Consider the following 57,671-nt stretch of genomic DNA (forward strand, 5'->3'; position numbering starts at 1 on the left):
AGGAAGAAGGCCTGAAGGATATGCCAAACCCTGAAGGACTGCAGTATGTGTCTTCCTTTGACAAGCATATGAATGTCAATGGAATCCAGACTTTCCTTGAGGAGCTGAAACAGGAGACCTTTTCAAAATACGACATCATGACAGTCGGCGAAGCAAATGGTGTCAGCATCGAGGAAGCGGATCTCTGGGTCGGCGAGGAACAGGGCAAGTTCAATATGGTCTTCCAGTTTGAACACCTTGACCTGTGGGACTCTGAAAAGAAAGCACTGGATCTGGAAAAATTGAAGAATACTTTTACCCGCTGGCAAAAAGGCCTTGAAGGCCACGGCTGGAATGCATTATTCATTGAAAACCATGATAAGGCGCGGATTGTTTCGACCTGGGGAGATGACAAGGAGTATTGGCGCGAAAGTGCGACAGCGCTTGCGTCAATGTATTTCCTGATGCAGGGTACACCATTCATCTATCAGGGACAGGAAATTGGCATGACGAATGTCCAGTTCCCTTCCATCGATGACTATGATGATGTTGCCATCAAAAACCTGTACAAAATCCGCCGTGAAAACGGAGTCTCTCATGAAGAAATCATGGATTTCATTTGGGCAACAAGCCGTGACAACTCAAGGACACCTATGCAATGGTCCGATGCTGAAAATGCCGGGTTCACGACAGGAAATCCATGGCTGGGCATGAACCCGAATTACACCGACATCAATGTCGAAGCACAACTAAAGGACCCAGATTCCATCCTTCATTTTTACAAAAAAATGATCCAGATGAAAAAGGCCCATGAAGTGTTCACTTACGGCATATATGATTTGGTTGTGGAAGACCATGACCAACTCTATGCATATACGCGAACATTGGGCGACAAGCAGGCAATTGTGATTTCAAACCTTTCTGGTGAACCGGCAAGCTTTGAATTTGGTGGATTCCCGCTTGAGACAAGCAAGCTTTTGCTTAACAATTATGAAGTGGAAGAGCATGGACATGCGACAGAGTTAACATTAAAGCCTTATGAAACAAGGGTTTATATTAAATAATCATAAAGGGAGTGCCTTAATAGAGGCACTCCCTTTGCTTATACCATTAAACATGTTTGATAAGTAACCTCTTCCCCATCCTGTTTTTTGTTCCAAGAGTACATTCATTCGTCGAAAACAAGGTTTTAGTCCTGTTAGAAATCCTGCTTTTATTGATGGATTCCTTTTGTAAATAATGAATTTGACTAAAAAGGTGTCTGTTTACAGTTTAGCTTGCTAGCTTTAGGAGAATATAACACAGGAAGGAATTGGACTGAGAAAAGGGTTGGCAAATCAGGGGCAATGAATTAAAATGTTTTTTGGCTTATAAATATGTATTAAGGGTGAATGAATTTTGGAAAAACCATTGCGTAAAACAAGATCAACAGGGGATTTATTAGCGTTCCTCATCCCCTCTTTAATAGGAATATTCTTTTTCATGATACCAATCTCCTATAAAGGAGAAATTACGATTCCCATCGCGGTATTGTCAGGCTGGGTCCAGGAATTGCTTGGCGGCACACTGCCAGCGATCATGACTGTCATCATTGTGTTGACATTAATCGGTACACTTTTAATAAAAACCATCCGGCCGGAAATCCTGAATCGCAATCATTTTCTTAAAGCATTATTCGATGTTCCGATGGTCTGGTTTGTTGCGCGTATCTTAGGCGCCACTTTTGCGATTATGACCTTATTCAAATTAGGTCCAGAAGCCGTTTGGTCGCCGAACACAGGCGGACTGCTGCTCAATGACCTTTTGCCAATCCTGTTCGCTGTCTTCCTGTTTGCGGGCTTGTTCCTTCCATTGCTCTTGAACTTCGGTTTGCTTGAGTTATTTGGAACATTGCTGACAAAAGTGATGCGCCCGATTTTTAAATTGCCTGGCCGCTCTTCGATTGACTGTCTGACATCATGGCTGGGCGATGGTACAATCGGTGTCCTGCTGACAAGCAAGCAGTATGAAGAGGGCTACTATACAAAAAGAGAAGCCGCTGTCATCGGTACGACCTTCTCGGTTGTTTCGATCACTTTCAGCCTGGTTGTCATTTCCCAGGTTGACCTGGCCCGCATGTTCGTCCCGTTTTATCTTACGGTGACAGGTGCTGGCGTCGTGGCTGCGATCCTACTCCCGAGAATCCCGCCTCTTTCAAGGAAGCAGGATACGTATTTCGTGGAGCAGAACAATGACTACTCTGAGGAAAACATCCCGGAAGGCTATACACCATTCACCTGGGGGATGGCCCAGGCTGTCGAAAAAGCAGGCAGCAATAAAAGCCTCAAGGATTTCCTCCTTGCCGGTGTCCGCAATATCCTTGATATGTGGATGGGCGTTGCCCCAATCGTCATGGCGCTTGGAACCCTGGCATTGATCGTCGCTGAATACACACCAGTATTCCAATGGCTAGGAATGCCGTTCATTCCGCTGCTTGAACTCATGCAGGTTCCTGAAGCGAAGGCTGCATCCGAAACACTGGTCGTCGGCTTTGCAGACATGTTCCTTCCTTCCGTTATCGGTGCCGATATAGCAAGCCCGATGACAAGGTTCATTGTTGCGGCTGTTTCCGTAACCCAGCTGATCTACATGTCAGAGGTCGGCGGATTATTGCTAGGATCAAAAATTCCCGTTTCATTCTGGGAACTATTCATCATCTTCCTGCAGCGTACAATTGTGACACTGCCAATCATCGTACTGGTTGCGCATATGCTCTTTTAAGTAATTTTGGCAAACAACGATCCATCTAGAAGATGTAAATCAATTTAAACCGGTTGGCACAGTGCCAGCCGGTTTTTTCATCGTAAAGCAATTCCGCGAAAACAAAACCAAATTCCGCGAACTGGAAAAAACCCGTGATTTTTCCCAGTTAAAAAAGAGAAGCAAAACGCTTCTCTTCTCAATTCCTCTTATTAACACTGGAATGACCGAATCTGTCTCAGGTCTATGCCGAAGTAAACCCATCCGCGGCGGCGGCTCCATCTCCAGCCGGCAACTGAATTGCGGCCCAGGAAGACTGGATAGAACCAGAAGCTTCTGCCATCAATCAGCCAGATGTAAGTGAAACGGAACATGCATCTCCGGATTCCTCCCGGGTCGACCGCAAAGGCAGTCGCCTGTTCTTGCGGTACAAAGGCTGGCGGCGGTGACGATGGCGGGCCTCCTGCCTGGCCTCCGCCTGGTGAACCGCCGGGACCTCCCGGGAATCCTCCTGCACCGCCCGGAAACCCGCCAGGGCCTCCTGGGAATCCTCCTGGACTGCCCGGAAACCCACCAGGGCCTCCCGGGAATCCTCCTGGGCTGCCTGGAAATCCTCCAGGAAACCCGCCAACTGTCCTCATATCCACATTCTGGTCGTACTCATTTTCATAGCAATCATAATCATTTTCAAATTGTTGATTAGGTCCGTATGGGTAGAAGTTGTTGTTATCCAAACTCATATCCCCTCTCTTGGTGTATTCCATGTAATCTATGCGAATCGCCCAGTTTGGTGCTAGATGGAACCAAGTTTTTCAAATTCTTTTTTGATCTGGCCGGTGAGTTCATCTACCTTTGCAAAGTCCATGGCTCCGATATAGATGGCCTCCAATTGGTCGCGCAGTTCTTTTGCATTTGCCAGTGAGGCGATTGCTTCATTCATTTTATCTTTGTACCTTCCGCCGACATCCTTGATTTCTGCGGCATACCTCTCGTCAGTTCCCGGTGTGATCAGCTCATCGTACATATCGATAATTTCATCGGTTTCTCTTTCAGGAAAATACTCATGTGGTGCGGTACTGTCAAAAATCGCAAAATCAAGCTCGCGGACAATCACCATATCAAGGCTGTGGGGATCAAACCCGCAGTGGTAAACTTCTACATCATATCCTCGAGACTGCGCTTCCGCTGCCAACTTTTTCAGCATCGTCGACTTTCCAGAGCCTGGACGTCCTTTAATGAAGTATCTTTTCCCGACGGTCTCTGTCAGGTTCGGAACAAAATCAACTGCTCCAGCTGGTGTTGCGGCACCGAGAAACCGGTCATACACTCGCCCATTTCCTGTTTCTGACCTGCTGTCGCCAAAGAAGCTCTCAATCAATCTGTTTGTCAGGCCATTCGCTTTTTCAAAATCCATATTTTCGATATAGATTTTTTCCCATTCATCATGAATTCTTAGCGCTTCAGCAAAAAGGCTGTATGCTGTGTTGAATGCTCCGCTGATTTTTTCAGTCAGCTCCGTGATTGTCTCCTTATGCTCCTGCAGCTTCCTGGAATTCCATGCTTCCCCAAGATTGATATACTCCTCCACCGCCCCCGGAGCCTTAGGCTCGATGACATGCGGGGCTGTGCCGTCCACAATTCCCGCGTTCAATTCAGGAATCAGTACACCATCAATCGATTTATTATCAGAGGAGCAATGCAGAAATTGAATATCATATCCTTTTTCCTGCCATTCATAACCGATCTTTTTCATGAGAGATGACTTCCCTGTTCCAGGACCGCCCTTCAATATGAACAACCGTGACAAGCCCTGCAAGCTTGAATCATACAAGCTGTAAAAACCGCGGGCAGTGTTGCCTCCGGCGAAAAAGTTGAGGATTCTTCCTGCCATATATTCGCACTCCCTCCAGCCGTTGACCATAACGGCAAGTTTTTGCTTCCCCCTTACTATATGCAGGGCATAGGCGCTGGGTGAATGCCCAATTGCAAATGTAATTTTGTCTATTTTTAAACTTTATTTCCCGGGCAAGTGATGTTCTTCACATCCCCTCATAGCGCTTTCACAAATCATTCACAATAAACACAAATTTGTGTGCCGTACATCACACTGACGTTTTTTTGAAAAAGTTAGGATGTAATTGTAAATCAATCTAGGGGGGAAGAAAGTGAACAAACCAGTCATTCATTTCATCTTAAGTGCTGTGCTCGGACTCGGTATTGGTTATATAGCCTACGACGTCATCCCGCAAGGCAATGGGCAGGAAAAAGAAGTCACGGCTGTCGATCAATCACCAAAGGCTAAGGAACCCGCCAAGGAAGAAAAGAAGTCAACTGAGACTTCTACAGCTTCTGCTGGTGATGAAAGCATCCTGCAATCAAAAGGCTGCCTTGGCTGCCACTCTGTCGAAGCATTGAACCTTAAAGGCGGAGCAACCGGACCGGACCTGTCCCAGGCATTCAATAATGTCGAAGGAAAGCATGGCAAACCTGTCAATGAATTTTTGAAAGAGCCTACCTCCGCAGTCATGTCAGGCGTCATCGGCGGCAACCCGCTGACAGATGAAGAAATCAATCAAGTCGTAGAAATTTTGAAGGAAGCTTCTGAAAAATAAACCAAAGGTGGTGCAGTGTTAATGAAAAAATGGGTTCCCGCAGCTTCAGGGCTGCTCGCCGGTTTTATGGCGGCAACAGTATTTTTCGCTGATTTTTCACCAGGACCTAAAGGAACGGCAAGCAGTGATAACAACTCAAAGAAGTCAAATGCTGAAAAAGTGTATGTACCGTATGGCGAGCTGGATGAGTATTACATGCTTTCATCAGGAGGACATTCTGGCCAGCTATTTGTATACGGACTGCCTTCCATGAGGAAAATTCGCACCGTGCCTGTATTCTCGCCAGACCCGGCCACAGGTTATGGTTTTGACAAAGACTCGAAAGAAATGCTGGGCAAATATACTTGGGGGGATTTCCACCACCCGGCAATTTCTGAGACAAACGCTGAATATGACGGCAAATTCTTGTTTGCGAATGATGTAGCCAATAACCGGATCGCCGCTGTCGACTTAAGTGTATTCCATACCGCCGATATCATGGAAATGCCGAATATGGGCGGACCGCACGCCGGTACGTTCGTCACCCAGAATACGGAATACATTGTGATGCCTACCCGCTTCTCGGTACCGATTGGAAAAGAATATGCTCCACTTGATGAATTCGAGGAGAAATATAAAGGCGTTGTATCTATGGTCACTTTTGACCAGAAAAAGAAGAACCTTGACCTTGCTTACCAGATCATGCTTCCGCCATGGTCCTATGACCTGTCTGACGCCGGCAAAAAGATGTCTGGCGACTGGATTGTCATGACGACTTACAATACTGAATTCGCGACAACCAATAACGAAATCAACGCATCCCAGAATGACCGTGACTATATTGTTTTATTGAACTGGAAAGAGCTTGAGAAAAAAGTAGCAGCAGGAGAGTTTGAGGAAGTCAACGGCGCGAAGATGATTGACCCGCGCAAGCACAAAGGATCCATTTACGCTGTACCTGTCGCAAAATCACCGCACGGCGTTGACGTCACTCCAGACGGTACACGCTTCATCGCGTCCGGAAAACTGGCTCCTTTAATGACAGTGTTCTCTTTTGAAAAAGCTTTCGAAGCCATCAAGTCTGGCAATTTTGAAACAGAGAAGTTCGGAATTCCTGTCCTGCCATACGACAAGGTAGTTGAACGTGAAGTCGATCCTCCGGGAGCATTGGGGCCGCTTCACACTCAATTTGACGACAGAGGCAATGCATACAATACGATGTTCATTTCATCCGAGATCGTTAAATGGAAAATCGATACCGGTGAAATTTTAGACCGTACACCTGTCCACTATTCACCAGGACACTCAACAGCAACGGAGGGTGACACAGCCTCACCGGATGGCAAATGGATCGTATCCTTGAATAAAATTGCGAAGGACAATTTCCTGTCTGTCGGACCTTCACACCCTGAATCAATGGAATTGATCGATATCTCCGGCGACAAGATGTCACTGACTTATACAGCTCCGGTCGATCCTGAACCGCATTATGCGCAGACGATCCACCGTGACAAGATCAAGACGCTGAAGATTTATGAAAAGGATGTAAACCGCGAAAACTCAGTTTGGAAACAGGAAGATACACGGATCGAACGCAAGGGCAACGAAGTCCATGTTTACGGAATCGCGATGCGTTCCAAGTTCGTCTTCGATGCAAAAGCGAAGCGCCCGGATGAAATCAAGGTCAACCAGGGAGACAAAGTCGTCATCCACCTGACGAACATCGACCTTGACCAGGATATCACCCACGGCTTCGGCATCATGGACCATGACCTGAACTATGAAGTACAGCCAGGCCAGACGAGCACCATCGAATTTACAGCTGACAAAGCCGGTACATTCCCAATTTATTGCACAAACTTCTGTTCAGCGCTTCACCAGGAAATGAGCGGCTACCTGCTTGTTGAACCGAAGTAACAGCTGGAATTGAAGGCGGAAAAGGGTATTGAGTATTCGCCGATACCCTTTCTCCCTTTTTAAAAAGGCTCTTTTCTAAAACTTTGCTGCTATTACTGCAAAATTGCAGTGATGACCTAGGTAACTTCGCTAAATGGACGATTTGGATGAGAAAAGAGCTTTCAAACTAGATACCGACCAGCAATATGCCTGATCATACGTTAAAATCGGCTTTAGGATTTTAACAACAATCATTACGAAAACAGCCTTTAATAAAGATTGTAAATCGAGAAATGACCAGCCTGATCGAGGCAATGCGCATTTCTTTTAGGAGATGATTCAGATGGCAAAGAAAATATCTGCCGGTTCTATGGCTAGTCTTATCGGGGCTGCAGCATTCCTATTTGCCTCTATCAAGTTCCCCTGGTGGGGGATGAAATTTTTCGCACCGCAATATCCTGAAGGTCTTGATATTGTCGTTTATCCAAGCAAGCTTGACGGCGACATCGATATCGTCAACGGCCTGAACCATTATATCGGCATGTCTCCCTTCAGCAATGAAAGCTTTCCTGAGCTTCAATACCTGCCCAGCCTGATCATCGGGATGGCAATTCTTTTCATCATCATTGCTTTAGTCAGAAGGAAAAGCCTGCTTTATTTTCCGATTGGACTGCTGGCTGTTGGTGGTGCTCTTGGCATCTATGACATGCACCGCTGGCTGACGAAGTTCGGAACTGAGCTTGATCCGAAAGCACCGATTGAACTTGATCCATTCGTACCGCCGATCATTGGAGAAAACATCCTTGCTAATTTTGTGACCCACAGCTATTTCACAACAGGTTCCTTCCTGCTCGGGGCAGCCTTCATCCTTACACTTCTGCCGTTCTGGCTGGAGCGCCGAAGATGAACAGGCTACTGATCCTTTTTGTTGGGATAGGCGTCTGGATTTTATCCACCCTGCCTGTCTCGGCAGATGCCTCCCTGCAGCAGCTGATTGATGAAACTCCAATTAACGGCGAATTGATTTTAGAGAACAAGCAATACGATGGCAATGTTGAGATTAAGAAACCAATCACAATCATTGGAAAAAAAGGCACGACGATCCGGGGCGACGGGAAAGGAAATGTCGTCCTGATCAAAGCTTCGAATGTTACGTTGAAAAACTTAAAGATTGAACACGGCAGCCTAAACAGGAGCTCCGACGAGGAATATTCGGGGATCCGCACGATGGGAGAGCATAACCAGTTTATTAATCTAGTTATCCACGATGTTTACCATGGACTCTATATTAATAGTTCAAAGTACACTCTCGTCAAAAATATCAAAGTCACTGGCCAGGGAACAGGCAAGCTTGGCAGCCAGGGAAACGGCATCCAGCTTGTACGCACATCCAACAATATTATTGAAGACTCTACGATTTCCAATACACGCGACGGCATTTATGTCGAATACGCCGATAAAAATGAAATCCGCAATAATTTTGTAAGTGAAACAAGGTACGGACTGCACTATATGTACTCTAATGACAATGTTTTTTATAAAAACCGCTTCAATAAGAATACCGGCGGCGCGGCCATCATGCATTCGCAGAACATCTTATTGAAGGAGAACCAGTTTTCTTTCAACCAGGGATCCCGTTCATTCGGGCTCATCATCCAGACGAGCACAAGCAATACCGTCCTGGACAATGAATTTTACCTGAACCAGCGCGGCATTTACCTGGAGCAATCCACGCAGAACAAGATTGAGGGAAACAAGTTTTTCCACAATGACATCGGCGTGGAATTATGGACGACTTCGACATCCCAGGTATTCACGAAAAATCATTTCAAGCAAAATGTCGCCAATGTCCTGACGATTGGCGCGGAATCATATAACCAATGGAATCAAAACGGGGCGGGCAACTACTGGGGCACAGAGCTATCTGTCCTCGACCTGGACCAGAACCAGGTCGGTGACTCCCCTGTTGAATATAAATCATCACTTTACAAACTGGTAGAAGAAAATGAGCTGGCCTACTTGTTTTTAAAAAGTCCGGCAATCACAATCTATGAAAAAATCAATGAAGTTTTAAGCACCCAGAAAGTCATGGTCGTGGATGAATTCCCGCTGATTGAAGTGAAGCAGGAATCTGGACCGTGGGGCCTGCTGGTGATTCCGGCATTCGCTATTTTCGGGTGGATATTTACCAAGAAGAGAAGGAGGCGTTCATCATGAACTACATTTGGAAGGAATGGCTTGAACAGTCACGCGGGAAAGGCCTTTGGCTCGGTCTGGCCATGGTCATGCTCTCTTCCATCTTCCTGTTGATGGAAGCACGCTCCTATCCAGCAGAACTCGGATTTGACGCTTTTCTTCTCTCGCTTTATGACATGAACATATACCTGGTGCCGATTTTCGCGCTGTTCATTTCGTCCTTTTCGATTTTCCAGGAAAAAGAGCTGAAGACATCGATGATCCTGCTGACAAAAAAGGAATCGAACCTGAGCCTGATGCTGAAAAAAAGCATCGCGATCCAGACCGTCGTCGTTGGCGTGTTTGTTGGCTGGTACTTCGTGCTTGCCATCGTGATGAAAATGTTCCTGCAATTTGAGATTTCCAGCTTCCTCTATTTTATCGTGACGGTCGTCGTGTTATTGCTGATTTTCAACCAGCTAGGCCTCTTTTTGGGCAATATCACAAACACGAAGATGCAGCTGATCGGAGCGACGATTTTCACCTGGTTCCTGTTCGTGTTCCTTATTGACCTGGCTTTCATCCAGTATGTCCCGTCCGTTTCCTATGAAAATGTCAAACTGTTCTCGTGGCTCTACTTCCTGGACCCGCTGCACACATTGCGCTTTTACCTGGAAACATCACTCGGCCTGTTCTCGCTGAACAATATGTCACGCCTGATGGAAAAAATGATCTGGATGGCGCCATCGAAGTTTCTGTTGATCGACCTGGCCTTCTGGATGATCGCTTTCTTCGGCCTTGCCATCCTGTTCCGCAGCAAGGGGGAAAAATCATGATTGAAATCAAGAATCTCTCACAATCCTATAAAAATAAACAAGTCTTGAAAGATATCAACCTGACAGTCGAGAAAAATGAATATTGTGCCCTAGTTGGGCGGAACGGTGCCGGGAAATCCACTTTGATCCGATCGATTCTCGGTTTACAGCCGGTAAAAAAAGGCTTGATAACGCTTGGAGGATTTCCAAATTCAAAAGGAGATTGGAAGAAAATCGTTTCCTATCTCCCGGAAAAGTTCCACCTGTATCCTCACCTGACTGGTGAAGAAAATATGAGGTTTTTCGCATCGCTTGGAACCGGTGAGGTCAATGAAAAGAAAATCGAAGAGAAGCTGAAGCTTGTGTCCTTGTGGGAGGACCGCCATAACCAGATAAAGGGCTACTCCAAGGGGATGCTCCAGCGCCTCGGGCTGTGCGTCATGCTCTATTACGATACAGAGGTGCTGATCCTCGATGAACCGACGAGCGGACTCGATCCTCTTGGGCGTGAGGAAATCCTGCAAATTTTGAAATCCTTGTACGGGAAAACAATTTTCATGGCCTCCCACCATATGGATGAAATCAAGCAAATCTGTACACATGTCGCCTTTTTGGAAAATGGCGAAATGACGAAATACACCGTTGATGAATTCCTGAATGAACATTTAAAAGGAGCGGATTCGAAATGAAAAAATTGATCGCAGGCTTCATGCTGTTGATGATAATCCTTGCTGGATGTGGCTCGGACTCGGATTTTGAAGTCAGTTTAAAGGAAGCCCCTAAGTATAAAACCGGTGAAAGTTTTCCAGTCGTAATTGAGATTTCACAGAATGGGGAGCCCGCTTCCGGTCTCGAATTCACTGCTTATCTTGAAATGGCGAAAATGGATCATGGCACAATCGAACTGAATTTCGAGGATAAGGGAAATGGTATCTATGAATCCAGCGTCGAACTTCCGATGGCTGGAGAATGGATCGCCAATATTGAAGGCGAAGCCGATGGTTCAGGTTTTGAACATGTGATTACATTCGAAGCGGAAAAGGAATGATCGAAGATGAAACGCATACTTTTTGCTTTGCTCAGCCTGCTCATGATCAGCTTTGGACTCGCCGCCTGCCAGCAGAATGAAAAACAGCCTGCCGCTGAGAGTCGTGCTGGTGCTGAAGGCCAGGCTAGTGCAAGCACTCCCGCAACAAAAGAAGGCTTCACTGCTAAAGACAAAGTCGTCACCATCAGCGGCAAAGTCCTTTCCTATGAGGACCTGCAATTCTACCAGCTGATGAACAAGGTCGACATCGAGCTGAACCGCTCTGTTGATGAAAAGAATCTCGAAGGCGAAAACTTAAAGGAAAAACTGGCTTATTGGGATGAGCAGCTTAAGTATCACGATAACTTCAATGTGAATCTATCAAAAATGATCGAACAGCACGCAATGTACCTGCTTGCGAGGGAAAAAGGACTGGATGTTGAAAATGCAGCTGTCGCGAAAACAGTGGAAGAGTTCACTGCCAAAGCCGCGCAAAATAAAGCAGCTTCACAGCTTATCTCTGAATTTCCAACCGACGCATATAAAAACCGACTGAACAACTACTTCACCGAAAAGCTGCTGACACAGCAGATTTTCGACACACTCAAAGCCGATGTGATAAAAGAAAAACCCGAAGCACCAGAAATCGAAATCGCCTATGACACATCAAAAAACTACGAAGAACTCTATCAATCACAAATCGCCAGCCTGGAAATCAAGATCAATGCAGCAGAAAAACAATAAATGAGTAAAATGGGAAACAGCCCCTGCGGACAGAGGCTGTTTCTCATTTTTTATAGGTTTGCGCGGGAGATATGACTGACTTCGGACAGCTTTTCGGTTTTTTCTCTTAAACCTGTCCGAACTCAGGGCTACTTCGGACAACTTTTTGGGTTTTCCTCTCAAACCTGTCCGAACTCGGAGCTACTTCGGACAGCTTTTTGGCTTTTTCTCGCAAACCTGTCCGAACTCTGGACTACTTCGGACAGCTTTTCTGGTTTTCCTCTTAAACCTGTCCGAACTCTGGACTACTTCGGACAGCTTTTCTGGTTTTCCTCTTAAACCTGTCCGAACTCTGGACTACTTCGGACAGCTTTTCAGATTTTCCTCGCAAACCTGTCCAAACTCGGGGCTACTTCGGACAGCTTTTCAGATTTTCCTCGCAAACCTGTCCGAACTCGAGACTACTTCGGACAGCTTTTCATCTTCTTCCCCCAAACCTGTCCGAACTCCGGCCTGATTCTGACAACTTTTCTGAATTCCCCATGGAACCTGTCCGAACAGTCACATGGTCTGGTCACGATTAGTCTTTTTGGGCCGTTACCAAATTGGCATATTTGCCTTCCGTTGCCTGAATCAGCTGATACGGTTCCAACTCAATCTGGAATCCTATTTTCCCAGCACTGACGATGATGGTTTCAATTTGCTTCGCGCTCTCATTTAAAAACGTTGGATAGTTCTTTTTCATGCCAATCGGTGAGCAGCCGCCGCGGATATAACCGGTGAATTTCTGGATGTCCTTGACCGGAAGCATTTCCACTTTCTTCTCGCCAGCTTCCTTTGCCGCCTTTTTTAAGTCCAGCTCGGCTTCAACCGGAATGACAAAGACGTATAAATTCTTACTTGCCCCTACAGCCACAAGCGTCTTGTAGACCTGTGCTGCATCGCGGCCGATTTTGCCAGCAACAGTCACACCGTCAATTTTCCCATCATTTGAGTCATAAGAAAGAATCTCATACGGCACCTTCTGCGTATCGAGAATCCGCATCGCATTCGTTTTAACCTTAGCCATCCTGGTCCCTCCCAAACTGAGGTATTTAGGTTCATTTTACCTTATACTTCCAGTCGGGCACAATGAGCTTTAACGCTTGAGACTCTTTAGGCTGTCGTGAACATTCACGGCCTTCCTGCCGATAGAAAAATACGTCAGTCCAGCTGCTTCTGCCTGGTCGAGGCCATAGCAATTCCGGCCGTCAAAAATGATTGGCTGCCGCATCAATAATGGAAACCGCGTTAATTCATACTCCGTAATTTGCGGCCATTCGGTCATGATGAAAACCGCATCCGCTCCTTTGATGGCAGTGTCAGCATTTTCAGCATAATAAACCCCGCTGCCGAATAGGTGGGCGGCATTGCTCAATGCAGCCGGGTCATAGACAGAGATATCTGCCTGTTCGTCCAGCAGCCTGGCAACCAGCTCAATGGCGGGTGCCTCTCGGATGTCATCGGTATGCGGCTTGAACGCAAGGCCCAGCACGGCCACCCTTTTTCCCTGAAAGGTCCCAAACAGCTCCTTCGCTTTATAAAAAAGCTGCTGTTTCTGCCTGCTGTTCACCTCGATGACCGACCGCAGGATTTTAAAATCATAATCATAGTACTCCGTCAGTTTTTCCAGCGCCTTCGTATCCTTCGGGAAACAGGATCCGCCATAGCCAATCCCCGCGTTTAAAAAATGGCTGCCGATCCTGTGGTCCATGCCCATGCCCTTTGCCACATCCTCAATATTGGCACCCGTATGTTCACATAAATTCGCGATTTCATTGATAAAACTGATTTTCGTCGCCAGGAACGCATTGGAGGCATACTTGATGAGCTCCGCACTGCGGACATCGGTCTGTATAACCGGCCTGGCAAATGGTTCATACAGCTTTGCCACCGCGCGGCCAGCCCCATGATCATCTGCTCCGATGACAATCCGGTCCGCGTGGAAGGTATCAAGGATACCCGAGCCCTCGCGGAGGAACTCAGGATTTGAAACGACGGACACCCGCAATTCACTTGGTATGATCGCCTTCAACTTTTGCCTGACCCATTCATTGGTCCCAACAGGCACCGTACTTTTAATGACAATGACCCCATCCCTGTCCAAGCTTTTGCCAATCGCGGCGATCGCGGCATCCAGATATTCCAGGTTCGCCGACCCGTCTTCATTTTCAGGCGTTCCGACAGCGATGAAAATATAATCAGCCTTCCTGCAGGCGGTTCTTGAATCATTTGTAAAATAAAGCCTTCTCTCCGCAAGATTCCTTCTCAGCATCTCCTCAAGACCGGGCTCATAAATCGGGCACTTCCCTTCAGAAAGGGCAGTGATTTTACGTTCATCTATATCAAAACAAGTGACATTGTAGCCCATTTCGGTAAAACAAACACCGGTGACAAGGCCAACATAGCCTGTCCCAAAAACTGCGATTTCCATATTGGCCTCCGTTATTTTTTATTCTTTATTTTATCATGCTGCACCCGTAATCCTGGCCAATTCGCTCAATTTGGTAAAAACTTGTCTATCCATATTTCTAGGGGGTAAAAGGAAAAATAGCATGATTCTCACTAAAACAGGAAAAATTAAAGACTATGAAGACTTTTAAGGAGGATTGTTGATGAACGATTATACTTCAAAGCTGCCTCGTTTCCCTGAACCTTACTGGCGCAAAACAGCTGAACTGCCTTCTTTCCCGAAACTGCAGGAGGACCTGAATACAGACGTCGCGATTATTGGAGGCGGAATCACAGGCTTGACCTCTGCCTACCTGCTGGCGAAAGCTGGTGCGAAAGTGGCCGTAATTGAAGCTGGCAGTATCTTAAACGGCACAACCGGGCATACAACCGCAAAAGTGACCGCACAGCACGGGTTAATTTATGACGAGCTCATCAGCCACTTTGGTGAGGATCACGCCCGCCTTTATTATCAGGCCAATTTTGACGCAATGCAATTTGTTAAAAATCTGGTGAAAGAACAGCAGATCGATTGCGATTTCACAGAAGAGGATGCCTATTTATTTACCAATTCCGATAAGGAAATGGAAAAGCTGCTTAAGGAATTCAAGGCTTATGAAAAGCTGGGTGTCGCAGGAAGTGAGTATGTATCAGAATTACCTATTCCTGTTGAGGCGATGGCAGCCGTGGTCATGAGGAACCAGGCCCAGTTCCACCCGCTGAAATTTTTGAAACATCTGGCGGAGCGTTTTACAGAAATGGGCGGCCAAATTTATGAAAATACAACCGCAGTCGATATGGTGGAGGGCTCTGAGCCTGTCGTTACGACAAGGGACGGACATAAGGTGCACTGCAATCAGATGATCATCAGCACCCACTTCCCATTTTACGATCTAAAAGGGTTCTATTTTTCAAGGATGCAGGTCCATCGTTCCTATGTGCTTGCCGTTAAAACTGAAAAAGAATTCCCGGGCGGCATGTACATCAATGCCGAGACACCGTCACGATCCCTGCGCTATACAGACTGGAATGGCGAAAAACTGGTGCTGTTCGGCGGAGACAGCCATATCACAGGACAGGATGATAATACGCATCAGTATTATGAAGCCCTTGAGGCGTTCGCTGCCCAGACGTTCGGCGTAAAGGAAATCCCTTTCCGCTGGAGCGCACAGGACCCGACCACACTTGATAAAATACCTTTCGTCGGAAAATACTCATCAAGCACGGATAACATCTTTGTGGCCACAGGATACCGGAAATGGGGAATGAGCAACGGTATCAATGCGGCGCTGCTCATGTCCGATCTTGTCCTAAGGAGAGACAATCCGTATGTGGATGTGTTCGAACCGCAAAGATTCCATGCAAAACCGGATGTAGCGACATTCGTTGCTGACAATGCCACTGTCGCAAAGGAACTGGTTAAAGGGAAACTGGAGCGTCCATCAACCGATCCCGAAAGCCTTGGCCACGACGAAGGCGCCGCCATAACAGTCAACGGCAAACGGGCAGGAGCCTATCGTGACGAAAACGGCCAGCTGCACGTCGTAGATACTACCTGTACCCATATGGGCTGCGAGCTAAAATGGAACAACGGCGATCGCACCTGGGATTGCCCATGCCACGGCTCACGCTTCTCCTATAAAGGAGATGTCATTGATGGGCCTGCCGAACTGCCACTGGAAAAAGTCGATCTGGAATAAAACGAAGCCGCCATTCACATGTTTGAGTGGCGGCTTTCTTTTTGTTTTGTCCAGCAGGGAACTTTCCCCGGCCGGGAATATAGTGGTCTCACCCGGGAATAAATTGGTTCCAACCCGAATCTTCCTCCAAACAGGGAGTGTCTTGCTCTAGAATGGGATATCTTGCGTCCAACTGGAGATATCCCGTCACAACTGGAGATATCCCGTCACAACTGGAGATATCCTTCCCACAACTGGAGATATTCTCCCACAACTGGAGATATCCTGCTCACGACTGGAGATATCTTCCCCTCAACTGGAGATATCCTCCCTTCCAACCTGTAATTTCTTCGCCCAACCGGGACAGATTACTTTCACAAGGATGAAATAACCTTATAACAGCTAATTATTCCTTTTCCGCTAAAAGTGTCTTATGGATCCAGATGCTGGCCTGCATGCCGTCTCCCATCGCGATTGTTGTTTGCTCGGAATGGGCTACAAGGTCACCTGCTGCCCAAACGTTTTCGACATTGGTCATCTTGGTCCTTGGGTCCACTAATACATGCTTGTTTTTATGAAGGTCGACGCCAAGCTGTTGCGCGAGCTGCGATTTTACTTCATTTCCTCCAAAGGCCATGAAGCCGCGTTCCGACGTCAGCTTCTCACCATTTGCAAGCATAATCCCCCTGAAATCCGGACCATCCGCCAGCACCTTTTCAATTGGCCCTTCAACATACTTAATTCCCTTTTTCTTCATGGCGGACATTATATCCTCGGCCACTTCTTTGTTTTCATGATTCACATACGTGAGTTTATCAGTGAAATAATTCAGGGTCAGTGCCATGTTCGCACCAGGATTCCCCGACCCCATTACGATTGTCGACTTGTCTTTCACTTCATGTCCATCACAATCCGGACAGATATACACACTGATTCCCAAAGTAGGCATCAGCTCTGGGAAAGGGGGAATCCGGTCCATGACTCCTGTGGCAAGGAGCAATGTCTTCGCTTCGTAAGTATCTCCACTCTCCGCTTTGACTTCAAAACCAGCCCCTGTTTTTTTTGCAGCCTCAGCTTTTCCGATCACGAACTCCACGCCATACTGAGCAGCCTGTTTTCGGCCGATTTCCCTTAACTGTGGACCGCTTACTCCATCTGGGTAGCCAAGAATATTATGATAACTTTGGCATAATGCGGACCTTCCATCTCCTGCATCAAGCACCATTGTTTTATGATTGTAACGTCCGAGTTGAATCGCCGCCTGCAGTCCGGCAATCCCCCCTCCAACTATAAGGCAATCGTACATACTACTACACCGTCCTTTTTAAAAATTCCCATAGTAGCATATTTCCCTGTTAAAGAGCGGATAATCCAACAATTACTTTCTGAATGTTTTTACTAATACTAGTTATGACGAAACCAACAAAATGGCTCTTTTAAAAAACCCAGCCGCATAGCTGCGACTGGGTTTTGGAGTGTTAACTATTATAAACTTCTACGATTTTCTCAAATGAAAGCTTAGAAGTGCTGGTATAGACAATATCAGCATTTTCAAAGCTTTCCTTAGGACCGACAGCAACTGCATACATTCCGGCAGCTTTGATGGCCTGTACGCCAGCTGCTGCATCCTCGACACCGATGCAGGCTTCAGGCTCAACGCCTAGCATTTCGGCAGCACGCAGGAAGACTTCCGGATGCGGCTTGCCGTTTACGACTGTTTTTGCGTCAACGATGATATCAAATTCAGATTTCATCCCGAGCGACTCCATTACGGTGAACGCGTTCTTGCTTGCTGACGCAAGGCCTAGTTTTAGCCCATTATCTTTGATGTCCCTGATCAATTCCTTGATCGCCGGCAACAGGTCAACAGGAGTGATGTTCTGGATCAATGTCAGGTAGTGCTCATTTTTCTTCTCAGCCAATGCTTCTTTTTCATCAACTGAAAAATCCCCCATCCGGCCGCCAAGCTCAAGAATCTTTTCGAGAGAATCCATCCGGGAAACACCCTTCAGCTCCTCGTTGTCCTCACGGGTAAAAGTAATTCCCAAATCCTCAGCCAGCGCCTTCCACGCTAAAAAGTGGTATTCCGCTGTATCCGTAATGACCCCATCAAGGTCAAAAATAAAAGCTTTTAGTGGTCTAGTCATTGTCAAAACTCCTTTCACGAGTCATCCATGCAGTCTCAGAAGCAGATTCTGAGAATCATTGGACATTTCATTCCCACTCAAACACGCAAATGTCTATATAATTGCTTTTCTTGACTTCTCTTCGCCATTCACTATCCAAAATGTCTATTAAGACTCGGTTCTTGGACATTTCAACGCTTTCTACTCTCCAAAATGTCCATTAAAGCACCTTTCTTGGACATTTCAACAGCTTCTGCTCTTCAAAATGTCTATTAAACCGCTTTTCTTGGACATTTCATCCCTTCACACTCTCCAAAATGTCCATTAAACCACTTTTCTTGGACATTTCAACCCTTCACACTCTCCAAAATGTCCATTAAACCGCTTTTCTTGGACATTTCAACCCTTCACACTCTCCAAAATGTCCATTAAAGCACCTTTCTTGGACATTTCTACACCTTCCGCTCTTCAAAATGTCTATTAAATCCACCCTTTTTGGCCATTTCACTGCAATTCACACAGTAAAATCTTTCCCCAATGAGAGAGACCTTCAGGCTTGCCTAAAGATCTCTTCATCAACTTATTTCAATTTTACAGAAAGCTTGCCTTCTGCAGGGATGGTTACGTCCTCGCCGTAAAGTTTCATGGCGAGTTCTGGTCCTTGCTGTGTGAGGATGACGTTTTCCTGGTTCACTTCTACCTTGATGTAGTGGTCGCGGTAGATGATCTTGAAGCTGTATTGCTCCCAGGCTTTCGGGATGAATGGTGCGAATGACAATGTGCCTTCTGCTGTGCGCATGCCTGCGAAGCCCTGGACAATCGCCAGCCATGCACCTGTCATGCTTGTGATGTGCAGCCCGTCTTCTGTATCGTTGTTGTAGTTATCTAGGTCAAGGCGCGCCGTGCGGTTGTACATTTCGTATGCCTTCTCTTCCATGCCAAGCTCTGCTGCAAGTACTGCGTGGATGCTTGGTGACAGTGATGATTCATGTACGGTCATTGGCTCATAAAATTCAAAGTTGCGGCGTTTCTCTTCTTCTGTGAACTCGTGGTTGAAGAAGTATAAGCCTTGAAGCACGTCCGCTTGCTTGATGAAGCAGCTGCGCAGGATTTTATCCCATGACCAGTTCTGGTTGATTGGGCGATCTTCGGCTGCAAGCTCATCCACCGTCATCAAATCTTTATCAAGGAATGTATCGTGCTGAACGAAGACACCTTTTTCTTCATCGTAAGGGAAATACATTCTTTCAACGATATCCTGCCACTTAGCAAGTTCTTCAGTAGAGAATTCAAGGCCTTCGAGGCGCGCCTCATGGCCATTCTGCTTAAGTAAATCGATGACTTCAAGCGTGTATCGCAGTGTCCATACAGCGATACGGTTTGTATACCAGTTGTTGTTAACATTGTTTTCGTATTCATTCGGACCTGTTACGCCATGGATCATATAGACATTCTTGCTCTTATTGAAGTGAACTCGGTCAGCCCAGAAACGAGAGATGCCAGCGAGCACATCAATTCCGTATTCGTGGAGATAATCTTTATCCCCAGTGTAATTCACATAGTTATATATCGCATAGGCGATCGCACCGTTACGATGAATCTCCTCGAACGTGATCTCCCACTCATTGTGGCACTCCACGCCTGTAAAAGTAACCATTGGGTAAAGTGCACCCTTCAGTCCCTGCTGCTTCGCATTATGGTAGGCTCCTTCCAGCTGGTTGTGGCGATAGACAAGCAGGTTGCGTGCAACCTCTGACTCTGCAGTAGAAAGGTAGAGCGGAATTGCGTAAGCTTCTGTATCCCAGTAAGTAGCACCGCCATATTTTTCACCTGTGAAACCTTTAGGGCCGATGTTCAGGCGCGAATCTTCTCCATAATAAGTTGAGAATAACTGGAACAGGTTAAAGCGGATTCCCTGCTGTGCAGAGTCATCACCGGCAATTTCGATATCAGCAATTTCCCAGCGGCTCAGCCAGCCATTTCTATGCTCTTCCAATAACTGTTCGAACCCTTTTTCAACAGAACGATCAAGCACTTCACGCCCTTTTGAAACTAGTTCGCCAGCTTCATAGTCACGGTCGGTTGTAACAGCAACATATTTATAAAGGGTTACAGTTTGTCCCTGTTCAGCTTTCACTTCGATGACATTTTCTACGTATTCTGCTTTTTCATTTACTTCAACCTTTGACACATCGCCTTCGACAACCGTTTGCATAGTTGTCGCTACCTGGAAAGTCGGAGTGCCGAATGGGTTGTCTTTCGTCTTCATGACAAGGCTGCCGCTGTAGTCTGCAGCATCCCTGCTGACTTCATACCAGAAGTCCTCTTCATAGTTGGAGTCTTCATTGCGGACGTCCCCATCAAGATAAGGAACAAAGGTAACGTTTCCATTATAGTTTTTGGCAGTGACAGAGTAACGAATAGCGGCCAGCTCCTGATCAGCTACTGACAGGAAGCGAACGGCTTCTACTTCTGTTTCCTTGCCGTTTAGAGTGACGGTAAATTTTCGTGTCAAAATACCATGCTGCATATCAAGCTCGCGATAGTAATCGCTTACTTCAGCATTGTGCAAATCCAATTCTTCACCATCAATTAGTACTTTTATGCCGATAAAGTTCGTGGAGTTGATGACCTTTCCAAAATAATTCGGATAGCCATTTTTCCACCAGCCTACACGTGTTTTATCCGGGAACCAGACACCGGCAATATAAGAACCACGATGGAAATCCCCAGAGTATGTTTCTTCAAAATTCCCACGCATGCCCATATGTCCATTCCCAAGGCTCATGATGCTTTCAGCCAGGCGGAAATCCTCTTTATTTAAGTCCGTTTCGACGATCTTCCAGCTATCAATTCCAAATAATCTTTTCATAGCTTTATCTCCCTTTTAGAAGTTGTACAAACGTTTGCACTATTATATCATGAATTTCCGTAAAAATGACGAAAACAAAGGTGATATTTTTGTGTCATGGTGAACTTATTATTATTTTACTATCATCGTCGATAAGAAAAATAAATTTACCTATTTAATTAGTACATATGTTATAAATTTTCAGAACTTTTATATAATCTAAAAGAACTAATCAGAGAGGAGGAAAATAGCTTTGAGCATACGGTTTTTCAAGGTCGCTGCGGTCTATTTTGTTATTGCCATCATTCTAGGAATTGTTATGGGGATCGTGCATGATTTCACACTGTCCTCAGTGCATGCACACTTAAACTTGTTAGGCTGGGTCTCAATGGCACTGTTCGGGACGATTTATTATTTATTTCCGCAGGCAGGTAACAGCAAGCTTGCCTCAACGCACTTCTGGCTTCATAACATTGGAGTTCCGGTCATGCAGGGCGGGATTACATTATCCATGTTGGCAGGAGGAGTCATTTTCACCGTCTTTGCCATTGTGGGATCATTAGTCGTGGTCATTGGGGGCATTCTTTTTCTTGTGAATGTGTTCAAATATGTTCATGCTTGATTAAGATGAAAAAGTTCGCCTCCTCGAAGGCGAACTTTTTCTTTTAAGCCAGCTCTTTCTGCTTCGTCTCCGTACCCCAGAAAAATACTGCCGCGGCACCAATCAGGATCGCGATACAGAAGATCGTGAAGATGGCTGTGATCGATAGATTTTGCGCTGAGAGGTACGGGACCATCAGCGGTCCGACAATTCCGCCGATGCGGCCAAAGGATGCGGCCATTCCCGCTCCCGAACCGCGGATTGTCGTTGGATACTGTTCTGGTGTGTAGGCGTACAATGCGCCCCAGGCACCAAGGTTGAAGAATGACAGCAAAATTCCAGCTGTAATCAGCAATGCCAGCGAATCTGCCGTCCCAAAGAAATAGGCGCTGAGGGCAGTTCCAATTAAATAAACAACCAGCACGAACTTCCTTCCCGCTTTTTCAATCAGCCATGCTGCGGTAAAATACCCCGGAAGCTGGGCGAGAGTCATGATCAAGACGTATTGGAAACTCTTGATCAATGTGAATCCCTTCATGACCATCACGCTCGGCAGCCAGAGGAACATTCCATAGTAGGAAAATACAACACTGAACCATAGAATCCATAGCATCGCCGTTCTCTTGAAATGTTCCCTTGACCAGACCTCTGCGATGCTCTCCCTCATCGTCAGCCGTTCTTTCTTGGAAACCGCAAGGAATCTTGGTGAATCAGGCAAGTTGATACGAAGATACAATGCATACAATGCCGGCAATGCACTTAGGATTAACGCCATTTGCCAGCCAAACTTCGGAATGATGAAATATGAAATCAACGCTGCAACTAGCCAGCCTGCCGCCCAGAAGCTTTCAAGCAGTACAACGACACGCCCGCGTTTCTCCGCAGGCACACTTTCAGAAACAAGTGTGGATGCAACCGGCAATTCACCGCCAAGCCCCATTCCGATAAAAAACCTCAGCAGTAAAAAGAATGACAAGGTCGTTGCCATCGCAGATATTCCGCTTCCAGCAGAGAAAAGCAATAAAGTAATGATAAAGACGTTTTTCCGGCCGATCCGGTCAGCAAGCAATCCAAATACGAAGGCACCGACTGCCATTCCAATTGAGTTTACACTGCCAATCCACCCCATTTCCTTGCCTGTTAATCCCCAATCCACCTGAAGGGCAGCGATGACAAAGGATAGGATCCCCACATCCATTGCATCAAACATCCAGCCGAGCCCGGCAATCCCTAATAGCTTCTTTTCTGAAATCTCCTGTGACTTTTTCATAAAACCCTCCTGCAACACTAGCGAGATACAAATAGTTTCCCTAAAATGGGTTGTTTTAACATGAATTTTTGTGCTGCTTCTTTATATTACCACGTGTCTTTACACTAGTCATGATATAAATTTACAGGTTATGTTCCGGTAAATAATTTCAAAGAATTAGCAAACAGTATAGCTATATACTTTGTAAAAACTGGAGTGTTGGATATGAAAAAAAACAAACTCGCCACAAAGAACGCTTTTCCCTTTCTGCTGCTGGCTGTCGTTCATATCTTGCTTTTTTTCATATTCACGAAAAGATGCCGCCAAAAGAATATATGGACCCTGCTGCTTACCAATATCGGATTGGCTTATTTATTCGAGTACCCGGTCCTTAATTTGTTCAAAGGGTACTCCTATAAGCCAAAGGTCCTTAAGAAAAGAGCCCATGATCAAATTCTTGGGGCAATTTTATCGCAGGGGTTTTATGTTCCCATCACGGCTACGCTCCTTACTTTGTACCGAAAAAACGTGTACTGGAAGCTCGGCAGCACGCTGATTTATTATGGCATTGAACATTATTTCCTGCATTTGAAAATCTATAAAGCCTACTGGTGGAAGCCATCCTATACGGTATTCTTTATGAATATCTACTTTTATATCAGCGATTGGTTTTACAAAGCTTTGAATTCGGAGAAAAAATGGGCACTGGTGATAGCCCAATACCTGTCAACTGAGGTCATCTGTGTTACATTGCTATATATATCTGCGGTTGGCAGGAAAGTCCGCTTCGGACGGGGAATCTACCACTCATGGCGCGAGCATTTTATCATCGCTCCACTCTACAGCCTGGTCCGGGCAGTTTTCCTTGTCATCACCTCTTCAAGACAAGGGATCCTTCCAAGGCTGAACATGTTCATAGGATTGACCGGCATGGATTGGGTTCTGGTGAGGACCGGCCTCTTGAAATTGCATAAGCTCTGGAATATTCCATTCAATGCGGTGATGGTCCTGGTATCAAGGTATTTGTATATAATAATCCGCCAAAAACAGCCAAAGCCCCCCTCTGCATAGCAAAGGGGGGTGTTGGAGTTAAGCTAATTGGTCAAGGACGACTGTTACCTTGAACAGATCTCCGTCTACCTCAATGTCAAGCGAGCCTTCGTGCAGATCGATGATCGATTTGGCGATTGCCAGCCCGAGCCCGGAACCTTCTGTATGGCGGGACTGGTCACCGCGTTTGAAGCGCTCGAACAGTTCATCCAGGTCTTCTCCTAGCTCATATTTGGTGATATTTTTAAAAGTGAGCACCACCTGGTTTTGCTCTTCTTTTACCGAAATATAGACCCTCGTATTCTCCAGTGCATACTTCAGGATATTGCCGATCAGATTATCGAACACCCTCCAGAGTTTTTGCCCGTCAACAAATGCATAAACCGGATGATCCGGCTGGGAAACGCGCAGCTTTAATGAAGACTGGCTCAGCGCTTCGTTATGTTCGGCCAATGCCTGCTGCAGCAGCTGGTTAAGGTCGACCTTCTCCTTATTCAACTCGATATTGCCGCTCGCCATTTTCGTTGCTTCGAACAAGTCATCGATCAGCACCTTGAGCCGCTTTGATTTACGGTCGAGGATTTCGATGTAGGAATCACGGTCTTCAGGTGCGAGCTCAGGTGTCTTCAGCAGCTCAGTGTAGGTAATAATAGAAGTAAGCGGAGTCCTTAGATCATGGCTTACATTCGTAATCAATTCCGTTTTCAGGCGTTCACTTTTAGCCTGCTCTTTGTGGGAGGATTTCACAGTGTTTCTGAGCGCATTGATATTTGCTGCATGTTTCGCGATTGCAGATTTCCCTTTCACCGGTATGTCCGCACCTAAATTGCCTGCAGCCAATTCTTCTGTATGCTTCATTACTTTATTCAGGTAGCCAGCTTTCCTCATGATCATGATGAAAATCGGAAGACTGATGACACCAAAAGCGAATGCAATGACGATTATTTCTCCGCCGCCTGCTACAAGGACTGCAACAAACAGCATGCCCATCACAAAAACAAGCCCGAGGATTAAAAGCAGCTGGAATCCGATGCTCTTGATTAAAAACGCATTTAGAATGGAGTGATAGCTTTTTACTAACAAGCTGTTATTCAGGTCCTCTTTCAGCTTTGGCCAATCCTTGCGGTACTCTGATAGGAACCTCAGCTGAATCCACCCGAATGCCAGCAATGAAGCTGCAGCAACCAGACTGACGAACAGCTCGGTAAGGGTAGCGAATACATTTGAATGATAATAAACAAATTGTTCACTGATCAGAGTCATGGCCAGCAAAAGGAAAAACGCTGTCGTTAAAAGAATGACTGCCCTTACATCAAGCGGGATTCTCCCATAGAAGGGCTTCCACTTGTCGAATGAGCCTAAAACAGTTGCCGGTTTCCGTTTTGCCAGAAAATAACTTGCAATCAAGGCCGCAATACTCGCTAAAAGATAACCGAAAAAGAGTTTTTGGCTTTTCTGATAGTCTTTATAATTCATGATGGCGATGTTTTTTTCTGATGCGTGCTTAGAAAGCCCGATTTGGCCGATCATATCCCGGTCTTTTTGATTCTCGAGGATCGTTTCAGCCACTTCATTAAAGGGCAGGAAGTTTTCATTATAACCAGTGAACATATAGTTTTTTTGCAAACCCTCGTAATCCAGCACATAATACATATTTTTTTTATTCAGGTAGTCAGAGGCCGATTCACCTTTTGATAGATTAAGGTTCGTAATCACTTCTCCTGTTGTGTTGTCTTTAAGGTAATATTTGAAGGCATTCCCAAGATTGTTGAACTCGCGGCGGTAATTTTCCAGGTCCCGGTAAAACTCATCAATCTTCTTCTCTTTTTCTTTGACGATTTTAGCGCGGACATATTCATCACTATTAAAATTCTCCGTGATATCCGCAATCTTTTCGTCTCTTTCCTTCTTAAGGACAGCTTCTGCTGCATTGTTTTCTGAATCGATGGCCGCCCGGATTTGGTCTTCATATTGCATGCTAATATTAGAAATTTGATCACTGAGATTGCCGTATCTAGTACGATGCTCTTCAATTTCCTCATCAGAAACAGTGATTTGCTTTTTCATTTCTTCTTTCGGCATTTTATAGAGCTCAAACATATTCAGCATGGAAACAAATTGATCCATTTGCGAGTTATATTCTTCCGACTCAAAATAATCGCCTTGCATAAACCTGCTTCCGTTTGTCAGAACTGAAAAAATACCGCTTAAACCAAATGCAATCAGAAGTACCCAGGTTACAAATAAATACTTACTTTTCGATTTTATATCCAATCCCCCACACCACCTTCAAAAATCTTGGATTCTTCGGATCGATCTCTATTTTTTCACGGATCTTGCGGATATGGACGGCCACTGTGTTTTCAGCATTGTAGCTTGGCTCCTTCCACACGCGCTCATAAATATCATTGATAGAGAACACTCTGCCGGCATTCGTCATCAGCAGTTCGAGGATTTTGTACTCGATTGGCGTCAGTTTTACCGGTTCACCGTGAGCGGTGACCTCCTTCGAGGCCTGGTCAAGTGTCAGGCCATTCAGGTCAATCACCTTCGCCTTCCCTTCGTATGTACCGAGCGTGACATATCTCCTGAGCTGCGACTTCACCCTGGCGATCAGTTCAAGCGGATTGAACGGCTTCGTCACATAATCATCCGCACCAACCTGAAGCCCGAGAATTTTATCTGTATCCTCCGCCTTTGCACTCAAAATGATGATCGGGATGTTCTTGTCTTCCCGGATTCTGAACGTCGTGGTAATCCCGTCCTGACGCGGCATCATTACATCGAGCAGGATCAAATGGACCGGCTGCTCATTCAGCTTCTCGATCGCTTCGATTCCATCCGCCGCCTTGATGACCTTGATTCCTTCGTTCTTTAAATAAATCTCGATCGCATCCCGTATCTCTTTCTCATCATCCACGACAAGCACATTGTATTGTTCCAAGTTTGAAAACCCCCTTCCCTAACAGGCAAACTTTGATATTTTCTATTCTAGGCAGTGAACCTTAATATTCACTGAGCATAAATCTTAAGATTTTCTTAATAATGGTAAAAGTGGTGTGTGAATCTATTATATATTTTTGTGAAGGATGAGAGGAAAGGGATTTTTGAAGATGTTTTTTATAAATCTTACAGAAGAAATCGGCTCAATCCCCAGGATAGTGAGCCGGTTGGATAAGTTTCATGCCTTTTTATTATTGTTGAATCTTTTTATTGGCGGTTTTCACAATTTTATTGGCGATTTTTTAGTTTTATTGGCGAAAAAACAAATTTATTGGCGAATTCACCCTACTTTTTGACGAAAATCAGATTTTATTGGCGAACTGGAAATTTCGGTCGTTTTTTCCCAGTTTAGGGTCGGTACTTGGGAAGTTACAGTTAGTGTATGTAAAAAACCACACTATTACTGTGTTTTTTCCATCTGCGGTTTTTACTTTCCTTCAACCGGTTATTTTCGCAGCGTAGCGATCAACCGCTTGGGATTAAGCAGCAGATCCAACCCATCATTGATATCTTCAATCACCAGATCGCTTTTCAACAGTGTTGCCGTTGCGCAGCCTTCTCTTCCGGCTATGGCAATGGCGAGGTCGGATTCTGCGAACATCGATTCATCATTTGCTCCATTCCCCATGCAGAGCACGCCTTCCAGCCCCCGGACAAATTCCCCCTTCTCGTCTGTATGATTCTCTGACTTCAGAATTTGTACCGTGACAGGCAGTCCCTCACACTGCCGGACCACACTGCCGTTTGTATCCGCTGTAATGACATGAATCTCCATTTCCCTGCTAAGCAGCTGGATTCTTTCACCTACGCCAGAGATCAGCTCGCCGCCAAAAGCAATCGTTCCGTTAAAATCAAGGACCAGATGATGCAGGTTGAACTGGCCTCTCCCTGGAATATTCAAGTCAAGCATGCAGATGCCCCCTCAAATTTGATAGAATAACGTTATTATACACCTGCATGGAGGATATCGATGAAAAATAACAAAGTCATACTGTATATCGCAATGAGCCTGGATGGCTATATCGCCAGGCCGGATGGGGCTGTTGACTGGCTGGATGAAGTTGAAGGTGTTGGCGATAATGGTTACGGTAAATTTTACGCCCAGGTCGGAACGGTGATCATGGGTCGGAAAACGTATGAGGAAGTTCTGAAACTGACGGATGAGTTCCCTTATGCCGGTAATGACTGCTATGTTCTAACGCGGCAGTCCCAGGAAAGCACTCCTCATGTGACGTTTACCGATGAAGACCTGGAAACACTGGTCTCCCGTGTCAAAAAAGTTTCTGATGGGTATGTCTGGCTTGTCGGCGGCGGAGTGCTTGTGAGACAATTCCTTGAAAAAAAGCTGATCGACGAGATGGAACTTTATATCATTCCTAAAACAATTGGCGAAGGAATCCCGCTGTTTCCCGATGGCACACCACCTTCTGATTGGGAATTAGCCAGCACAGGGCGCTACGGTCAGATTGCGGCACTGAACTATAAATTGAAAAAAGGCGCTGAATGATATCCAGCGCCTTTTCTTTATAATTCAATTTTGACTGACTCTAGTTCTTCTCCTGATTCCAATGCTGGCTTGACTTCAATAAAATCCGACTCTAATACCATTGGGATTGTGACCCGTCTCTTCTCCGTAACCAAGCCATTTTCGATTTCCCTTCCAATCTTGGTATCCGAAGTCCCTCCAATGATTTCCTTGCCCTTACCATCGAAAAGATCAATCATGACGCTTTGTCCGCCTTCTGGATAGCTCATTGTATATTCAATTGCTGTCGAGGATTTTCCCGTAATCAGTTTTTCGAGCGTGACTTTATGCTGACCAAGTTCAGTTGACTGACCTAGTTCGACCGTTTCATACGGCAGCTGCAAAATCGGTACATCAAAATTCCATTTCCCCTGTTCGTCCTTCCAGCTGTCATCAATTTCACCAATACCGAGGAAGTTCAACGGCAAATTCATTTCTGCCGGCAGCCCGCTTCTCGGGTAGCTCAATTGGATATGCCCTTTATAGCCAGCTCCATCCGGCACCAATTTCACCAGTTCCATTGTTTCTTCTATATTAGGGTCACGGTCGAAGATTTCATAGAATGCGTAAATATCATCCTTATCTCCTTTGACTTCACCCTTAACATCAAAAGTCACCCCGATAATCGCCCCATCATAGTAGGCTTCTGTAACTGTCACATCAATACCATCATATGTTGCCTTTTCGTCCAATTCGGTAATCAGTTGTTGAGAGGCCAGGTTTTCAGCTACCTTGTCATGCTCATACAATTTTGCCAGTAAAGGGATTTCAGCCATCACACTTGCCATAGATGGGAACATGAAACCTGATGAGATGAAAAGAGCTGCAGCAGCTGCTGATACTGCCCCTGCTTTAAATAGCGGCCGCCGTTTAGGTTTCATTTTGCTTCCTTTCCGAACACCCGCCTGAATTGCGCTTACGACATCTTCTTCAGGCACATCAATCTCGCCGACGAATTCAAGAAACGTTTTCTTTTCCATTTACCTCGCCTCCCAATCTATTTTTCAATTCCTTTCGGCCACGCTGCAGATAGGTCTTAACGGTATTCTCGGGTATGTCCATCATTCTGGCAATCTCGCTGATTGACAGGTCATGATAGTAAAACAGGATAATCGCTGTTCTATGCTGTTCTTTCAGCAGAGTAATGGCCTCCATCAAATCCAGGTTCTCCGCGACCCTATTATCACTGCTCGAAGGCAGCTCAACCAGTTCGTTCACCGGCATTTCTTTTTTCCTTTTTTTCAAAATGTCATAAGCACAATGAATCAAAATCCTCGTCAGCCAGGTTAAAAAGTATTGTTCATTCTTCAGCTGCCCAATCGCCAGAAATGCCTTGCATGAGGTTTCCTGGACAATATCAAGGGCATCCTCTCTGTTCCCCGCATATAAAAAAGCGGTTCGGTATAATCGCTCACTATGTAAAATCAACAGCTCTTCGAAAGACCTGGCATTCCCCTTCACTGCTTTCTTCACTAGCCTTTCTTCTTTCATTTCCTGACCTCCTTTCACTTTTTAGAGCAGAATCAGGTTAAAAAAGTTTCAACATTTCCGAGATTATTTTTCTAATAGTTTGGAGATTACCACGAATTCATTTATATTGATAGACTACCTTACAATGTGAAGTTATGACTATCTTCTTCGCAAGCATTTATAAAAGCCTTGCAGGAGACGCCAAACCCCTGACCACTTTGGACGAGTCGAAAAGAATCACACCCCCACACATGTGATTGTCGGAACTAAGGATTTGTTAGGCGAAAAGAATTTCCAGAAAGCGGAAGGACTTTTCGGCCAGCAACTAGAAATAAAAAGTTATCAGATGGGCCATTTTCCATCACCTGAAAACCTTGAAAAAATTGATACAGACATAAGGGCCTTTCTGAAAAAACACTATTAGGAGACAAGTCATGCAATCAAACCAAATTAAAAAAATTGGTCAAATCGGCATCCCTGTTAAAAATATTGAAAGAGCCACTGCCTTTTATCAGGAAAAATTAGGGCTGCCACTTTTATTCAATACCGATACAATGGCATTTTTCGATTGTGGCGGTGTCAGACTCTTGTTAAGCATCCCGGAAAATGAGCAATTTGCCCACCCGAGTTCCGTACTTTACTTCCAGGTTGAAAATATCAGAGCAAAATATGAGGAGCTTCTGTCAATTGGGGTGAATTTCGCAGGTGAACCGCATGTTGTAGCGAAAATCGGCAATACAGAAACGTGGATGGTGTTTTTTATGGACTCTGAAGAAAACACCCACGCCTTTATTTCTGAGGTTGTTGCATAGAAAGTTGTTTTCGTATGGATTTTTACTGACCTGGGGGTTCTTCGATGATCCTTTTGTATCGGATATGCGAAAAGTAACTTCTTAAAAACAAAAAAGGATACTGCCACATTCGCAGGACCCCTTTTTACTGGATTGCTTTCAGTTCATTCTTTTTAAGGAATAGCTCGATTTGATGAGCGGCCATCATCCCAGCTGTGCTGTTCAAATGGATGCCGTCCGTCAGCAGCAAGTATCCGTTTCGGACCGATATGCGGTCAAGGCTGTAACCGTACACGAAATGGTCGGTGACCGCTTTTTCGTACAGCTTCATGCTGTTTTTCAGCGAGCGTCCCCTCGTCTGGCCTTTTCCCTTTAGATAGGCTTTTAATTTTTCATTGAATGGAAGGTAGGAAACATTGTGTATTTCCGCGATTTTCTTGATGACGTCATTGTACTGGTCAATTTCCTTATTCGCTTTGGAAAAGAGGTTCTCACCAGCCACCGGCAGTGACAAAAGCCCGATATTGGCATGTGTTTCTGCTTTCAGTCTTGCAACAATCAGGGCAAGGTTCTTTTCATACACCAGTAATGACGGCTTTTCTAATTGCTCCGCAAGCTTGATATTCTTCCTGGCAAACTCAGGAGCTATTTTAGCTGAGGCGTCATTCAAGCCGACCAGGAGCACTACATAATCCGGCTGGCATGCAATCACGCTGTCCAGGCGCTGGAGGACGTCATAAGCCGTACTGCCATTCACGCCTGCGTTGATAAATTGGTAATCCTGGCAGCTCCGCCTCCTGGCTGCGTCATCAACGAAATTGTAGCTGATATTTCCATGGACTACATCGCCGCCGACCACAGCCACCAGCCTTTTGCCTTCCTGGTGCAGGCCTTTTTCCAGAAAAGCATGCGGATTATTGGCAGGCAAGTGTTTCAACCTGCTCTTCCGCTGGTAGTACAGTGATAAACTTACCGCAGCGGTCAACAAAAGCACTAAAATTCCGCCAAATAGTAATTCCATGTAAAACCCCTCTTCATTATATATTAATTAAATATTCTGAATATATATAATAAAATATTCGACAAAAAGCAGAATAATCCCTTTTCTGAGGGTTGTCTCCTGACATTAAAAGATTATAAATCCATTATAGCCCTTTATGATATGTGACAGACAATGAAATGGCACAAAAATTTGCACAAATCAAAAAATTACTTTGCAACTTTATTTAGAATTAGGATAAAATTAGGATGGTAGAGTTTGGGAGAGGGGAATTTTTACCTATGCTGAAAGCTAGGTTGTATGATTTTACATTATTTTTTGCTGCTATTGCCGTTGCTTTTGGTCTGGGTGTCTTTACATTAGATAAAAATGTGTTTTTAATCGCATTATTCATTTATTGGTTATTCTCAACCCTTTACAATCATTTACGGATCACCGCGCAAAACGGGACACTGAAATTCGACTACGGAATCAGCTATAGTTTATCCTTCGGGATTTTCGCGGGACCGATTGGACTATTTATTTTCGAGACCATCCTCCGATTCACTGTTTACTTTTCAAGGAAAAGTTCAAAAACCGCTGATGAAGATGAATTCTGGGATACATTTTACAATATAGGCGCACATGCGCTGATTTACTCCATTGGTTACTTTTTGTTTCAATGGGGATACGAGGCGTTCAATAACATACCATTTGGTTTCTGGCTCTTGATGTGCATCCTGACTGTGACAACTACTTTAATTTCCTATACTTTTTTATCGACTGCCTTTTTTATCATGGGCGAAATCAAGAATGTCAAGCAGGCTGTCAGGTTTTTCCGGGAAAGCAATAACTGGCTTGACCTGGGTAAAACAGCGTTCACGAATGGCCTGCTGCTGCTGTTGCTGACAGAACAGAAATGGGACATGGTCGTCGGCCTGTTCATCCTGAACTACCTTGTGAGCCGCTCCTTCCACTCGAAGTCGCAAAGCATCAAAAACAAGATTGAACGGGACAAGTTCGAACAAATGGCCTATACGGACTTCCTGACCAGGATTCCAAACAGAGCATTCATGGATAAAAAAATGTCCGAATTAAACAAGGCTGGTGAAACAGTCGGCATCGTCGTAGCCGATATCGATAAATTCAAGCTGATCAATGACTCGTACAATCATGCGGTGGGAGACCGGGTCATCCAGCATTTTGCCAATACTCTCAAAAGCTATTTATCTGCGGACGACTACGTTTTCCGCAGCGGGGGAGAAGAGTTCACCTTGATCCTGAGGAATAAATCCCTTAACCAAACCATCGATCTCGTTGAAAAAATCCGTCATGGAGTCGAAACAAGCTCAGTCGAAGTCGATTATCAATCCGAGAAACATAAAGTTAGCATCACCTCTTCCTTTGGGCTGTATTACTTCAAAGTAAACCAGTATACCTCCATGGAAAAAGGCTACATCTACGCTGACCAGCTCCTGCTGCAATCGAAGGAGCTCGGCAAAAACAAAGTCACCGTCAAGGACGAGCTACCTCAGAAGACCCCGGTGAATGCCATGTAAAAAGACAGAGAACGCGTATCTCTGTCTTTTTTTCGTTTGAAGTGTGGCCAGGTGCTGATTTTGACAACTTTGATGTTGTGCACCTCAAACCTGTCTGAATTCAGGGCTTTTTTTGACAGCTTTTCTGCTTTGCGCCTCGAACCTGTCTGAATTCCGAGCTTTTTTTGACAGCTTTTGGGCCTTCCGCCTCAAACTTGTCTAAATCCAGTTGTTTTTTTGACAGCTTTTCTGCTCTGCGCCTCAAACCTGTCTAAATTCAGAGCTTTTTTAGACAGCTTTTAGGCCTTGCGCCTCAAACCTGTCTAAATCCAGTTGTTTTTTTGACAGCTTTTCTGCTCTGCACCTCGAACCTGTCAGGATCCAGGGCTTTTTTTGACAGCTTTTAGGCCTTGCGCCTCAAACCTGCCCAAATCCAGAGCTTTTTTTGACAGCTTTTCTGCTCTGCTCCTCGAACCTGTCAGAATCCAGGGCTTTTTTTGACAGCTTTTCTGCTCTGCGCCTCAAACCTGTCTGAATTCCGAGCTTTTTTTGACAGCTTTTGGGCCTTCCGCCTCAAACTTGTCTAAATCCAGTTGTTTTTTTGACAGCTTTTCTGCTCTGCGCCTCAAACCTGCCCAAATCCAGAGCTTTTTTTGACAGCTTTTCTGCTCTGCTCCTCGAACCTGTCAGAATCCAGGACTTTTTTTAACAGCTTTTCTGCTCTGCGCCTCAAACCTGTCTGAATTCCCCTGCATTCAGCATCATCTTAAAAATGCATGAATAAATCTGCGGATGCTGCTTCGTTTAATAGCCACTTGATTGGTACTTGTTCGGCGGGGTAGATAAACTCGAAATTGTCTTTCACATCGAGATCCACGACATACAGTTGGGCTCCCATTTCGACGGCGATTCCAAGGAGGTCATGGACGGATGCCACACCAAAGTCATTCAATGCGTTTGATAGATACTCCAAATCCTCGGACGGGACTGATATATACCGTTTATCGAGGATATTCACTCCTTTGCGGGAAAATGCAAGGATGACATCCGCACCTGAGGAGGCAGCCCCGACCGCTACATTCAGGGGAGGGTACGCCGACTCCAGTTCATCATGCATGGCCATCACAACTACCTTCTTCTTCTCCATCAGGCCTTCACCTCCATCAGTAACTTAGCACCGCATCTGCCTGGTAAGCGGCTTCTAAAAAAGTTGCAACACCTGACAACTCTGCTCCTTCAACAAGTTCCAGCCCATCAGCGATCAGCACATTCATCTGGCAGCCAAAGAACTTGATTCCCAAATCCATCGCCTGCTTCATCTGTTTTTGCAAATCGATATTGTGGGTTCTTTCCATGATCTTCAAATATCGTTTATCCAGCACCCTGGCGCCGTCCAAATCAAAGAAAATCGCTACCTCATTGTCTTCCTCTGCTTTTTTCAGGGCTTTTTTCAAAACATAAGGAACATTTGAGCTCAATGAAACGAAATAAACAAATTTTTTTTTGGCCATCGGCGACCCTTCTTTCGTTAGTTTGCTACAACTATTTATTTTGTCCAAACGATGATTTAACATGAACAGTTCACATTATTATATACCCAATATGGTATATTTAGAAGCAAAAAAAACAGACAGCCCTGGGTTACAATTCCCTGCTGCCTGTCCACCTTTCCTTATTTTACCCATTTTTGAAGAAGTGGTCCTGATTCCCCATATACCGGATCCGTTTCCGGCACGGGTACGTATTTAATTTGGGAGAGAGCCTGCGCCCGTGTGCCAGGGTCTTCTGTTTTCAAATCCGGCTTCCTTCCGTTGGGATAGGCACCCACGACTGCAAAATCCTGGCTGCTGTCAATCTTCTTGTGGCCAGTCCCAGCCGGCAGGACAACTACATCTCCGGCTTTCAGCTCAAGACGCTCTCCGCTGTCCCCGCCGATTTGCACGGTTGCGCTGCCTGCTTTCACGCCTAACACCTCATGGGTGTTGGTATGATAGTGGTGGTAATCGTAAATATCACCCGTCCAGGTTCCTGTCCAGTTATGCTGCTCGAATTGTTCCTCCATGCTTAAGTTGCCGTCAAAAACACCCTGGTAGACAATGACCGGCAATGTCGGATTGTTTGGAATATCACCTGTGTCCTGTGCAAAAAACGATTGTATTTGTGTTCCCATTGTGGAATCTGCTCCTTTCTTTTAAAAGGTTAAAAGTTAAGTGCCACCCACAATGATGGCATCGGCCAAAAAGGCCTCTGCTTATCTCTACCTAAAATCCTCGTGTGTTAAACGTGTCTCCCTGTTCAAGGTTGCCTGCTTTATAACCTTTGTAGAACCAGCTCTTTCTTTGTTCGGATGTACCGTGTGTGAAGCTTTCCGGAACGACATAGCCCTGTGACCGTTTCTGGATGGTGTCATCCCCGACGGCACTTGCTGCATTCAGTGCTTCCTCAAGGTCGCCTTCTTCAACCACACCCATCCCCTGGGCATGGTGCGCCCATACGCCTGCCAAATAATCTGCCTGCAGTTCAAAACGCACTTGATATTTATTGAATTCCGTCTGATCCAGCTTGCCGCGAAGTGAATTCAGTTTATCGGATGTTCCCAATAATGTTTGCACATGGTGGCCGACCTCATGGGCAATGACATATGCCATCGCGAAATCACCAGGCGCCTGGAATTTAGTCTGTAGTTCATCATAAAAGCTCAGGTCGATATACAGCTTCTGATCACCCGGACAGTAAAACGGCCCTACCTGTGAACCCGCCATTCCGCAGGCTGACTGAACACTCCCGGAATACAGCACGAGAGTAGGCTCCTGATATTCCATTCCTTGTTCCCTGAATACATCGGACCACACTTCCTCTGTATCGGCCAGGACGACTGAAACGAATTGGGCAAGCTCCTCTTCCTCTGCTGTTTGCTGGTAAGGAGCGGGCGACTGGTTACCGCCATTCGTCATATTGTTGAGGACATCACCCATATCGCCCCCTCCGAGGAAGGTCATGACTACCAGTAGGATGATCCCGCCAATGCCGCCGCCCATGAGCATGCCTCCGCCGCCTCTACCCCTTCTATCTTCTACATTGCTGCTCGCTCTTCTGCCTTTCCATTCCATGTTGATGGTTCCTCCCTGCTTTATAAAAAACAATGATTGGACATGCTAATTGATTTCCTTAGTGTTATACCCGCTATGAGGCGATTTATTTGCGTTTCCAGGAATATTTTTTGCAGCAGCAATGGTTTCCAGAAAATCAAAGAATAACCTGCAGGGGTAACTTAAAAAAATTAAAGCAGTTCACCCAAAAGTGAACTGCTTCCCGTCATTGCCTAGGAAATATCCATGACTATTGCTTCTGATAGATCGTACAAGGCAAGATCAATATCCAATTTTCTGCCTGATGCAAGTTGGGCAAGCTGGTACCCAAGATATGGACCGACTGTCAGGCCTGAGGACCCGAGTCCATTTGCCACGAACAGATTCTCGAACCCTGGAACCTGCCCAATGATCGGGAGGAAGTTTGGAGCGACAGGGCGGAAGCCTACTTTCGTTTCAATAAAAGTCCCATCTGCCAGGCCAGGTGCTGCCTCCAAGCCTTTATCAAGTATTTCATGCATACCGCCCAGGGTCGGCCGCCGATCATATCCCATATCGTTTTCATGTGTGGCGCCAATCACTACTTTTCCGGCATCGAAAGCCACGATATATTGATTATTCGGCGGCATCACAACAGGCCAGTCTCCCGTTTTCTTGTTTTCGAGTTGCAGATGGACGATTTGGGCTTTTTGAGGAGTGATTTTCAGCTCCATCCCAAGCGGCCTTAACAGCTCAGGCGCCCATGCACCTGCTGTGATGATCAACTTATCCGCTACATATCTCGTTCCGCTGACAATGGCCCCTGTTACCTTGCCGTTGGAAAAATCAAGGTCCGCACTTCCTTCTATCCACCTGGCACCGTGTTTTTGTGCAGACGCTAATAATGCCTGCCGAAGCAGACGCCCATTCACACGTGCAGCCCCGCTTACATGGACAGAAGAAAACGCCTCGGATAGCGGCGGGAACAACGCTCTTGTTTCCTCCGTACCAAGCTGCTGGATATTTCCTATATCAGGTGCTTCCCCCCTTCTTTGTATCGCTCTTTCTTCCATTTTGACTAATTTCTCTGAAACGGTATGGAGGCTTATAGCACCTGTTCGCTTATAGCCGGTTTCATGTTCACCATCTTGTTCTAGCTGTTCTATCAGCGATTTATAATAGGCAGCCCCATTTTTCGCTAGGAAATACCACGCCTTGTTTCGCCGCTGGCTCAGCCACGGACAGATGATCCCGGCAGCAGCGTCTGTTGCCTGCCCCGGCTCTCCTCGATCAATGATTGTCACACTCTTTCCGGCCTTCGCTAAATGATAAGCAGTAGAGGCACCCAGAATTCCTGCCCCGATGACTACATATTTTTCCATCCAAACACCTTTTTCTGTAAAAGTTTCCTGTTTACCATTCTACAGAAATTCCGTTACAGACTCAAAAGGCTTATGTCAATTGAACTCAAAGGTATGTACAGAGGGATCGTTCTGTACATGAATTATACCTCATTCAACCTTGCCATTGGCAGGACGTTTTCTTCGAATTGCCTCTCCGGCGATCACCAGCAACAATCCTAACGCCAGGAAGGAAATATCATAAAATAGAGCGTTTGGATCGCCTGGTTTTACACGATGGATTTTTAAAAGGTGATGGTTTATCAAACCCTCAACCAAATTGAAAATGCCTGCTCCGGTTAAAAATCCGCCAACAAGCCGGTTAACCCCCCGTGATACCTCTGACGGTCTGCCTGCCAGCCACAAGAGGATCCCTCCTATGACCAGAGCGACTGTCACACCAAAATGGAAGATTCCATCACTTGCTATCTGCCCAGGCCTGGTTGTATCCGTTACAACGCTATGCCACTGGAGCAATTGGTGAAAAATAATGCCGTCCATCGCCCCCATAAACCCAAAGCCAAGAATAAAACTGCCTATTCCAAGGAAATTTTTTTTCGTTTTTGGGCTCATTGCAAAACTCCTCTCGGGATATATTTCAACTTTTGATTTATTTATCCAAACTGACCGGCAACTAACCTTTTATCAGGATGAAAAAGGTTTTGATAATGAAAAAGTTTTTAAGACTCTCTTTTCGCTATACCCCCACGGTTTCTGATATAATTTTCTTTATCGTTAAAAGTTATCGTTAAAGGCTGTTTTCGTAAAGATTGTTGTTAAAATCCTAAAGCCGATTTTAACGTGGTAAAAAGCCATTTGCAGTTCGGAATTAAGTGTGCAGGCTCTTTTCTCATCATTAACTTTAATTTTGTGGACAAAAACAGGTCATTCAATCCCAATTATGTTGCCAAAAGCAACAAAGTTTGAGAAAAGAGCTTAGTTAAAATAATGGAGTGAAAACGAAAATGAATACAAAAAAGGCTCTGCCTATTTTATTTTTAGTCATGTTCCTAGTGATGGTCGGATTTGGGATCATCATTCCAGTCATCCCTTTCTATGCGGAGGAAATCGGGGCGACACCCACACAACTTGGGCTGTTAATGGCCGTTTACTCGCTGATGCAGTTTTTATTCGCGCCAATGTGGGGACGCATTTCAGACCGGATTGGCAGGAAGCCGGTCATCATGATTGGTATTCTTGGATTGTCTCTATCCTTTTTCCTGATGGCCATATCAACCCAGCTTTGGATGCTATTTACGGCACGGATTATCGGCGGTTTTCTGTCATCGGCCAATATGCCGACGGTAATGGCCTATGTCGCAGACATCACCTCTGAAGAGGACCGCGGAAAAGGGATGGGAATCATCGGTGCTGCTGTTGGACTGGGCTTCATCTTTGGTCCAGCGATCGGCGGTGTATTTTCCAAAACAAGTTTGAGTACACCATTTTACATTGCTGGTGCCACTTCACTTATCACGTTCTTAGTTGTCACCTTTGTATTAAAAGAGTCCCTTTCTGCGGATCAGCGCAATAGTGAGGAACGGGAGCGCACTTCATTAATGAAAGCTTTCACTGGACCTTTGTCCATGTTGTTTTTGCTTCAGTTGTTCGTTTCCCTTTCGCTATCGGGGCTTGAGGCAACTTTTGCCTATTTCGCTGCGGAAAAAGCAGAACTCGGCTCAGTTGAATTGGGCTATATTTTCATGATCATGGGACTTGCCGGTGCTGTTGTGCAAGGCGGATTAGTCGGCAGATTGACGAAGACACTAGGCGAAGGAAAGGTCATACAGCTCGGCATTGTCATTTCTGCAATAGGTTTTGGATTGATTCTCCTGACTGAAGGTTTTGGCACAGCCGCATTATTCCTGACCATTTTCGGAATCGGCAACGGATTGATCCGGCCAAGTGTATCTTCATTACTGACAAAAAAGTCGACGACTGGTCATGGCGGAACAACTGGGCTGCTCTCATCCTTTGACTCCCTCGGCAGGATTATCGGGCCTCCTCTAGGAGGATGGCTGTTCTCGATTGCTATTGGGTTGCCGTATATTTCAGGGATTGTACTCTCAATTATTGCTCTGATGCTATATCAATTCTATCAAGCACGGACAAAAACATCCCATTCGATAAATCAATAAATGTAAAGAGGAGGATGGCATATTGCCATCCTCCTCCTCTTATATAGAGTTCTTAATCCGTTAAGGGAAGTTTTATTTCAACCAAAGTCCCTTTGTTTAGCTTACTTTGATAGGAAATCGTCCCACTATGCTGTTTAATGATTTTATGGCAAATCATCAATCCTAGACCTGTTCCTTTCTCCTTCAATGAATAAAACGGTTCTCCTAAACGAGGGAGTAATTCTTCTGGAATTCCGCTGCCTTCATCCTGAATGGAAATAATGCATTCACCATCCAGGCCCTTTTGCAGCTTTATATCAATATTTCCTCCCTTAGGCATGGCTTCCATAGCGTTTTTTAAAATATTCAGGAACACCTGTTTAATCTGGTTTTTCTCGCAGGTTATGAAAAAATCTGTCCCCAGATAACTTCGGCTAATTTGGATATTCTTCATATTCGCCTGTGGGGATAAGAATTCGACCGTATGATCGATCAAATCACATAGATTGGCCCGGTTGAGCTGGATAGCCTGAGGTTTTCCTAAAGAAAGCATTTCACTGGTTATTGTCTCAATTCTTTCTAATTCACTTAGAAGCAAGTTGTTAATTTCATTTAATTCATCTTCTTTTCCATATAGCTGGATAAACCCCTTTATTGTTGTAAGAGGATTACGTATTTCATGGGCTACTCCTGCTGCCAGTTCTCCTACAATCGATAGCTTTTCAGATTGCAAAAGAATCTCCTCCGCTTTTTTCCGTTCAGAAATATCCCGGCTTATTATTACAATGTGCTCAATCACCCGCTCATCACTCATTACCGGCATCCAGCGGGACTCAAAATCCATCCATTTTCCTCTTTTATCTTGAAAGCGAAACTCTAATGGCATCGATTCTTTATTTTTCATAATCTTTGTGATTGTTTCTCTGAAAGTCACAACGTCATCTGGATGAATTAACTTACATATCTCAATCTTTTCAAGCTCTGCTGCCTTGTATCCCAACACCATCTCATGAGAGGGTGAAAAATAAGTTATGGCATGCTCTTTGTCCATTACCATGATGAGGTCTGATGTATTCTCCGCTATGAGGCGGTATTTTGATTCACTTTCCTCCAGCGTCTGCTCCATCCTCTTTCGTTCCTTAATAATCCTGTATAACTTTTCATATGACTCGATCAAGATTCCTCCAATAAGTACTCCTATTGACACAAACAATAAGTATTGGAAGTGAAATATTGGATTGTCTCTTATTATGTTGAAAACAATCGGTACAGTAATTATATAAGTGACAATGTAAGAAAACAGTAAAATCATAACTCTCTTGACTGGTTTAAAATGGGTAGTTGCTTTGTGAATAACGACCAGAATGGCCATCACCACTAACCAGCCAACTATTGCCGGAAACCAGTTTACAGAGACCATTAACCTTGATGCCAACGCCATGCTGCCGGTAATAATTCCTGCAGCAGGCCCAAGATACGCGAAGACCAAAATGATGACGGCATACCGAATATCATATGAGTAACCTTCATCCTGGAAAGATAACATTACAAGTACAGAGGAAACAATACCCCCGTATAATCCTACCCAGAGCCACAGTTGTTTTAATGGCTTATGATTCAGGTAAGAGCGAATGACTAAAGGAGTACTGACCATTAAAGAAAGCATTGAGAGATTAATTATGTAGTCTATTAAAATCAACTGGCTCCCACCTATTGTAAATTTCCGAATTTACTAATTATCATAAACCAGAGATTCAACCTTTTCCATAACATTTTAATACTAGCAGTTCAGTATTATTTTTAAATTTTTAAAATAGTTAAATTATAATTTAATTATTTCGGTTTTCGTAGTAATATGAAAGGATAAAGGAGGAGATATCCATGAATAAAACTGTTGAAAAACGTCTTGCCCGCTCAGAAGTTCATGAATCACTGACCTGGAATCTTAATGATTTATATCCATCTGACAAAGAGTGGGAGGATGCACTGAAAGAGATCGAGGCTGATGTTAAAAAATTCGATAGCTTCAGAGGAACCTTACATACAGGGCCGAAAGCTTTACTGGAATGCCTTACTGCCCAGGAAGAGTTAACAAAGAAATTGGTAAAGGTTCGAACATACGCAAGCCTGAAGCAATCCGCTGACGGCACTGACCCGGTGAACCAGGCAAATTCAGCAAAGGTTGGGGCCGTTGGCACAAAGGCGATGGCTGCACTATCCTTTATTTCATCTGAAATCCTTGAGTTTGATGAAGGCAAAGCAGAAGAGTTCATCGAGGCTGAGGAAGGACTCCAGCCTTTCAAAAAGACGCTTCTTGAGCTTCTGGAAACGAAAAAGCATAAACTATCGCCTGAAACAGAAGAAGTCCTTGCTGCTTTAGGAGAAGTCCATTCAGCACCTTACAACATATACAATATGGCCAAACTAGCGGATATGGAATTTTCGTCTATCAGGGACGAACAAGATAACGATTTGCCAGTTTCATTTGCGCTGTTCGAGAGCCGGTATGAATTTTCGCCGGATACTTATGTCCGCAGAAAAGCCTATGATTCATTTGTTTCAACCCTCAAACAATATAAAAATACCATCGCCGCCACCTATGCCACCGAGGTAAAAAAACAGGTGACCCTTGCAAAGCTGAGGAAATATGAATCCGTTACCGATATGCTTTTGGAGCCACAGCAGGTAACAAAGGAAATGTATAATAACCAAATTGATATCATCTACAAGGAACTGGCCCCGCATATGCGCCGTTTTGCTCAGTTAAAGAAGAAGGTGCTGGGCCTGGATAAAATGATGTTCTGTGACTTGAAGGCTCCATTTGATCCGGATTTTGATCCTCAAATCACTTATGATGAGGCACGACAGCTGATTACCGATTCATTGAAGGTAATGGGAGCGGATTATACAGCAATGGTTGAAAAGGGCTTTGAAGACAGATGGGTAGACCTTGCTGATAATGTTGGAAAATCAACAGGTGCATTTTGCTCAAGTCCTTATGGATCACACCCATATATCCTGATCACATGGGCGGACAATATGCGCGGCTGCTTCACGCTGGCACATGAATTCGGCCATGCGGGCCATTTTTACCTGGCCAATAAAAATCAGCGCATCATGAATGTGCGTCCATCCATGTATTTCATTGAAGCACCATCGACAATGAATGAAATGCTTTTAGCCCAATATCTTCTTGATAAAAATAAGGAAAACCCGCAGATGATTCGCTGGGTGGTCTTGCAGCTGCTGGGAACTTATTATCATAATTTCGTGACCCACCTGCTGGAGGCTGAGTTCCAGCGCCGTGTTTACGCGCATGCTGAAGCTGGGAATGCACTTACGGCAAAAACACTTACTGAAATGAAAACAGATGTCCTGACTGGCTTCTGGGGCGATACAGTCGAAATCGACGAAGGGGCGGGTCTCACCTGGATGCGCCAGCCACATTACTATATGGGCTTGTATCCATACACCTACTCTGCCGGCCTGACTGCATCGACCGCCGTTTCCCAGTTGATCCAGGAGGAAGGGCAGCCGGCTGTTGACCGCTGGCTTGAGGTGCTCCGTGCAGGCGGAACCATGAAGCCGCTGGAATTGCTGAAGCATGCCGGCATCGATATGTCGACTCCGGAACCTGTACGCAAGGCTGTCGGTTATGTTGGATCACTGATCGACCAATTGGAAGCATCCTATCAGTAAAACTAAGAAACCCCATGGAGGTCCATGGGGTTTCTTCATGCTCACTTATTCATTTTGGCAAGGAAATCTCCTAACAGATCATCCAGATCTTCTTCTGTCTCTTCCTGGTCCGGTGTTTCAGTTTGTTGGGCTGATTCCCATTCAAATGAATCCAAATCATCGTCCAAGTCGTCGATTTCAGCACCAGAGGCCGTTTCCTGTGTTACCGGTGATTCCTCTTCTAATGCTGTCGGGTGCATGTTCATATCCTTTTCCTGCAGGTAAAGAGCCTCATCTATTTCAGTAGACTTGCTGTTCAATGAGGCCAGCAGTGCGGTTGCCCTCAAGGGATCCGTCAACAGATGATAGACGATATTGCCCAGCAAAGCTTCTGAATGCTCATGCTTGATCCAATCCCGCTGCGATTTGCTGAGACTCCGAGGGAGAGGGATTGTAATCGTTTCGCGTTCCCTTGAATAAGAATTCCCCACACCTTTGACGACAAATTCGGCAATCTTGCTCGAAAAGTTCCTTCGCTCTGTTTCCTTTAAGTTCTGGAGATGCCTTAAGATATGGTCTGGTGTATCAGAGGGAACACGAAATGACAATGCTTGTCCTCTCTTAATCTCATTTGGGTTGGTTTTTTTCATAGGATCACCTTATTTTAGCTTTTAACAGGTTCAGAAGCGGCTTTGCTGCTCTTCTCTGATTTTTTCACAAAGTCCATGATGAGCTTATAATAAGCGTTCGCCATCATCCAGATGCTTTCTTTTTCATCCTCGAAAAATTCAATGTTATAGCCATCAAGATTATTGTTCAATGTTTTGATATATTCTTTTAAAACTGTTGCTCCTCCGCCAACAAAATAGCAGATTTCAGTCTGGGAATTCTTTGCCCACACATTGCGAAGCAGGCGGTATTGCTTTTTAGCCAGTTCAAGCAGGATACGGTCTGTGATGTCATGAACGCTTGTACGGCTTCCTTTGACCATGATATGGTTCCGGTCATTCTTGCGCGTGATGATCTCTACAACGTCCGTACGGCTGTCTAACTCGACGCCATGCTTGCTGCGGATTTCTTCCCTGATTTGTTCGAGTGCTTCAGACACACCAAGGTTGAAGCCCTGTGCCTTGTCATCATCGACATTGCGATTCTTGATGACAGCGATATCTGTTGATAATCCGCCGATATCCTGGATCAGGATTCTTCTATCAATCAAGTCCTTATTGATGATTTTCAGGCTGTTATCCATTACTAGATTGATATATGCTGCGAAGCCTTCAGGATAAACCTTCACTTCATCGAATTTGATATTTACTTTCAGTCCCTGGTATTTCGGGGTAACAAGGAATTCAACCTGGTGAACGGATCCTACCAGCTTGGAACGGTAGCCAGCATCTTTTCCTTCCTTGACCTCGCGAAGCGGAAGGCCGGTACCAAGCGTATAATTCGCATCAATGACATTCTTGCTTTTCGGGAAAAGCTTGGCATTGTCTTCATTGACAGCATCCAATGCTAGAGTAGCGAAAAGCATAATCAAGGTCTGATCTTCCTCCGACTTGCTGCTGCCAGGATCAAGTTCGGTAGCATTGTCACTTTTAGTAGCCAGGTTTCCGACACGATAGATTGCGTTATTTTCTTTCAGGGCAGGGGAGTGGACACGAATATGGATTCCATCAAGCGGATCCTTCGCATCAAGCTCCTCGATGCCGATTACAGGACGGTCTTCAGTGTCCCTTGCCACGATGTTAGGGATATTCAGTTCGTTATCAAATTCTCCAAAAATAGCTTTAATAGAATCGTTACCAACATCAACTGCTGCAATTCTGGATTTCGTCATTCTTATCATTCCTTTTCATTTATGTATACTTACCTACTATTCTAAAGGTAAAGGGAAATAATAGATACTGCAAGATATACGAGTAAAAAGAAATGTAATTGTAAACATGTAAACGAGATGTAAACCTGACGAGTATTGTATACATAATTGTACACAACGAATACAAATCTGTATACATGCCTATATATCAGCATGTATACGAGTTTGTATACGTGTAAACATAATTGTACACCCATTGTTTACAAAACGTATACATGTATACATATTTGTACACATTAAAATATTTACCTTATTTTACCTTTTAACAGACCTATCAGAGCCCCCTCCCCTCCCCTGCCGTTGAAAAGATTTTAAAAGATTTGAATTTTAATGAATGAATTTGATTGGTAAGAGTTGAAGATGAAAGAGTCATTGGAGGCAAATAACACAACGGACATGAAAAAGGTTCCAGGAAGTAAATAACCGCACCATAAAAGTATGCATGTATAACAGTGCCAATTTTTAAAAAGGCTTCAATATGCAGATGAGTAATATGAATCCACCACACCTACCCAAGAGACTTGAAAAAGGAAGTTGAAAAAAGCAGGGAATTGTCGGAACATGGAGAAAGAGGAAGGAAGAAAGAAAGAAATAACAAGGTGTATTTCCGCATTTTTCCATAAAAAGAAGTAATGGTTACCTTCTGATCACCCACTATCAATGATAAAAGGTAAAAAAGGCCCCTGTGGACGACTGGTCATCCGCAGGGGCTATTGTATTAATCCTCTTGTATTTCTCGTCGATTTTTCTTAAAAATTTTCGACAGAACTTCATAAACAATTGGCACAACAATCAGTGTTAACAGTGTCGAGCTTGTTAAACCGCCTATTACAGTAATGGCAAGGCCTTTTGAAATCAAGCCTCCGCCTCCTGAGCCCATGGCCAATGGAATCAGGGCACCAACAGTGGCTATTGCTGTCATAAGGATTGGACGTAAACGCGTTGCTCCTGCCTCAAGAACGGCTTCACGCATCGTCATTCCATCACGTTCCATGTGGATGATCCGGTCTACGAGTACGATTGCATTCGTTACAACAATACCAATCAGCATCAAGAGACCCATCATGACTGAAACAGAAATCGTTTCATCTGCAATCAACAATCCAACAAACGATCCGATAACCGCAAATGGGAGCGAGAACAGAATGGCGAATGGCGCTACACCTTCACGGAAGGTTACCACCAGGATGAAGTAAACTATCGCGATAGCAGCAAGCATTGCAGCACCTAGCTGTGTAAATGTTTCGGTCATGTCCGCCTGTACGCCTGCAACACCAACTTCTACACCCTTTGGCATATCTAAAGCATCGATTGCCTCTTGGGTTTCAGCAGATGCTTTTGAAATATCATCATCTGTAACCGTTCCTGAAACGGATGCATAGTACTGCCCTTTACTGCGGGCGAGTGTATTCATCGTTGTACCTTTTTCAACGGTTACCAGTTCTGATAATGGCATCGTTGTTCCCATGGCTGTTGGGACTTCTGTATCCAGGATATCATCAACTGACTCAGGCTGCTTTTCCTGCTCCTGCTGGACGATGACATCTAGTGATTCACCATCTTTTTCAATCGTCGTCAATGTATCTTTAGTTTTGTTTGGGTTTAACATCATGACAATTTGTCCGGCTGTTAAACCATATTGCAGCAATTCGTCCTGTTCGACTTTAAATGTGTATTCCACGTATGCTTCCTCTGCACTGGAACTTACATCTTCCAAGCCTTTAATACCTTTCATCTCACCCTCAGCCATTTTCACAGCATCAGTAAGTTTGTCTAGATCTTCACTGTAGAATGTGTAGCTGATTTCGTTCTCCGGCATCGACATGCCGCCGAAATTCTGGCTCTTCCACTCGCCGCTTTGTCCAATTTTGAATACATACTCTTCAATTTCTTTCTTGACGTCTGGAAAATTTTCCATATCAGGATCAAAAATCAGGTACATCAAGCCTCCGCCTGATCCCCCGCCCATCATTGCCGACATCTGGTCAGCTTCATCGCTAATCGATACTTGAACGATGTCAATATCATCACGTTTGAGCATCTTTTCTTCGACTTCAGCGATACTCTCGATTGTTTCTTCTTTAAGTTCGCCTGCTGCAGGAGTATAAGTAAGGTACATAACCTTATCTTCCTCGCTGCCCATGAAGCTAAAGCCAATAATCGGTGTGAGGGCAAGGCTTCCAGCTAAAAGTACAACAGCAATAAGGGAAGTGATGATTTTATGGTTAAGCGACTTGTTCAAGACGCCTTTATACCAGCTTGCCAGTTTGCCAACTTCTTTGTGGCTGCTTTCTGTTTTTTCACCATAAAGTTTCTTTTTGAACAAGAAGTGTGACAAGGCCGGAACGATTGTAATGGCAACAATCAATGAAGCACCAAGGGCAAAAGTCATTGTCAATGCAAATGGCGCGAACAATTCGCCTACCATGCCTCCTACAAAAATCAGCGGTGCAAAAACAGCAACCGTTACAAGTGTAGATGATAAAATTGGCTTGAACATTTCAATGGTTGCTTCACGTACTAATGCACGGCCTGTTAATTTTTCTTCCTTCAAGTGGAGGCGTCGGTATATATTTTCCACAACGACGATCGAGTCATCTATTACACGCCCAATGGCAACCGTAATCGCGCCAAGTGTCATGATATTAAGCGTGATTTCCATCCAATTCAACAGCAGCAATGCCATAAAAATCGAAACTGGAATTGACACAATTGATATAATCGTAGACTTGAAGTCTCGTAAAAACAGCAGAATAACCAGGACCGCAATCAATCCGCCAAATAAAGCTTTTTCAATCATTGTTGTTACAGATTCTTCAATTGGCTTACCCTGGTCCAGTGATACATCAATGGATAGGCCATCAATTTTATCCTGTTCTTCTTTTATTAAATCCTTTATCTCATTCACAACATCAACTGTGTTTGCTTGCTGTTCCTTGACAATCTGGATGGCAATCGCATCATTGCCGTTTGTACGGGAAATGGACTGCACCTTGCCTACCAGCTCAATCTCAGCAATATCACTAAGCTTTACAAAAGGTGATGGATTTGATTCTGATGGAGTTACCGGAATCAGCATGTTCTTCAGTTGTTCAGCAGTGGTGAACTTGCCATCAACAGCAACTGCCTGCTCGCCTTCCTTAAATTCAAAAAGCCCCAGCGATACGCCTAAATTGCTGGCCTGAATCATTTCCTTCACTTTGTCTTCCGTCAAACCGAACTGAGCCATTTTCGCTTCATTATACGCAAGATTCACTTCTTCGATATGCTGTCCTGTTATCGTTACGGAAGCCACACCATCGATTTTATCGATCTTCGGAAGCAGGATATCCTCGACTGTTGATGTAAGCTCAACAATATCCTCTTTCGTGCTGCTGACACTCAGTGCAGCGATCGGCATCATGTTCATGCTGATGGCCGTAATGGTTGGCTCCTGTGCACCTTCCGGAAGCTGAACCGTATCCAATGCCGACTGTAAAGCCCGCTTGGCTTCATCCATATCAATGCCATATTCATACTCAACCTGGATACTGGACATATTGGAATATGAATTGGAATAGACGTACTTTACATCTTCCAGTCCTTCCACCGCTTTTTCAATCGGGATGGACACATCATCCATTACCTTCTCAGGAGTGGCTCCGGGATAAACATCCATGACCATTAAATACGGGATGGAGATATTCGGAATCGTCTCCATGTTCATCCGCGTACCTGAATAAATTCCTGAGACTGTAATGATGATCGTAAGCAGCCAAACCGCCAGTTTATTTCCAAGCACAAAATTGACCAGATTTTTCACTATTGCACCTACCTTAATTAATCATTTACACACATTATAATGTTAATGACTGACCGGTCATTTGTCAATTCTGTATGCACATTAAAAGACCCACTCAACATGGAAAGTGGGTCTTTGGTATTATTCATCATCTATTTCGCCATCACCAATCTCATCTTCTTCTTCCACATCTTCCAGCTGTTCATCATCTTCAGGAGGAGCATCGTTGCCACACCCTGTAATAGAGAACATTGAAATCGCTAATAATAGCATAGCCAGGTACTTTCTCATGAAACAAACCTCCTTTTGAAAAGTATGTCCTGGTATATGGGGATTCTATGTAATTGGGATAAAAATCAATGATGATTTGTAATAAATATCTAAAAAATACAAACACTATTGGGAAAGGAGTGTATCATCGATGGGAGAAATAAATGTGGGTTTAACCTCAACAGAAATATCGAATATATGGTCATCTTACTTAAAAAGCAGTATGGAACTTCGTTTTTTTCAATATTTTTATAGGACAGCTGATGATTTGGAACTGAAAAAGATATTAGAAAAAATGGTCGTTTTCTCTGAGAATAGCCTGAACGACCTAAAAAATATTTTTTTAAAAGAGAATCTCCCTATACCGCTAGGGTTTACGGATAAAGATGTCAGACTCGACGTTGAAAAGTTTTTTTCTGACACTTTTATATTATATATTTGCCATGATATTACAATGCTTTCACTGACTACCTATCCGAGCGCTTTTCCGGATTGCACGCGCAATGATACAAGGGATTATTTTCAAGGGGCCATAGAATTCACCATCAGTATTCAAAATGAAATTACAGACCTGATGCTGCAGCAGGGAATTTTTCTGAAATCCCCCCAGGTAGCTATGGACCATACCATTGACCTGGTGGATGAAATGAAATACTTGAACGGCCTATTTGGGCACTCCAGGCCTGTAAATGCACCTGAAATTGCAAACCTCTCAAGAATTCTCCATCGGGCGCACTTTTCAAAAATGGTTCTATTATCCTTTAGTAAGCTCGCCAGCCATAAGGAAGTAAAACAACATTTAAGCAAAGGAGTTGATGCACTCAATAAAGTGATGGATACGCTTGAGGATACATTTAATAAAGAAAATATTCCTTATTCAGCTTCCGGTGATTTCAACTTTTTCGAAGTGAATCATTCACCTTTTTCTGATAAACTGATGCTGTTTTTCGTTAATACCTGCCTCGGAATGTTCTGCTTCATTATGATCAATCAGGCTTTAACCTCAAGTTTACGGTCAGATATTGTAACCAAATTCACTCTGATCTCAGCTCAAATGAAAAAATTTTACGGAAAAGGCCTGTTGCTCATGATTACCGAAAAATGGCTCGAACAGCCGCCTCAGGTTTTCAACCGAAAGTCATAAAAAGGATTCCTACTGAGCAATCTAGTAGGAATCCTTAATTTAATTATTCCTTTGTAACAAGGTAGGCTTTGTACTCTGCTTTTCCTGCTTGTTCTACATATACTCCCAACACCCAGTCTCCGTTAGGAAGTTCAATACCATTTTGAACTGTGCCGTCCCATAGGAATTCGTGGTATGGAACCGGGGCATTCGTGAAAGAGCCAATTGTGTCTACAAAGCCACCAATGGTGCCATTTGGATTGAACACATAAAGATCATATTCTAAAACTTCTGCCCCGCCCGGAAGATAGGCACCAACATAATAACCATGATCGACTTTATCCATGAATGCACCTGTTACACGAGGGTAATCCGGCTCTCCGATGAAAAGGATCGTTGGCACGTCAAATGTCTCAGACCCATCAGAGACTTTAATGGTTCCTTCATAATATCCTGGGTCCAGTTTTGAAGTATCGACCTGGACATTGAAGTTCACTTGCTGGGACTTGCCTGCATTCACTTTCAGGTTGTTGCTTGTCATTATCTTGATGCCAGCTGGATTTGCGGCAAATTCTACATCAAAGCTATAGGTCTTGCTTTTTCCTGAAAGGTTTTTGATTTCAAAGCTATTCTTTTCAACTTGCTTGCCGCTATCCTTCACAAACTTGCCGAAAGAGTGGCTGCCTGGAGCGACGAGTGTCTTTGTATTCAAAGCATTAACAACTCGGATACTTCCTGCGCCTTGCGTGTTATGGGCATAAACTTTACCCGTAGCAGGGTCAATGACATCAGCTGCAGTGTTCATCAATGCAGCCTTTACATCTTCGGTACTCCATTCCGGGTTCTTTTCTAACAGCAATGCTGCAGCACCTGCTACGTGAGGAGATGCCATGCTCGTGCCTTGTAATGATGCGTATCCATTACCTGGGTAAGTACTTACGATATTCACGCCTGGAGCCGAAACATCCGGTTTGATCATCCATGTCAGGGTAACCGGGCCGCGGGAAGAGAAGGCGGCCATTGTTTCGCCGATTTCCTTATCAAACTCTATATTAAATGAAATTTTATTATTACCTGCTTTTAATTCTTCAAGCAGCTTTTGGCCATCCGAAAGTTCGGTTTTAATTGTCGGTATGGCCATTCCAGGAACATCCGCATGCTCACCAGGAATATTGTTGAAAATAATAGCACCGACTGCCCCAGCCTTTTTGGCATTTTCAGCTTTGTCAACGAACGCTAAGTCACCACGGCTGATTAACGCGATTTTTCCAGTAAGGTCCTTGCCATTAAAGTCTTCTGGGTAGGCTTTTCCCACAAACACAAACTCGTATTCATCATCATTCAATGCAAGTAATTCTTTATCTGATGGGAAACCCATAACTTTAGCTGTCGGGTAATCCGCGCCCTCAGATGTGGAGATTGAAGCTTTATATTGATTGTAAGGCAATTGTGTCGCCCCTACAGAAATTGCCTCACGGGAGGTACCAGGGGATCCAACTGTCCAGTTATTAGGACCAGAGTTTCCGTTGGAAGTGACTGCTACTACACCTTCAGCCATTGCCCAATCCAGCGCAATGGAAGTCGCCCAGTCAGGGTTATTCAGTGAGTTTCCAAGAGACAGGTTCATGACGTCTGCACCATCTTGAACAGCCATTTCAATCCCTGCCACTACATCTTCTGTTGTACCGCCTTCCGCACCAAGAACTCGATAGCCCAATAATTTCGCATCTGGAGCAACCCCCTTTATCGCACCATTCGCCGCTACTGTACCTGATACGTGAGTTCCGTGATATTGGCCCGCACCTTCCATTGGGTCATTATCATCGTCAACGAAATCATGCCCTTTGTACTCACCAAATGCATGCGCAAGATCAGGATGAGTGTAATCAACACCCGTATCGATGACTGCTACCGTCACACCCTCACCTGTGTACCCGGCATCCCACGCTTCGTTCGCACCAATAAATGGAGCGCTGTTCATCATGTTCGGACTGAATTCCTCCGCGGAAACTTTCTCTGCAGAGATGACTTCAGCAGTGTAATGAATATTCGGATAGACCGCCTTGACGCCAGGAAGCGCCATCAATTTAATAATTTCATTCGCTGGAAGCTTTGCTGAGAATCCTGAAAATACATAATCGTATTCCCTATTCACTTCCGCCCCTTTCACCGAGTTCTTAAGTGCTCCAATAACTTTGTTTCTTTCAGTTTTCAGGCTCGCCTTCGTTTGCTTCTTTCCTTTATGCTTCGCTTCAACAATCGATTCTGCTTTCAGTTCAACAATGACTGATGTCGGCCGTTTGGAGGAAAGTTCTATATCCCCGAACAATTCCGCTAACGGCAATTCAGTCAATTTCGCCCTGGAAGCTGTTCCTTCATTTGCCGCTGCTCCAAAACCAAATGTTGATAAAATTAAAACAAATGCTACTACCGTGAGTAAAAACCTTGGGAAATACCTCTTCATTCCTAAGCGTCATCCTCTCAATTTTGAATAATATAAAACCTCACTCCTTTGTCTTAAAATTTGGCACCTCCTTCAGTAAAAAGAGTGAGTAAGTATCTATAAATCCCCTACCTATTACTAATTAACTAATCTCTCAAATTTCCCTTCAATTAGTTATCTAAAAATTCCGACTAATCTCGCCGAATTATTGAACACAAATGTCCAAAATAGTTGGTTAATAGACAAAACGAGCTTTTTTTATTAAAGATTCATCAAAGTCCGATTCTTCAACTAGCATTACTTTTCTGGACACTCTTTCCAATTTCACTATTGTCTGTTTCAGTTAACAGGTGTAGTTTATAATTAAGTGCATTTTCTTCATTCTTATAGGGGTTATAAGAAAAACAATTTCACAAAAAGAGGCGGTACATAAAGTGAATCTATGGAATTCATACAAAAATTCATCATTTATTTTAAAAATGACCATCGGCTTTGTTCTGGGGATATTAGCTGGTGTTCTGCTGGGGGCTGATGCGGAGTTCTTGAAGCCATTTGGCACGCTGTTGATCAAGCTTCTTAGTCTTATTGCTACTCCAGTAGTGTTCTTGACGGTTGTGCTGGCAGTCAATCAAATGAACCCTGCACAGCTTGGCAGGACCGGAGGTAAATTGATCCTGTATTATGGGGCAACAACTGCTGCGGCTGTGTTGATTGGTCTGGGTCTTGCGTTATGGATCAATCCCGGGGAATCCTTGACACTCCCGAATACGACCGTAGAGAAACCTGCGACACCATCCATTTCTGATGTCATTTTCAGCATCGTCCCTGATAATTTCTTTTCAGCTTTCACAACCGGGAACTTGATGGCGATTCTGTTTCTGGCGATCATCATCGGCTTCACGATTTCAGGAATGAGGTTTTCCGGTGAGGAGAAAACCCAGCAATACGGGGTACAGCTGCAAACTTTCCTTGAGGCAGCCAATGAGCTGTTCTTCAGGATTTTAAAGGGAATCCTACTTTACGCACCGATCGGTATTTTTGCCATCAGCGCATCCACTTTTGGCACACAAGGGTGGGATACATTAACGTCACTACTGGAATTTACAGCGGTTTTTTATATTGGAATCATCATCCTCTGGGTTTTCGTGTACAGCGGGACTCTTAAACTGTTCAAGATCCCGGTCAGGAGCTTTTTCGCGAACACGAAGGATGCATATACAACGGCTTTCTTTACTTCGAGCAGCATCGCTTCCCTTCCAGTAGCCATCGAAAGTGCGAAAAAGGCTGGAATTTCCGAGAAGATGGTGAACTTCAGTTTGCCGCTTGGCGCTGTGTTCAACTCTGATGGCGGAGCACTAAGAATGGGTGCATCGATTGTTTTTGCCGCCAATGTCACTGGTGCCAATTTCTCGCTGGTTGATTTCGTTACCATCATTCTTGTTGGTACATTGCTTTCCATCGGAACAGCAGGCATTCCTGCAGCAGGGCTTGTCACCCTGTCAGTGGTACTGACGATGTTCGACCTGCCGCTTGAAGTCGTCGCACTGATCGCTGGCGTCGATGCGATCATCGGCATGGCCGGGACGGCTTCCAATGTCGTCGGGGACGTCGTAGGAGCCGCTGTAGTTGACCAATCTGAAAAGAAAGCAGAATTAGCTTGATACTAGCAAGAATCATAACAAGTAGAAAACCGCATCTGGAATAAGGTGCGGTTTTCTAGTTTCTATAAATCTAATACTAAATGCCCTTCCCCCCGGGAAACAAAGCATAGAATCGACTGATTTGTACGTTGTTGTTCTTCAGTGAGGAAGGAATCGAAATGGGCGACTTCCCCCTCTGCTACTTTCACTTCGCATGTCCCACAGCCGCCAACCTTGCAGGAAAAAGGCAGATTGATTCCATTTTCACGGATCACATCCAGCAATGAACGATCCTTTGGAATTTCCAGCTGCATTCCGCTATTTTGCAGAGTCACGGTAAATGGCCTGGCTTCTCTATTCTCGGGTGGAGCAAATCGCTCGAAATGAATATTGAAAGAAGGATATCCATAGCTTTTTGCCGTTTCGGTGAATTCTTCAATCATGTTTTCAGGCCCGCAAAAATATACATGGGTCCCAATCCGGTGATCTTGAAGAGAAGCTGGAGATAATCTATTAGAATTCTCATCCTCTGAAAAATAAAAATAGCATTCCTCTGGATAACGTTCCCTTAACGTATTGTAAAAAGCGCATTGTTCCTTTGTTTTCGCTCCATAATGCAGCTCGAAAGATTGGTTCTTTTCGGCGAGTTCAGCCATCATTGATAAAAAAGGCGTGATCCCAATGCCGGCTGCATAAAAAACATGGTGTTTAGCTTGAAAACTCATTGGAAAATGGTTTTTAGGATAGCTGATCTTAACAATATCCCCTTCAATGACACTATGATGCCAGTAAGCGGAGCCGCCATTTGAAGGCTCGGCCAGACGTACGGCGATCTCCATGACACCTGGCTCTGAAAGGTTAAAAACTGAATAATGTCTTTCCATTATGCCTGAAGGCTGCGGCAAATAAGTGATTATATGGGAGCCGCCGCCAAAGAGCGGGAGCTTGACGCCGTTCACTGCTTCCAGGGTGAACCTTTTAATGGTTTCCGTTTCCATTTTTATAGATTTCACTCGTACTTGTATTGTATTGCCCTGCTGCAATCTCAGTCCCCCTGTCTCATTTGATCGTTACATATCCCAAGTAAGCATCCAAACGGCGGGAATAATGATCCGAAACCTCGAGTTCCTGCCCACAGAACCTGCATATGACAATCTGGTTTTCCCAGGCTTCATTCTCGCCATGACAAGTACAGCATATTAACTTTTTCGATAAAAAAACCTTTGTTGCAGTCTGTATTTCCTGTTCGGAAAAACCTGTTTCAAATGCCAGCTCCTTTACCATTTTCACAAATTCCGCCGAACCGGATATGTATAGGTAGGTCCCCATTTTTTGCGTGCAGAACCAGGTTTTCAGCATGGGTTCCTGTCCCTCAGCGAAAATATGAAAATCAAAAGGGATTTTTTCAGACAATGCCTGTTGTAAAAGGTCGTAAAAATCCCCGGCACCCCCCGAATCCGTACAAAACAAGAATTTTCTTTTCCCACTCACTATTTTAAAGCTGCTTTCACTCATCTCTTTTTCAGTTCCACCTCCAGATATTCAAGGACCGAGTTCCGGTACAAGGAAATACCTTTATATTCTGCGATGAATTCAGGAAGTTCCTTCAAGATTGCCGAAAATTGCTTTAGCCATGGGGTATGCTGGATGAGTGATTCAAGGGGCAGCATATGTGTATGGATGGTAAATAAAATCCCATTGCTTTTTGGCAGCCGGAAAAGTTTCTGTACTTCTACCCGCAAGTGGACCAGTTCACCTGCATTTTCTTTTGTCACATTTTTTCGGGCCTTGCCCCATTCAGCGAATGTTTCAAGCGAGGTATCCAGCCGGTCCCCTGCCATAAGTGACCAATTTTTCCTCCACCATGGACTGCCTGCCTCGATTCTCATTAAAAACTGGAGAATGCGCTCATCAAGTGATCCATACTTGAACCCGGGAATTGTCGTATGGATTTCTTTGAACGACATTCCAGCATCAAAATACAACGACCAATTGGCTGGAAAGCAGAGCTGACCTGCATCCAGAAATAAATCCCCGTCCCGCTGCATCATCAGGATCAAATCTTCCTGCACATGCCGGCCGACAAAATCCAGCGGTTCAACGTCCAGTGTTGCCTGATTTCCAAATATGAAGGAATGATTCTCACCTGTTAACTGGTTAGTGAAAATCCAATGGTCATTGTTTGCAACAAGCTGGTAGTTCTCAGGATAGAAACTGGCCAGCTGGTGCAGGATTAAATCCAACACTTCCCACTGGGCATCCAATGTATGTGGCATGGAGTGGTAACAGCGTTTGGGGTGATTTATCAGCAATTCTCTCTTCAGCTTGATGTCCTCTAAATAAGATTTTGTCACTTCGATGGCAATTGGTGGATTTAATGGTACCGCATTGTTAGAATATCTATATACATCCTGTTCACCAAAAGGATAAGGAAAAGGGTCCTTATTCTCAATAGAGACCATCTAATTCCTCCTTTTCAGAATTTTTCATCTACTTATTACTATACAGAAGTTCAATGAGGAATTCATTACACAAGGAAAAGTTGGACAAACTAATCTAGTGCAATGCTGTATAAATCTATCTTTTTTTTGAAATAATTATTAAGAACTAAAAACCGGTGTTTATCACTTGACACTTAATAAGTTTTATATAATAATCGTTACTGTATTAGAATTATTCTAGTTTACCGAATAGTTAACTGAATTCATTCAGGAAAACTATTTCAAAAATAATTCAACCATTTTAAGGAGGAAATTAATCATGGCATTAATCGGTACTCAAGTTTTACCATTCACAGCAAACGCATTCCACAACGGAGAATTCATCACTGTTTCTGAAGAAAACTTCAAAGGCAAGTGGAGCGTAGTTGTATTCTACCCAGCAGACTTCACATTCGTATGCCCTACAGAGCTTGAAGACATGCAAAACGAATATGCTACATTAAAAGAAATGGGAGCAGAAGTATATTCTGTATC

The 57,671-nt window shown here is 44.6% G+C and carries 50 protein-coding genes (2 of these 50 cut by a window edge); 21 read left to right on the forward strand and 29 right to left on the reverse strand.

What is annotated here, in order from left to right; all coding sequences use genetic code 11:
• Both FS736_RS16615 and FS736_RS16620 read left to right on the forward strand, forming a co-directional pair.
• Positions 1 to 1,043 carry the 3' portion of a glycoside hydrolase family 13 protein gene (locus FS736_RS16615; RefSeq protein ID WP_144479287.1) on the forward strand. The gene continues 616 nt to the left of window position 1, outside the view, so the window shows 1,043 of its 1,659 coding nt (coding positions 617-1,659); its start codon lies beyond the left edge, outside the window; it ends in the stop codon at positions 1,041 to 1,043.
• A gap of 334 nt (positions 1,044 to 1,377) precedes the next feature.
• On the forward strand, positions 1,378 to 2,739 hold the full coding sequence (locus tag FS736_RS16620) for a YjiH family protein (protein ID WP_260983633.1): 1,362 nt from the start codon (positions 1,378 to 1,380) through the stop codon (positions 2,737 to 2,739).
• 191 nt (positions 2,740 to 2,930) lie between these two features.
• Here FS736_RS16620 and FS736_RS16625 read toward each other — a convergent pair whose 3' ends face one another.
• Entirely contained in the window at positions 2,931 to 3,359 is a 429-nt protein-coding gene (locus tag FS736_RS16625) for a collagen-like protein (protein ID WP_251542804.1), read from the reverse strand.
• A gap of 152 nt (positions 3,360 to 3,511) precedes the next feature.
• Positions 3,512 to 4,609, reverse strand: coding sequence for a PRK06851 family protein (locus tag FS736_RS16630; protein ID WP_144479291.1), 1,098 nt, complete (start codon positions 4,607 to 4,609; stop codon positions 3,512 to 3,514).
• 274 nt (positions 4,610 to 4,883) lie between these two features.
• On the opposite strand from FS736_RS16630, the gene FS736_RS16635 reads away from it, so the two are divergent.
• The 8 genes from FS736_RS16635 (at position 4,884) to FS736_RS16670 (ending at position 11,966) form a co-directional block, all read left to right on the forward strand.
• Positions 4,884 to 5,330 carry a cytochrome C gene (locus FS736_RS16635; RefSeq protein WP_144479293.1) on the forward strand — a complete coding sequence of 149 codons (447 nt, stop codon included), beginning with the start codon at positions 4,884 to 4,886 and terminating at the stop codon, positions 5,328 to 5,330.
• A gap of 21 nt (positions 5,331 to 5,351) precedes the next feature.
• Positions 5,352 to 7,226 (forward strand): Sec-dependent nitrous-oxide reductase, encoded by a 1,875-nt coding sequence (gene nosZ / locus FS736_RS16640; RefSeq protein ID WP_144479295.1) that lies wholly within the window; start codon positions 5,352 to 5,354, stop codon positions 7,224 to 7,226.
• Between the two features lie 322 nt (positions 7,227 to 7,548).
• Positions 7,549 to 8,112 (forward strand): hypothetical protein, encoded by a 564-nt coding sequence (locus tag FS736_RS16645; protein ID WP_144479297.1) that lies wholly within the window; start codon positions 7,549 to 7,551, stop codon positions 8,110 to 8,112.
• Positions 8,109 to 9,422 (forward strand): nitrous oxide reductase family maturation protein NosD, encoded by a 1,314-nt coding sequence (nosD, locus tag FS736_RS16650; RefSeq protein ID WP_144479299.1) that lies wholly within the window; start codon positions 8,109 to 8,111, stop codon positions 9,420 to 9,422. Before FS736_RS16645 ends, nosD begins: the two co-directional genes overlap by 4 nt.
• Positions 9,419 to 10,216, forward strand: a complete 798-nt coding sequence (locus FS736_RS16655; RefSeq protein ID WP_144479301.1) for an ABC transporter permease subunit — start codon at positions 9,419 to 9,421, stop codon at positions 10,214 to 10,216. Before nosD ends, FS736_RS16655 begins: the two co-directional genes overlap by 4 nt.
• Entirely contained in the window at positions 10,213 to 10,884 is a 672-nt protein-coding gene (locus tag FS736_RS16660; RefSeq protein ID WP_144479303.1) for an ABC transporter ATP-binding protein, read from the forward strand. Before FS736_RS16655 ends, FS736_RS16660 begins: the two co-directional genes overlap by 4 nt.
• A complete protein-coding gene (locus FS736_RS16665; RefSeq protein WP_144479305.1) occupies positions 10,881 to 11,243 on the forward strand; it encodes a FixH family protein in 363 nt (120 codons plus the stop codon). The genes FS736_RS16660 and FS736_RS16665 overlap by 4 nt, the downstream gene beginning before the upstream one ends.
• A 6-nt stretch (positions 11,244 to 11,249) precedes the next feature.
• The gene (locus tag FS736_RS16670; protein WP_144479307.1) at positions 11,250 to 11,966 is read left to right on the forward strand and encodes a hypothetical protein; all 717 of its coding nucleotides are present in this window, start codon (positions 11,250 to 11,252) and stop codon (positions 11,964 to 11,966) included.
• A gap of 559 nt (positions 11,967 to 12,525) precedes the next feature.
• Here the strand turns inward: FS736_RS16670 and ybaK are convergent.
• Positions 12,526 to 13,014, reverse strand: a complete 489-nt coding sequence (gene ybaK, locus FS736_RS16675) for a Cys-tRNA(Pro) deacylase (protein ID WP_144479309.1) — start codon at positions 13,012 to 13,014, stop codon at positions 12,526 to 12,528.
• A 69-nt stretch (positions 13,015 to 13,083) separates the two neighbouring features.
• Complete coding sequence (locus FS736_RS16680) at positions 13,084 to 14,418, reverse strand: UDP-glucose dehydrogenase family protein (RefSeq protein ID WP_144479311.1); 1,335 nt, start codon at positions 14,416 to 14,418, stop codon at positions 13,084 to 13,086.
• Between the two features lie 181 nt (positions 14,419 to 14,599).
• Between FS736_RS16680 and FS736_RS16685 the strand changes: the two genes are divergently transcribed.
• Positions 14,600 to 16,135, forward strand: a complete 1,536-nt coding sequence (locus tag FS736_RS16685; RefSeq protein ID WP_144479313.1) for an FAD-dependent oxidoreductase — start codon at positions 14,600 to 14,602, stop codon at positions 16,133 to 16,135.
• Positions 16,136 to 16,520: 385 nt separating this feature from the next.
• Here FS736_RS16685 and FS736_RS16690 read toward each other — a convergent pair whose 3' ends face one another.
• The 3 genes from FS736_RS16690 to FS736_RS16700 all read right to left on the reverse strand — a co-directional run bounded on the left by FS736_RS16690 (position 16,521) and on the right by FS736_RS16700 (position 21,112).
• On the reverse strand, positions 16,521 to 17,420 hold the full coding sequence (locus tag FS736_RS16690; protein ID WP_144479315.1) for an NAD(P)/FAD-dependent oxidoreductase: 900 nt from the start codon (positions 17,418 to 17,420) through the stop codon (positions 16,521 to 16,523).
• A 172-nt stretch (positions 17,421 to 17,592) separates the two neighbouring features.
• Positions 17,593 to 18,261 (reverse strand): beta-phosphoglucomutase, encoded by a 669-nt coding sequence (gene pgmB / locus FS736_RS16695; protein ID WP_144479317.1) that lies wholly within the window; start codon positions 18,259 to 18,261, stop codon positions 17,593 to 17,595.
• A 559-nt stretch (positions 18,262 to 18,820) separates the two neighbouring features.
• Positions 18,821 to 21,112, reverse strand: a complete 2,292-nt coding sequence (locus FS736_RS16700; RefSeq protein WP_144479319.1) for a glycoside hydrolase family 65 protein — start codon at positions 21,110 to 21,112, stop codon at positions 18,821 to 18,823.
• 232 nt (positions 21,113 to 21,344) lie between these two features.
• On the opposite strand from FS736_RS16700, the gene FS736_RS16705 reads away from it, so the two are divergent.
• Positions 21,345 to 21,713, forward strand: coding sequence for a cytochrome-c oxidase (locus tag FS736_RS16705; protein WP_144479321.1), 369 nt, complete (start codon positions 21,345 to 21,347; stop codon positions 21,711 to 21,713).
• Positions 21,714 to 21,756: 43 nt separating this feature from the next.
• Here the strand turns inward: FS736_RS16705 and FS736_RS16710 are convergent, their stop codons facing one another.
• Positions 21,757 to 22,962: an MFS transporter gene (locus tag FS736_RS16710; protein ID WP_144479323.1), complete on the reverse strand. Its 1,206-nt coding sequence runs from the start codon at positions 22,960 to 22,962 to the stop codon at positions 21,757 to 21,759.
• 204 nt (positions 22,963 to 23,166) lie between these two features.
• On the opposite strand from FS736_RS16710, the gene FS736_RS16715 reads away from it, so the two are divergent.
• Positions 23,167 to 24,012, forward strand: coding sequence for a hypothetical protein (locus FS736_RS16715; RefSeq protein WP_144479325.1), 846 nt, complete (start codon positions 23,167 to 23,169; stop codon positions 24,010 to 24,012).
• An 18-nt stretch (positions 24,013 to 24,030) separates the two neighbouring features.
• Here FS736_RS16715 and FS736_RS16720 read toward each other — a convergent pair whose 3' ends face one another.
• From FS736_RS16720 to FS736_RS16730, 3 genes are all read right to left on the reverse strand, one after another.
• Positions 24,031 to 26,265 (reverse strand): sensor histidine kinase, encoded by a 2,235-nt coding sequence (locus FS736_RS16720; protein WP_144479327.1) that lies wholly within the window; start codon positions 26,263 to 26,265, stop codon positions 24,031 to 24,033.
• Positions 26,243 to 26,935 (reverse strand): response regulator transcription factor, encoded by a 693-nt coding sequence (locus FS736_RS16725; protein WP_144479329.1) that lies wholly within the window; start codon positions 26,933 to 26,935, stop codon positions 26,243 to 26,245. The genes FS736_RS16720 and FS736_RS16725 overlap by 23 nt, the downstream gene beginning before the upstream one ends.
• A gap of 504 nt (positions 26,936 to 27,439) precedes the next feature.
• Entirely contained in the window at positions 27,440 to 27,904 is a 465-nt protein-coding gene (locus tag FS736_RS16730) for an HAD family hydrolase (RefSeq protein WP_144479331.1), read from the reverse strand.
• Between the two features lie 60 nt (positions 27,905 to 27,964).
• Between FS736_RS16730 and FS736_RS16735 the strand changes: the two genes are divergently transcribed.
• A complete protein-coding gene (locus tag FS736_RS16735) occupies positions 27,965 to 28,501 on the forward strand; it encodes a dihydrofolate reductase family protein (protein ID WP_144479333.1) in 537 nt (178 codons plus the stop codon).
• 17 nt (positions 28,502 to 28,518) lie between these two features.
• On the opposite strand, the gene FS736_RS16740 is transcribed toward FS736_RS16735, so the two are convergent.
• A complete protein-coding gene (locus FS736_RS16740) occupies positions 28,519 to 29,499 on the reverse strand; it encodes a DUF4179 domain-containing protein (protein ID WP_144479335.1) in 981 nt (326 codons plus the stop codon).
• Entirely contained in the window at positions 29,477 to 30,010 is a 534-nt protein-coding gene (locus FS736_RS16745; RefSeq protein WP_144479337.1) for a sigma-70 family RNA polymerase sigma factor, read from the reverse strand. The genes FS736_RS16740 and FS736_RS16745 overlap by 23 nt, the downstream gene beginning before the upstream one ends.
• Before the next feature lie 413 nt (positions 30,011 to 30,423).
• On the opposite strand from FS736_RS16745, the gene FS736_RS16750 reads away from it, so the two are divergent.
• Positions 30,424 to 30,801, forward strand: coding sequence for a VOC family protein (locus tag FS736_RS16750; RefSeq protein ID WP_144479339.1), 378 nt, complete (start codon positions 30,424 to 30,426; stop codon positions 30,799 to 30,801).
• A 124-nt stretch (positions 30,802 to 30,925) separates the two neighbouring features.
• Here FS736_RS16750 and FS736_RS16755 read toward each other — a convergent pair whose 3' ends face one another.
• Positions 30,926 to 31,801, reverse strand: coding sequence for an SGNH/GDSL hydrolase family protein (locus FS736_RS16755; protein WP_144479341.1), 876 nt, complete (start codon positions 31,799 to 31,801; stop codon positions 30,926 to 30,928).
• A 260-nt stretch (positions 31,802 to 32,061) separates the two neighbouring features.
• On the opposite strand from FS736_RS16755, the gene FS736_RS16760 reads away from it, so the two are divergent.
• Positions 32,062 to 33,318, forward strand: coding sequence for a GGDEF domain-containing protein (locus tag FS736_RS16760; protein WP_144479343.1), 1,257 nt, complete (start codon positions 32,062 to 32,064; stop codon positions 33,316 to 33,318).
• Between the two features lie 745 nt (positions 33,319 to 34,063).
• Here FS736_RS16760 and FS736_RS16765 read toward each other — a convergent pair.
• The 6 genes from FS736_RS16765 to FS736_RS16790 all read right to left on the reverse strand — a co-directional run bounded on the left by FS736_RS16765 (position 34,064) and on the right by FS736_RS16790 (position 38,338).
• Positions 34,064 to 34,444, reverse strand: coding sequence for a peroxiredoxin family protein (locus FS736_RS16765; RefSeq protein WP_144479345.1), 381 nt, complete (start codon positions 34,442 to 34,444; stop codon positions 34,064 to 34,066).
• A 16-nt stretch (positions 34,445 to 34,460) separates the two neighbouring features.
• Positions 34,461 to 34,808, reverse strand: a complete 348-nt coding sequence (locus tag FS736_RS16770; protein ID WP_144479347.1) for a DsrE/DsrF/DrsH-like family protein — start codon at positions 34,806 to 34,808, stop codon at positions 34,461 to 34,463.
• Between the two features lie 161 nt (positions 34,809 to 34,969).
• Positions 34,970 to 35,467, reverse strand: coding sequence for a cupin domain-containing protein (locus FS736_RS16775; protein WP_144479349.1), 498 nt, complete (start codon positions 35,465 to 35,467; stop codon positions 34,970 to 34,972).
• Between the two features lie 91 nt (positions 35,468 to 35,558).
• Entirely contained in the window at positions 35,559 to 36,407 is an 849-nt protein-coding gene (ypfJ, locus tag FS736_RS16780; protein ID WP_144479351.1) for a KPN_02809 family neutral zinc metallopeptidase, read from the reverse strand.
• 212 nt (positions 36,408 to 36,619) lie between these two features.
• A complete protein-coding gene (locus FS736_RS16785) occupies positions 36,620 to 37,747 on the reverse strand; it encodes an NAD(P)/FAD-dependent oxidoreductase (protein ID WP_144479353.1) in 1,128 nt (375 codons plus the stop codon).
• A gap of 129 nt (positions 37,748 to 37,876) precedes the next feature.
• Positions 37,877 to 38,338, reverse strand: a complete 462-nt coding sequence (locus FS736_RS16790; protein ID WP_144479355.1) for a DUF2243 domain-containing protein — start codon at positions 38,336 to 38,338, stop codon at positions 37,877 to 37,879.
• A gap of 392 nt (positions 38,339 to 38,730) precedes the next feature.
• On the opposite strand from FS736_RS16790, the gene FS736_RS16795 reads away from it, so the two are divergent.
• A complete protein-coding gene (locus FS736_RS16795) occupies positions 38,731 to 39,903 on the forward strand; it encodes an MFS transporter (protein WP_144479357.1) in 1,173 nt (390 codons plus the stop codon).
• 52 nt (positions 39,904 to 39,955) lie between these two features.
• Here the strand turns inward: FS736_RS16795 and FS736_RS16800 are convergent, their stop codons facing one another.
• A complete protein-coding gene (locus FS736_RS16800) occupies positions 39,956 to 41,581 on the reverse strand; it encodes an ATP-binding protein (protein ID WP_144479359.1) in 1,626 nt (541 codons plus the stop codon).
• Between the two features lie 182 nt (positions 41,582 to 41,763).
• On the opposite strand from FS736_RS16800, the gene pepF reads away from it, so the two are divergent.
• Positions 41,764 to 43,581: an oligoendopeptidase F gene (gene pepF / locus FS736_RS16805; protein WP_144479361.1), complete on the forward strand. Its 1,818-nt coding sequence runs from the start codon at positions 41,764 to 41,766 to the stop codon at positions 43,579 to 43,581.
• A 41-nt stretch (positions 43,582 to 43,622) separates the two neighbouring features.
• Here the strand turns inward: pepF and FS736_RS16810 are convergent, their stop codons facing one another.
• The 4 genes from FS736_RS16810 to FS736_RS24380 all read right to left on the reverse strand — a co-directional run bounded on the left by FS736_RS16810 (position 43,623) and on the right by FS736_RS24380 (position 49,511).
• Positions 43,623 to 44,210 (reverse strand): hypothetical protein, encoded by a 588-nt coding sequence (locus tag FS736_RS16810; protein ID WP_144479363.1) that lies wholly within the window; start codon positions 44,208 to 44,210, stop codon positions 43,623 to 43,625.
• Between the two features lie 14 nt (positions 44,211 to 44,224).
• A complete protein-coding gene (locus FS736_RS16815; RefSeq protein WP_144479365.1) occupies positions 44,225 to 45,400 on the reverse strand; it encodes a ParM/StbA family protein in 1,176 nt (391 codons plus the stop codon).
• Between the two features lie 757 nt (positions 45,401 to 46,157).
• On the reverse strand, positions 46,158 to 49,241 hold the full coding sequence (locus FS736_RS16820; protein ID WP_144479367.1) for an efflux RND transporter permease subunit: 3,084 nt from the start codon (positions 49,239 to 49,241) through the stop codon (positions 46,158 to 46,160).
• Positions 49,242 to 49,361: 120 nt separating this feature from the next.
• The gene (locus tag FS736_RS24380; protein ID WP_186326820.1) at positions 49,362 to 49,511 is read right to left on the reverse strand and encodes a hypothetical protein; all 150 of its coding nucleotides are present in this window, start codon (positions 49,509 to 49,511) and stop codon (positions 49,362 to 49,364) included.
• 130 nt (positions 49,512 to 49,641) lie between these two features.
• Between FS736_RS24380 and FS736_RS16825 the strand changes: the two genes are divergently transcribed.
• Complete coding sequence (locus FS736_RS16825; RefSeq protein WP_144479369.1) at positions 49,642 to 50,634, forward strand: DUF3231 family protein; 993 nt, start codon at positions 49,642 to 49,644, stop codon at positions 50,632 to 50,634.
• Positions 50,635 to 50,677: 43 nt separating this feature from the next.
• Here FS736_RS16825 and FS736_RS16830 read toward each other — a convergent pair whose 3' ends face one another.
• Entirely contained in the window at positions 50,678 to 53,077 is a 2,400-nt protein-coding gene (locus FS736_RS16830; protein WP_144479371.1) for a S8 family serine peptidase, read from the reverse strand.
• A 413-nt stretch (positions 53,078 to 53,490) separates the two neighbouring features.
• Between FS736_RS16830 and FS736_RS16835 the strand changes: the two genes are divergently transcribed.
• Complete coding sequence (locus FS736_RS16835) at positions 53,491 to 54,717, forward strand: dicarboxylate/amino acid:cation symporter (RefSeq protein WP_144479373.1); 1,227 nt, start codon at positions 53,491 to 53,493, stop codon at positions 54,715 to 54,717.
• Positions 54,718 to 54,779: 62 nt separating this feature from the next.
• Here FS736_RS16835 and FS736_RS16840 read toward each other — a convergent pair whose 3' ends face one another.
• The 3 genes from FS736_RS16840 to FS736_RS16850 are packed head-to-tail and all read right to left on the reverse strand — an operon-like array spanning position 54,780 to position 57,158.
• A complete protein-coding gene (locus FS736_RS16840) occupies positions 54,780 to 55,739 on the reverse strand; it encodes a PDR/VanB family oxidoreductase (protein ID WP_260983634.1) in 960 nt (319 codons plus the stop codon).
• A gap of 16 nt (positions 55,740 to 55,755) precedes the next feature.
• Positions 55,756 to 56,187 carry a dimethylamine monooxygenase subunit DmmA family protein gene (locus FS736_RS16845; RefSeq protein ID WP_144479375.1) on the reverse strand — a complete coding sequence of 144 codons (432 nt, stop codon included), beginning with the start codon at positions 56,185 to 56,187 and terminating at the stop codon, positions 55,756 to 55,758.
• Positions 56,188 to 56,207: 20 nt separating this feature from the next.
• Positions 56,208 to 57,158: a heme-dependent oxidative N-demethylase family protein gene (locus FS736_RS16850; protein ID WP_144479377.1), complete on the reverse strand. Its 951-nt coding sequence runs from the start codon at positions 57,156 to 57,158 to the stop codon at positions 56,208 to 56,210.
• Between the two features lie 298 nt (positions 57,159 to 57,456).
• On the opposite strand from FS736_RS16850, the gene ahpC reads away from it, so the two are divergent.
• On the forward strand, positions 57,457 to 57,671 hold the start of the coding sequence (ahpC, locus tag FS736_RS16855; protein WP_144479379.1) for an alkyl hydroperoxide reductase subunit C. It continues 349 nt past the right edge of the window; 215 of the gene's 564 nt are visible here — the first part of the coding sequence; it begins with the start codon at positions 57,457 to 57,459; its stop codon lies beyond the right edge, outside the window.

It is taken from the genome of Cytobacillus oceanisediminis 2691 (genome assembly GCF_007678455.1).
GTDB lineage: Bacteria > Bacillota > Bacilli > Bacillales > Cytobacillaceae > Mesobacillus > Mesobacillus oceanisediminis_A.

Coding starts and splice junctions, on each gene's coding strand:
- FS736_RS16700 (WP_144479319.1), bottom strand. CDS start 21,112: ATGAAAAGATTATTTGGAATTGATAGCTGGAAGATCGTCGAAACGGAC.
- FS736_RS16660 (WP_144479303.1), top strand. CDS start 10,213: ATGATTGAAATCAAGAATCTCTCACAATCCTATAAAAATAAACAAGTC.
- FS736_RS16670 (WP_144479307.1), top strand. CDS start 11,250: ATGAAACGCATACTTTTTGCTTTGCTCAGCCTGCTCATGATCAGCTTT.
- FS736_RS16625 (WP_251542804.1), bottom strand. CDS start 3,359: ATGAGGACAGTTGGCGGGTTTCCTGGAGGATTTCCAGGCAGCCCAGGA.
- FS736_RS16680 (WP_144479311.1), bottom strand. CDS start 14,418: ATGGAAATCGCAGTTTTTGGGACAGGCTATGTTGGCCTTGTCACCGGT.
- FS736_RS16665 (WP_144479305.1), top strand. CDS start 10,881: ATGAAAAAATTGATCGCAGGCTTCATGCTGTTGATGATAATCCTTGCT.
- nosD (WP_144479299.1), top strand. CDS start 8,109: ATGAACAGGCTACTGATCCTTTTTGTTGGGATAGGCGTCTGGATTTTA.
- FS736_RS16655 (WP_144479301.1), top strand. CDS start 9,419: ATGAACTACATTTGGAAGGAATGGCTTGAACAGTCACGCGGGAAAGGC.
- FS736_RS16775 (WP_144479349.1), bottom strand. CDS start 35,467: ATGGGAACACAAATACAATCGTTTTTTGCACAGGACACAGGTGATATT.
- FS736_RS16830 (WP_144479371.1), bottom strand. CDS start 53,077: ATGAAGAGGTATTTCCCAAGGTTTTTACTCACGGTAGTAGCATTTGTT.
- FS736_RS16815 (WP_144479365.1), bottom strand. CDS start 45,400: ATGACGAAATCCAGAATTGCAGCAGTTGATGTTGGTAACGATTCTATT.
- FS736_RS16630 (WP_144479291.1), bottom strand. CDS start 4,609: ATGGCAGGAAGAATCCTCAACTTTTTCGCCGGAGGCAACACTGCCCGC.
- FS736_RS16730 (WP_144479331.1), bottom strand. CDS start 27,904: ATGCTTGACTTGAATATTCCAGGGAGAGGCCAGTTCAACCTGCATCAT.
- ybaK (WP_144479309.1), bottom strand. CDS start 13,014: ATGGCTAAGGTTAAAACGAATGCGATGCGGATTCTCGATACGCAGAAG.
- FS736_RS16735 (WP_144479333.1), top strand. CDS start 27,965: ATGAAAAATAACAAAGTCATACTGTATATCGCAATGAGCCTGGATGGC.
- FS736_RS16745 (WP_144479337.1), bottom strand. CDS start 30,010: ATGAAAGAAGAAAGGCTAGTGAAGAAAGCAGTGAAGGGGAATGCCAGG.
- FS736_RS16715 (WP_144479325.1), top strand. CDS start 23,167: ATGAAAAAAAACAAACTCGCCACAAAGAACGCTTTTCCCTTTCTGCTG.
- FS736_RS16825 (WP_144479369.1), top strand. CDS start 49,642: ATGGGAGAAATAAATGTGGGTTTAACCTCAACAGAAATATCGAATATA.
- FS736_RS16790 (WP_144479355.1), bottom strand. CDS start 38,338: ATGAGCCCAAAAACGAAAAAAAATTTCCTTGGAATAGGCAGTTTTATT.
- FS736_RS16850 (WP_144479377.1), bottom strand. CDS start 57,158: ATGGTCTCTATTGAGAATAAGGACCCTTTTCCTTATCCTTTTGGTGAA.
- FS736_RS16740 (WP_144479335.1), bottom strand. CDS start 29,499: ATGGAAAAGAAAACGTTTCTTGAATTCGTCGGCGAGATTGATGTGCCT.
- nosZ (WP_144479295.1), top strand. CDS start 5,352: ATGAAAAAATGGGTTCCCGCAGCTTCAGGGCTGCTCGCCGGTTTTATG.
- pepF (WP_144479361.1), top strand. CDS start 41,764: ATGAATAAAACTGTTGAAAAACGTCTTGCCCGCTCAGAAGTTCATGAA.
- FS736_RS16785 (WP_144479353.1), bottom strand. CDS start 37,747: ATGGAAAAATATGTAGTCATCGGGGCAGGAATTCTGGGTGCCTCTACT.
- FS736_RS16645 (WP_144479297.1), top strand. CDS start 7,549: ATGGCAAAGAAAATATCTGCCGGTTCTATGGCTAGTCTTATCGGGGCT.
- FS736_RS16755 (WP_144479341.1), bottom strand. CDS start 31,801: ATGGAATTACTATTTGGCGGAATTTTAGTGCTTTTGTTGACCGCTGCG.
- FS736_RS16770 (WP_144479347.1), bottom strand. CDS start 34,808: ATGGCCAAAAAAAAATTTGTTTATTTCGTTTCATTGAGCTCAAATGTT.
- FS736_RS16765 (WP_144479345.1), bottom strand. CDS start 34,444: ATGGAGAAGAAGAAGGTAGTTGTGATGGCCATGCATGATGAACTGGAG.
- pgmB (WP_144479317.1), bottom strand. CDS start 18,261: ATGACTAGACCACTAAAAGCTTTTATTTTTGACCTTGATGGGGTCATT.
- FS736_RS16685 (WP_144479313.1), top strand. CDS start 14,600: ATGAACGATTATACTTCAAAGCTGCCTCGTTTCCCTGAACCTTACTGG.
- FS736_RS16690 (WP_144479315.1), bottom strand. CDS start 17,420: ATGTACGATTGCCTTATAGTTGGAGGGGGGATTGCCGGACTGCAGGCG.
- FS736_RS24380 (WP_186326820.1), bottom strand. CDS start 49,511: ATGAGAAAGTACCTGGCTATGCTATTATTAGCGATTTCAATGTTCTCT.
- FS736_RS16760 (WP_144479343.1), top strand. CDS start 32,062: ATGCTGAAAGCTAGGTTGTATGATTTTACATTATTTTTTGCTGCTATT.
- FS736_RS16710 (WP_144479323.1), bottom strand. CDS start 22,962: ATGAAAAAGTCACAGGAGATTTCAGAAAAGAAGCTATTAGGGATTGCC.
- FS736_RS16795 (WP_144479357.1), top strand. CDS start 38,731: ATGAATACAAAAAAGGCTCTGCCTATTTTATTTTTAGTCATGTTCCTA.
- FS736_RS16750 (WP_144479339.1), top strand. CDS start 30,424: ATGCAATCAAACCAAATTAAAAAAATTGGTCAAATCGGCATCCCTGTT.
- FS736_RS16810 (WP_144479363.1), bottom strand. CDS start 44,210: ATGAAAAAAACCAACCCAAATGAGATTAAGAGAGGACAAGCATTGTCA.
- ypfJ (WP_144479351.1), bottom strand. CDS start 36,407: ATGGAATGGAAAGGCAGAAGAGCGAGCAGCAATGTAGAAGATAGAAGG.